This window comes from Sulfitobacter sp. DSM 110093 (genome assembly GCF_022788715.1).
Classification (GTDB): Bacteria; Pseudomonadota; Alphaproteobacteria; order Rhodobacterales; family Rhodobacteraceae; genus Sulfitobacter.
This window is the reverse complement of the sequence record NZ_CP085167.1, coordinates 112,378-169,021: the sequence shown is the minus strand read 5'-3', so window position 1 is coordinate 169,021 and position 56,644 is coordinate 112,378. Positions and strand designations below refer to the sequence as shown.

Sequence of the window (56,644 nt, the reverse complement as noted above, 5' to 3'; positions counted from 1 at the left end):
TTCGGGAACCAGACATCCGCGCCCAATTCTTTGGACAGGCGCTCCGTCTCTTCGTCGAACATCAAAAAGACGAACTTGGGCTTGCCGCCGCGGCGCTTAATAAAGTCGATGACCTCTTTGTGCTGCAACAGGTAGTTGTTGATGTCCTCAATGCTCTGGAACTCCGCATGGGGCTGTTCCGAGGGGCAGAAAACGTTGGGGTGCTTGCCGCCGTAGCAGTCAATGTAGCAGATGTATTTGAAGTTCTTTACCCATTCATCCAACCCCAACAGGTTAAAGTTGGTGGCCGATATGAAATATACGGGGTCTTCGTTTCGGTGAAAGAACCGGCGGATTTCAGAGATATTTTTAAGTACTGTTGCCATGTCGTTGGTCCTTTTGGTCAAACGGGTGAAGAAGAAAGGTCTTTGCTGCGCACCCGGTTTAGTGCCGCAGTTGTAAAGACGCGCAGGCCCAGATCGGGCCGGTATCCGTGGATTTCGCTCACGTCCAAGGCACGCATGAAATCGAGGATTTCCTGACTGACGACCTGTCCGGGGACAAGGATCGGGAAGCCGGGCGGATAGGGAATGATGAAACTGGCCGAGACCACGGTCTCGCCCGCATCCATCGCCTCTTGGAGCGAGCCGTTCAGCTCGAGATAGTCACAGTTTTTCTCATCATAAGCGAGGAAGAAGGGCGTGCGAATGTCCCCTTCGGGCGTGTCTGCCGCGCGGAATGCATCGTGAAAGCAACTGAAATCCGGCAGCGGCGGGTAGTTTTCCATCAGGTTGGTGACGCGCCGATCAAAGGAAAGCCGCTCCATCCGGCTGGCATCATCCAGCAGTTCATCAAGCGATTTGGCGATCTCAACCAGCACTTCGATCAGATAGGCAACCGAAGAGCGCGTGGTGCCGATATTGGTCATAAAGAGCACGGTATTGCGCGAGGTCTTGTTGATCTGGATACCATATTTATCCATCAAGATCTGCGTCTTGAAGGTATCACCGTCCCAACCGGTGCCGCCCACGGCCAAGGTCACGCGGGTCGCGTCGAGAACAAACTCATCCTGCTCCCAGCAATCCCACATGTCGGTCCAGCCCTGCTCAACATCATAGTAGCTGGTCACGCCGCTTTCGCGGTGGGTTTCCGGGATCATGTCCCCAGCAGAGAGCACTTTGAAATACTTCGATAGAAGCTTGTGCTCACTGATCGCACGGCGCATCGACATGGCCGCTTCGACCTGCCGTTGCACAAATTCAAACCCTTCAAGTTCGACCTGCCGACGCCCTACATCAAGCGATGCAATGATCTGGTAGTTCGGCGAGGTCGACGTGTGGGTCATATAGGCTTCATGGAAGCTTTGCTCGACTTCTCCTTTAAAGTCTTGATCATTGACGTGGATCATCGAGCCTTGCCGCAGCGAGGTCAGCGTTTTGTGGGTCGATTGCGTGGCATAGGCCCGCACCCGCGCCTGTGGTGGCGGGATCAACCTTGTGTTCAGCAAGGTCTCGTCATCGGCATCCTTCAGCGTTTTCTGCTGCGCTTCGTAAGCGGCGGCGTGGGCTTCGGATTTGAACTTATCGCGCAGCACATTTGCGGCGTTCATTGCGGTGCGCTGGCGGTATGTCGGGCTGAACCGGGCAAAGGCAAACCATGCCTCATCCCAGAGGAAGATCAGGTCGGGCTTGATCGCCAGACATTCCTCCATCACCCGCTCGACGTTATAGACCAGCCCGTCAAAGGTGCAGTTGGTCAGCAAAAGCATCCGCACACGGTCAAGCTTGCCCGCCGCTTTTAGCTCCAGCAGCCGGTGCTTGACCTCCCGCAGCGGCACTGCGCCATACATCGAATATTCATTCAGCGGATAGCTGTCGAGATAGCTGACCTGCGCGCCCGCTAGGACCATGCCATAATGGTGCGACTTGTGGCAGTCGCGGTCCACCAACACGATGTCACCGGGCCGCACCAACGCCTGCACCACGATTTTATTGCAGGTCGACGTGCCGTTGGTGGCGAAAAACGTTTGTTTAGAGCCGAAAGCCCGGCTGGCCAGTTCCTGCGCCTCTTTGATCGGGCCGTGCGGTTCCAGCAGGCTGTCTAGCCCACCCGAGGTGGCGGAAGTCTCAGCAAGGAAGATGTTAGGCCCGTAAAACGCCCCCATGTCCTGAATCCAATGGCTGCGGGTGATCGACTTGCCGCGGCTGATGGGCATGGCGTGGAAAACGCCTGTTGGCTGCTTGGAATACTCCACCAGCGCGGTAAAGAAGGGCGATTTATTCCGCGCCTGCACCCCGCGCAGGATGTTGAGGTGCAACTCCATGAAGTCTTCTTGGTTGTAGAAAACCCGGCGGCAGATCCCCAGATCCAGCCCGGCGATATCCTCGACCGAGCGTTCGGTGACCAGATAGGCGTCCAGTTCGGGCCGGACCTTGGCAATCATCCGGCAAAGTTCGGGGCCGTAGCTTTCAGGTTCAAGCGCGTCGATCTCATCCTGCCCCCCCGCGCGGGCGAGATAGCGGGTCAGGATTTGCTGATCGACTTTTGATTTCAACGTCAGGCCGGGGCGGACGACGATGGCTTGAATGTTGTGGTTGAACATCACCGCGATCAGCGCGTCTTCAAGGCTGGGAACCACAACCGCTTCATAGATGAACGGGTCTTCGGTACGGCGCATGCGAGTGACATTGCTGCGCAGCCAGCGCTCTTGCTGTTCGTTCACATTGTCGACGATCAGCACTTCGAAATAGGGCTTGGCCAGGGCGCGCGCCTCGGGCGGGAGCATCGCCTCGTCGTCATGTTCGTCTTGATCCAGACTGTCACGTTCCAGCGGGATCGTGCGGCGCCGGTAAGCGCCGGTGGTCAGCGCACGGGTCACCCGGTTCACCGCAAAGGCCAGATCCTCGAAATTGCCATGGGCGAATTGACGGCGCATGTGGTCAAAGGCGGACATGCCCGGAAAGGCCCAATAGGGCTCGATCAGGGCCAGCGAGTCAAACAGCGCTTCGATTTCCTTGCGGCCCTGCGCCGCGCCTTTGCCCTTAGGGTCACGCGACATGGCGGCGGCGGCAGCGCGCAGGGCGCTCCACCGATCCGACCGCAATTGAATGGCCGAGGAATAGTCGTTCATAGAATGCATCAGTCGTCCTCTGCTGGAGGGCCGACCGATGCCTAGGTACTGCAGTCTGCGTACCTAACCTCGGCCTAGCCGCTGGTATTGTCGTTCTGCCCGGGTGTCTCGGGCGTTGTTTGTGGGTCTGGCATGGCCGCAGCAGGTGCCGCGGGCGCCGGAGTCTGTGCCACTTCCGGCGCGGTGCCGGCGGTGGCGCTGGCAAGCGGTTCCGGCGGGAAACCGTTCTTGCCCTTATAGGCGGGGATCTCGGCGGGCACCTGTTGGGCTGGCACATCGACATGCAGGCCCGCGCGGCTGCCCTGCTGCGGAACTTCGAGCGGGCCGAGGGTGTGCAGGAAGGCATCCGCGCCGCTGTCGCGGTCATAGACCGGGAAATCGGTCGGGCGATCGCGGAAGGATTTGAGCAACTGGCCCAAGCCCTTCATCCCCGTCTCACGCTGGCGGCGTACCATGTTGAGATCGATTTCAATCGGGAACATGTCCTCTTGACCCGCCGACTGGTGCAGCACCATCGAGGTTGGATCGACCACGCAGGATTTACCCACGCCGCCCGCGCCGAGGCCGTTCACGTCAAAGATATAGCACTGGAACTGCGCCGCCGTGGCCCGCGCGATGGCAAGCTCTGCATCGCGGTCGGTGGTGCCGGTCAGAACGGGGTGCAACAGCACTTCGACACCCTGAGAGGTCAGCTGGCGCGTCGTCTCGGGGAACCACATGTCATAGCAGATCGACAGACCAAAGCGGCCCACATCCGGCACGTCGAAGATGCAGAATTCATTGCCCGCCGCGATCCCGGCCTCATAGGGGCGAAACGGGAACATCTTGGCATAGCGGCGCACCACCTCGCCTTCGGGGTTGATGACGACCGAGGTGTTGTAGACCCGGCCATCTTCGGGGTGCTTAAGGAACATCGAACCGGGGATCAGCCAGACGCGGTGCCGCCGCGCGGCGGCCTGAAACTGTTCAATCGTCTCGTTATCGGGCGGCAGGGCAAACCGGTCGAGCGGGCCGAAAGGCGCCAGCTCAGAGAACAGCACCATCTGCGTCCAAGGGAAGCGCGCCATCAGAATGTCGAGCCGCTGGATCATGCCATCGACATTGGGCTGCAAGGCATTGACGTACATCTGCACGCCGGCAATCGCGAAAGGGGTCATGCGTGAATACTCCGACCAACGCGGCGCAATGGACCATTTCCTTGCCTATCTCCGCGAAGCACTTGTCTTACGCCCTCACGACCAGAACGGAAACAGGCGAACGACGCACAATGCGGTCGGCGTTTGAGCCAACGAGGAATTCACGCAGGCTGTCGGGGTGTTCTGATCCCATGACCACCAGATCGGCGTTTGATTTCTCTATCGTTTTCAGCGCCTCGCGGTGGATTTTGCCGAACTTGAGGTGCTGCTTCACCTTTACGTCATCAGGCACTTCACGCTCGACAAGCTTTTCAAGCGCTTTGGCCGCGCGGCCCGTGGCCTGTTTTTCGTAGTCAACGGGGAAAAATCCTTCGACCAGCGGGGTGCCCATATCCGGCACGACCGACAGGATATGCAAGGTGCCTTTGGACAAGCGGATCATATCAATCGCCTGCGGCAACGCCTTTTCCCATGATCTAGGCTCACTTAGGTCAACGGTCAGTAGGATATTATCAAACATGGCGTGCCCTCCTCAGGCTGTCGCGGGCTTGCGCGTTTCGCGCGCAGCACGGCCCCGTTGCAGGAAAACGACCAATGCTAGAAGTAGCAGCGCAGGGATGAACATCCAGTATTTGCTGGGCTGCGGCATCGGTTTCAGGACGCGCAGCACCTCTTGGTCCCAATCAAGGCCCGCTGATTGTGCGGGGCTGTCGTAGACCACATCGTCGATGATCATCTTGTCGCCATCCTCGCGGAACATGAGACCTGCGGCTTCCAGCTTCTCGGCCCCCGTCTCGCCTGCGCCAATCGGCAGCAGCGCGACGAACTCCAACGGGTCGCCCAGATCGTTCACACCAGAAACACGCAGTCGCAGCCGTTCGCCCGCCGGTGTTTCCTCTGCCGCTTGCACGATTTCGGTCGGGGCCTCTTCGCTATAGGGCGGATAGACCATGTCCATCCAGAAGCCCGGACGGAACAGGGTAAAGGCAATCAGCAGCAGCGCGATGGTCTCATAGAAACGGTTGCGGGCCAGAAACCAGCCTTGGGTCGCGGCGGCAAAGAGCAGCATCGCCACCGTCGCCACCACAAAGATGAACAACCCCTGCCCCCATGTGACCCCGATCAACAGCAGTTCCGTGTTGAAGATAAACAGGAACGGCAGCGCTGCGGTGCGCAGGGAGTAGAAGAAGGCCACGAGACCTGTGCGGATCGGATCACCGCCCGAAACAGCGGCAGCGGCAAAGCTTGCCAGCCCCACCGGCGGGGTCACGTCGGCCATGATGCCGAAGTAGAAGACAAAGAGGTGCACAGCGATCAGCGGTACGATCAGCCCGTTCTGCTGACCCAGCGTCACAATGACGGGCGCCAACAGCGCCGAAACCACGATATAGTTCGCCGTGGTGGGCAGGCCCATGCCAAGGATCAGCGACAGGACCGCCGTCAGGAAGAGAATGGCAAGGATATTGCCGCCCGAAAGCACCTCAACCACATCCGCCAATGCCGAGCCGACACCGGTCTGGCTGACCGCGCCCACGATGATACCAGCCGTTGCCGTGGCAATGCCGATCCCGATCATGTTGCGCGCTCCGGTGACCAACCCGTCGATCAGGTCAAGCACACCCGCTTTCACATCGTTCACAAACTGGCTTTCGCCACGGAACATCGCCATCAACGGACGCTGTGTCAGCAGGATAAAGATCATGTAAGCCGCCGCCCAGAAGGCCGAGAGGCCGGGCGACAGACGGTCGACCATCAGCGCCCAGACCAGCACGACCACGGGCAGAATAAAATGCAGACCCGAGCGCGCGGTCGGGCCGGGCATCGGCAGCGATGTTACCTCTGCGTTTGGGTCGTCCAGTTTCAGCGGCTCTTCTTTGCTGGCGACATAGAGCAGGCCAACATAGACCGCCGTGAGGAAGACAAAGATGATGTAGCCCGCCGTCTCAGGGAAGGCCGGGCGGATCCAGCCCATCAGGTAATAAACGGCAAAGGACAGCGCGCAGATCGCGATGATCGCAAAGGCGATGCCGATCAACTGCTGCACCAGCGGCTTGGGTGTATAGGCGCGGGGCAGACCCTGCATCCCGGCTTTCATCGCTTCAAGGTGCACGATGTACACAAGCGCAATGTAAGAAATCACCGCAGGCAAGAAGGCGTGTTTGACCACGTCGAAATAGGGAATCCCGACATACTCGACCATCAGGAAGGCCGCAGCGCCCATCACGGGCGGCATGATCTGGCCGTTGACCGACGAAGCCACCTCAACCGCGCCGGCTTTCTCGGAGTTGAAGCCCACTTTCTTCATCAGCGGAATGGTGAATGTGCCGGTGGTTACAACGTTCGCGATGGAAGAGCCCGAGATCAGGCCGGTCATTGCCGATGCCACAACCGCCGCTTTCGCCGGACCGCCACGCATGTGGCCCATGAGGCTGAACGCGACTTGAATGAAGTAGTTGCCCGCGCCCGCACGATCTAACAGCGAGCCGAACAGCACGAAGAGGAACACGAAAGAGGTCGAAACCCCAAGCGCGATGCCAAAGACGCCTTCGGTGGTGATCCACTGGTGGTTCACAATCTCCGACAGGCTGTTGCCCTTATGGGCGATGATGCTGGGCATATAGGGGCCAAGCACGGTGTAGAAAAGAAAGACGCTCGCCACGATCATCAACGCTGGCCCAAGGGCGCGGCGCGTGGCTTCGAGCAGAATTAACAATCCGGTAACACCTGCGATATAGTCTGGCAGGATCGGTGCGCCGACGCGGTTGGCGATTTCACGGTAGAAGATAAAGAGGTATAGCGCACAAAAGGTGCCGACGATGGCCAAGGCCCACTCCCAGATTGGAACGCGGTTCTTGGGGGAGCCGAGCAGCACTGTCGCAATCACGAAAAGTGCGGGGATCGGGATCCACCAAATCGCGGTCGAATCCTTGGTGCTGACCATAAAGAGCGCGGCAAGAACGGCCGGAACGATGACACCAAGTGCCACCTGAAAACTCGTCCGCGTGGCTGGAAACACCATGATGCCAAGGAATACGGCAAAGCCCAAGTGAATGGAGCGGGCCAGCGTATCGTTGAACAGACCAATGGGTGACGCGATGTAGAGTTGAAACAGCGACCAAGCCAGTGCCACCAACAGCAGCAAGGTGCCCATCAGCCCACTAACAGCACGGCCACCCGTATCAGAAGAAGCGACAAGTTCGTCCAGTTCCGCCTGGCTCAATCCGCCCCGGTCACCGGTTGCGGCGGTCTCAACGGCCGCCGCCTGTTGCTGGTCCTTCTCAGACATATCTTCCCCCTGTCGGCTCCACCTTAGGATGGATGCGCATATTGTTTTTTCGGGTCTCTGACGGCAGCGTACCGCCGCCAGAGCTATCATGTCACGCGAAGATTACTCGATCCAACCTTGCTCTTTGTAATACTTCTCTGCACCGGGGTGCAGCGGAGCAGACAGACCGCCAGAGATCATCTCTTCTTGGGTCAGGTTCTCAAACGCCGGGTGCAGGCGCTTGAAACGGTCGAAGTTGTCAAAGACGGCTTTGACAACCTGATAGACCACATCGTCATCCACATCGGCGGATGTGACGAATGTCGCTTTTACGCCGAAGGTTTTGATGTCGCTGTCGGTGCCCTTGTACATGCCGCCCGGCACGGTGGCCTCGGCATAATAGGGGTTGTCGTCGATCAAACCTTGGATCGCATCACCGTCCACAGGGATCAGCTTGGCGTCGATGGTCGACACGGCTTCTTGGATCGAACCGTTCGGGTGACCCACGGTGTAGATGATCGCATCCACTTTGTTATCACCCAAAGCAGCAGCTTGCTCGGCTGGCTTCAGCTCGGAAGCCAGTGCGAAATCGTCCAGCGTCCAACCCTTGGCGTCCATCACGACTTCCATGGTGGCGCGTTGACCGGAACCGGGGTTACCGATGTTGACGCGCTTGCCTTTGAGGTCGTCGAACGACTCGATACCGCTGTCGGCACGGGCGATCACGTTGAACGGCTCACCATGTACAGAGAATACTGCGCGCAGGTTGTCGAATTTGTCGCCTTCGAACTGCGAAGAACCGTTGTAAGCGTGGAACTGCCAGTCGGACTGGGCAACGCCCATGTCCATGTCGCCCGCTTTGATCGCGTTGATGTTGGCGATGGACCCGCCGGTCGACGGCGCGGTGCACTTCAGGTTGTGATCCGCTGTGCCGCGGTTCACCAGACGGCAGATCGACTGACCGACGACGAAGTAAACGCCCGTCTGACCACCGGTGCCGATGGTGATGAACTTCTCCTGCGCCATGGCCGCAGTGCCGGCCACCATGGCACCGGTCATCGCGAGCATTTTGAACATTTTCATAAGATGTCTCCCATTGTTATATTTGGCGGACCACCCTTTAGGTGGACCCCATTGCATTCACAAGTAGAGCGCCGCAGCCTTCAGGCAATTGACTGGGCTAGGAAATTTACACACGCCGTTCAGACCGCATGCAGACATGCCCTTGTGGCGGGAATCCCCGAATTCAGGTTAGGTCGGATTGCCATCGCGATCAATGCAACTGACCGACACGCTACAATCAAGGCGCAAACGCCTAGCCTACGGACTGGGACAGGTCCGGCAAAACCGGGGCTGCGGCGATCAGCGATTTGGTATAGGCGTGCTGCGGCGCGTCAAAGACCTGCGCCGTCTCTCCGGCCTCTACGATCCTGCCGGACTGCATCACCAGCACCCGGTCCGTCACCGTGCGCACCACCGACAGGTCATGCGAGATGAAAAGGTAGGTCAGGTTATAATGGCTGCAAAGGTCGGCCAGCAGATCAAGGATCTGCGCCCGGACCGAGACATCCAGCGCGCTGACCGCCTCGTCAAAAAGGATAAGCTCAGGCCGGATAATTAGGGCACGGGCAATAGCGATGCGCTGGCGCTGCCCGCCTGAAAATTCGTGAATGTACTTGCGCGCATCTGCTGGGCGCAGCCCCACGGCTGTCAGCGCCTCGTCAATCGCGCGGGTCCGGTCGGCCCCCTGCGGCGGGGTGTCGAGCAAGTGGAAAGGCTCGGTCACCAATCGGTCGACCCGGTGGCGCGGATTGAAGCTGCCGAAGGGGTCTTGGAACACCACCTGCATCTTGCGCCGCACGGCAAGGTTCGGCTGCGTCCCGGTAAAGACCGGTTGGCCATCGACGGTGATGCTGCCCTCTTGCACCGGCTCCAGCCCCAAAATCGCCCGCGTCAGGGTCGATTTCCCACAACCAGATTCCCCCACCAAGCCCAGCCGCTCGCCCCGGTTCAGGGTAAAGCTGAGATTGTCCACCGCGCGGAACGTGCCGGGCGCGCCAAACAGCGTTTTGCGCGGCAGATGGTAATCGCGGCAGACGCCCTTGACCTCCAGCAGCGGCTGGGGCGCGGGCGCGGCGGGCAGGTTCACCTCATGGCGGGAGGCGTCGAAAAGCATCTTGGTATAGGGGTGCTGCATGTTGTGCAGCAGGGCCTGCGTCTCCCCCTGTTCGACGATCTGCCCCTTGCGCATGACGATGATGCGGTCGGCCATATCGGCCACGACGGCAAGGTCATGTGTGATCATCAACAGCCCCATGCCGTCTTCGCGCGCCAGACGGGTCAGCAGGGTAAGGATTTGTGCCTGTGTGGTCACATCCAACGCCGTGGTCGGCTCATCCGCGATCAGCAGACGGGGGCGCAGGGCAATGGCGATGGCGATCACCACCCGCTGGCGCTGCCCGCCGCTCAGCTCATGCGGATAGCGCGACAGGGGGAAGCGGTCTTGGGGCAGGCCGACGCGGGTAAGCGTATCGGCGGCGCGGGCCTCGGCCTCGGTGCGGGACACGCTTGGCTCGTGCACGCGGATGGTTTCGGCCACTTGGCGGCCAATGGTCTGCACCGGGTTCAGCGCGGTCATCGGCTCTTGAAACACCATGCCGATGTCATTGCCGCGCACGCCGCACAGGGCCGCTTCGCTCATCTGGGTCAGATCATCGTCGCCCAGCATGAGATGGCCCGTGGTCGTCGCGCCCTTGGGCAAAAGCTGCATTGCTGCCAGCGCTGTCATCGACTTGCCCGAGCCGCTTTCCCCGGTCACGGCCACGATTTCGCCCGACGCAACAGAAAAGGTCACCCCGTCGAGGATGCGCAGACCGTGGATCGACAGCGAAAGATTAGAGACCGTCAAAAGCGTCATGTCCGTGCCACCCTCAGGCGCGGATCAAGCAGATCGCGCAGCCCATCGCCCATCAGGTTCAGCCCCAGCACAGTCAGGATGATCGCGAAACCCGGCATCAGGGCCATATGCGGCGCGATACTGACCATGGTTTGCGCGTCGGCCAACATTCGGCCCCAAGATGGCACTGGCGGCTGCGCGCCGAGACCGACATAGCTCAGCCCCGCCTCGGCGAGGATGCCAAGGGAGAACTGGATGGTCCCCTGCACGATCAGCAGATTGGCAACGTTGGGCAAGATATGCTCAAACGAGATCCGCGCGGCGGATTTGCCCGCCACGCGGGCCGCCATGATAAACTCGCGCTGCCATAGGGACAGCGCCGCACCCCGGGTGATCCGGGCAAAGACGGGGATATTGAAGATGCCGATGGCGATGATCGCATTGATCGCCCCGGCACCGAAGACCGCCGTGATCAGAATGGCGATGACGATGGCCGGAAAGGCAAAGACCAGATCATTGCCGCGCATGATGACCTCATCCACAAGGCTCCCGCGCCGCGCCGCAGCCCAGAGCCCCAGCGGCACGCCCGCGCCCATGCCGATGCCCACAGCCACCAGCGCCACCGCGATTGAGGTCCGCGCGCCGACCATGATCATGCTTAGAATATCGCGGCCAAAGTGATCGGTGCCCATGGGATGGGCCAGCGAGGGGCTGTGCAGTTTGTTGGCGATGTCGAGCCCGGCATAGTCATAGGGCGTCCAGACAAAAGAGATCAGCGCAGCCAGCAGAAAGACCGAGGTAAGCGCGACCCCAAGGATCAAGTTGCGGTTCATGTGCGGGCCCTCAGCCGGGGATCGACGGCGGCATAGGCCAGATCGACAAGGAAATTCACCAAGATCACCGAAAAGACCAAAAGCATCACAACAGATTCGACCACGATCAGATCCCGCGCCGAGATCGACTGGAACACCAGCCGCCCAAGGCCCGGCAGGTAAAAGACCTGCTCGATAATGATCGACCCGGCCAGCAGGAAGGAGAACTGCAGTCCGATGATCGTCAGCACCGGGATCAGCGCATTGCGCAGACCGTGACGCCAAAGCGCCTGCCGCGCCGTCAGCCCCTTGGCCCGCGCGGTGCGCATGAAATCTTCGCCCAAGACATCCAGCAAGGCCGAGCGCATAACCCGCGCGAGGATCGCCGCCTGTGGCAAGGCAAGCGCAATGGCAGGCAGGGTCAGCGCGTGCAGCCCGGCGAAAAGCCCCTTGTCCCAGCCGACGAAGCCGCCCGCTGAAAACCAGCGCAGATTGATCGAAAAGATCAGCACGAGGATCATGGCGAACCAAAAGTTCGGCACCGCCACGCCCAATTGCGTCGCGCCCATTACACCGATGTCACCAGCCCGCCCCCGGCGTGACGCGGCGTAGATACCCGCAGGAAAGGCAACGACGACAGAAAGGGCCAATGCATAAAGCGCCAAGGGCACAGAGACCCACAGCCGGTCACCAATCATCTCGGTCACCGGGGTGCGATAGGTATAAGAAGTGCCGAAATCGCCTTGTAGCATCCCACCGACCCATTCGAGGTAACGTTCGGGCCGTGTTTGATCGAGGCCAAGTTCACTGCGCAGGGCGGCCAATGTCTCAGGCTGGGCATTAAGACCCAGCATGAACGAAGCTGGATCGCCGGGGGCGACCTCAATCACAGCAAAAATCACCAGCGACGCGACCGCGAGACTGATGAGTAGGGAAAGAAATCTTTTCAACGCATAGCGCAACATACCGCGGAGGTTAGGCGGCGCGGTCGGGAGGGTCCAGAGCCCACGGCCAGTTTGCTTAGGGAAAAGTTAAGATTGTTTGAATTTAAGCAGGGTGAGCGACTGAAGCCGATGCTGGAGATTTTATTTTCTTTTGTTTCGCAATCGCTTAGATCAATTATTGCCATGTTACCTGCCACTCGGCCCGTCATGCACGGGAACCATATCCGCTATGCAGGGTTGTCTTCGGGAGAACAGAGAAAACTGGAGATTAAAAATGAAAACGACTTTGAAAACACTTGCGATCGCCGGCCTTCTGGGCACCGTTTCTGCACCCGCATTCGCCGCTGCGCACATGGACATGGCAACCATGACATGCGCTCAGTACCAAGAGCTTAGCGCCGACGAGAAAATGGAAGTTGCTTCCATGGCAATCGCCGAGCTGGAAGATGGCAACCACGAAGGTTCGATGATCACGGAAACCAAGAACGACGGTTCCGAGCCTACCGACATCACCGCCGAAGAGGCGACCGACTCTGAAGAAACCGAAGATTCCCTGATCGACAACACCAAAGCTGTCGAAGATTCGGAAGAAGCCGACGAGATGGCTGACACCGACATGGAACAGGAAATGGAAGACTTCATCGTCGTCTGTAACCAGAACCCCGACGCATTGGTTAGCGAAGCAGCAGCTGGCCTGCGCGGCAAAGACTAATAGTCACCGCTTTTAGTATAAAGGGCGCGCTTTACAGCGCGCCCTTTTGCGTTTTCTAAAGGTCGTCTTGGATGTTATTCCGCCCAGCTGACACCGCTTAGGTCCGTCGCCTGTGTCGGCGCGTTTACCCAAAGGCCCTGAACACCCGCCTTGGCGATCGTCGGGAACGCCAGCTGAAACAGGAAACCATTCACGTAATCCTCTGCGACAATCTGCTGTGCCTTTGCCAGCATTTCGCTCCGCGCTGCGGGATCTGCGGTCTGGTTAAACTCCGCAATCAAAGATTGAACCTCGGCATTGTCATACTGAAAGTAATAGTCTGGGTTGGCATAGATGTTGATATCCATCGGCTCTGTATGGCTGACGATCGACAGACCGAAATCCTTGCCTTTGAATACAGTCTCTAACCACTGTGCCCATTCGACATTGGTGATCTGCGCCTTAATGCCAACTTGGGCCAATTGCGCGGCGATGATCTCCCCTCCTCGGCGGGCATAGGATGGGGGTGGCAGGTGCAGTGTCGTCTCAAACCCATCAGGGAACCCAGCTTCGGCAAGCAGCGCTTTGGACTTCTCCGGATCATATGCGCTCATCTCGGTCAGGTCGATGTAATCGGGGTTATGGGGGGCAAAATGTGTGCCGATGGGCGTGCCATACCCGAACATCGCCCCGTCGATGATCGCTTGACGGTCAATCGCATGGGCCACGGCCGCGCGGACTTTGACATTGTCAAAGGGTTCACGCTTGTTGTTCATCGACAGGATCGTTTCGCCCTCAGTAGAGCCTATCAGCACCTGAAAGCGCGGGTCAGATTCGAACTGGGGAATGTTCTCGGGCGCAGGAAAACCAGCAAAAACGTCGACATCTTCGGCCATGACCGACGCAAATGCCGCCGTCGGGTCTGAGATAAATTTAAAGGTCGCACTGGCCAATGCGGGCGCGTCCCCCCAATAGGCGTCATAGCGTGACAAGGTAATTTTGTCGCCCTGACGCCATTCGTCGAACTTGAATGCGCCGGTGCCGATCGGGGTTTGTTTGATCGTGTCAACGGATTCTGGCGCCACGATCACCGCGTCACCCCATGCGAGGTTGAACAGCAAGTTGCCATTGGGTTCGCTCAGATTAACCTCAACGGTCTGCGGGTCGACAACAGTGACCTCAGAAATCGCGGAATAGAGTGCCTTTTGCGCGTTGGCGCTGTCTTCGGCGTTGATCCGGTCGAGGGTGAACTTAACGTCTTCGGCATCCATCGTGGTGCCATCATGAAAGGTTACGCCCTCACGCAGCTTGAAAGTATAGGTCAGCCCGTCTTCGGAAATCTCCCAAGAGGCCGCCAAACCCGGCACGACAGACCCGTCGCCCATGAATCGTGTTAGCCCCTCAAAGACATTGGTATAAAGCACCGAGTCGATCGCCCCGGCGGCGGCAGAAGTTGGGTCAAGGTGCGGCGGCTCTAGCTGCAAGGCAACGGTGATATCGTCCTTGGCCAGTGCCCCTGTAGCGGCAACGACCAGCGCCGCGGCGGCCACCCCTGTCATCAAGCGGTTCAAACGGTTCATAAAGTTCTCCCATATTGGCGTATTTTTCTCGGAGGCTAGCCAAAAGCCACGCGGCACGCCAGCACTCGTTGCCAAGCGCGCGTGGTAAGAGTATCGCGGGTGCTTTGCACAGGCGGCGCGCACCGGATCGGCTGTGAAAAGGGGCAGTAGGAGAACGCCATGGCCACGCTGGGGATCGATTTTGGGACATCCAACACTGCTGCGGGTATTGCCGTTGATGGAACACCGCAACTGATCGCGCTGGAGGCCGAGGCACAGACCCTTCCTACGGCGGTCTTTTTCGATTTCGACGCAAAAGAAATGCGCATTGGCGCCGCCGCGTCAGACGCGCTGCTTGCCGGGGCCGAGGGGCGCTATATGCGCGGGCTGAAAAGCCTGCTGGGCACAAGGCTCATGCGGGAACGCCGGGTGCTGTTGGGCGAGCGGCTTGATTTCATCGACATTGTCGCGCGTTTTCTAGCGCGGGTTAAGTCACAGGCCGAAGCGGCAACGGGCATGCAGTTTCATGCCGCACTTTCGGGCCGTCCGGTTCGCTTCCACTCTGCTGACGACGCGCGCGATGCCCAAGCGCTGACAGATTTGCGTGAAGCCTATGGTCGAGCGGGTTTTGATCGTGTGGATTTCATGAACGAACCCGAAGCCGCAGCGCTTGCCAACCGCGCGGCCTTGCAACCGGGCGATCTGGGGCTGGTGGTCGATATTGGCGGCGGCACATCCGATTTCACCCTGTTCCGGCAGCGCGGCAATGATGAGATCGACATTCTGGGCAGTCACGGCATCCGCCTTGGCGGGACGGACTTTGATCGGTCCCTGTCTATTGGTCGGGTGATGCCGCAACTGGGCATGGGCAGCGAAATCCGTCATGCCTTTGGCGGCGACACTCATCTTGCACCGAATGCGATCTTTAATGACTTGGCAACTTGGGCAAAGATTCCGTTTCTTTACGGCCCCGATACCCGCAAGGCAGCCGCAGAGTTACATAAGTTCGCCGAACACCCCAAACGCTTGGCCCGGTTGATTAAAGTGCTTGAAGAAGAGCTTGGTCATGACCTTGCTTTCGCCGTTGAAGCAGGCAAGATCCGGGCCAATGGTGCAGGTGCCGAAGGGGATGCGGACCCGGTGATTGACGTGTCGATGCTAAAACCCCGCGCCACGCTTCCGTTGCCTCGTGACTGGTTGCGGAAGCGGCTTTCCAAACTGGCCGAACAAATCGGAACCGCAGCTGTAGCCACATTGGACAACGCGGGGATTGAGCCCGCAGCGGTGGATCGGCTGATCTTTGTCGGTGGTTCAAGCTTGATGGAGGTTGTCGAAGCCGCCCTGCGCGCGCGCTTCCCGCGTGCGGAGTTGCACCGGGGGGCGGCATTGACAGCGATTGTGGAAGGGTTGGCGTTGAGCAGTGCGCAGGCTGGGCGGAGATGAACGCATTCGGTTTTGCCAAGTAGATAGGGCAGACGGTATTTAGGAAAGGATGAAGATGAGGGCGCGGCGCAGCTGACAGTAATGACGGGGCGCGAAACAACTGTGCGAACTGGGTAGAATTGGCTTTTTACTGTGCGTGAAGCGACGGCGGGCTATGTTCATGATGTCCATGATTTTCAGGAAACCACTGATGGCCCCATTGATCCAAAAAAAGCCCCCCACTTCCGCCGTGCAGGAAGAAGCCGAAGAACGCTCTGTCAGTGAAGCGGCGGCGCTTTCGCCTAAACTGATCTATGAGGTGATCCGGCGCGAAGGTCGGGATGAGTTGAACCGCACCAACCGGTCGCTGATCTGGTCGGGGATTTCTGCGGGGATGCTGATCAGTCTTTCGGTCTTGGGTGAAGCGATCTTTCGGACCTATTTGCCGGACGCTAGCTGGCGTTTCCTTTTGGAGAACCTTGGATATTCGCTGGGTTTCATCGCGGTCATCATGGGCCGGATGCAGTTGTTTACCGAAAACACGATCACCACGGTTTTGCCTCTGATGCAGGAACGCAGTTGGCAGGTTTTTGGCAGCCTCCTGCGGCTGTGGGGCGTGGTTTTGGGGGCCAATGTGATCGGTGCTTTTGCAGCCGCGGCGCTGTTTATCTATACGCCGGCCATTCCCGCCGAGATCCTACCTGCCATCATAAGCCTATCGGAACATGCGACCGGCATGCCCCCGTCAGAGGGATTTTGGCGCGCTATTCCTGCGGGCGTGATCGTCGCGCTGATCGTCTGGATGTTGCCCGAAGCCGATGAGGCGGCGTTTTTCCTGATCCTTACCTTTACTTGGCTCATCGCGGCGGGGGATTTCACCCATATCGTTGCGGGCTCGGTCGAGATGGCAGCGCTGATGCTGCATGGCGGTTTGGGGTTCAGTCAGGCGCTCTTTGGTTTCTTCCTGCCGGTGCTTGTTGGCAACATCATCGGCGGCACGTTGGTCTTTACCCTTGTTGCTTGGGGTCAGGTCCGCGACGATGTTGAGTAAAGTTAAACGGTCCTGGTTTGTGCCGGGGCCGGATCGAAAGGAATGGCCTTGGTGCTGCGCAGTCCCCCAACCCGACCGGCGATCTATTGGGATGCCTTTAAGGCAAGCCTCAAGCAGGCAGCGGACGAAAACCTTGCTTTGATCTCGGCTGGGGTGGCTTTTTTCGCCATGCTGTCGCTGTTTCCAGCGCTGGCCGCTTTGATTGCTTTACTGGGGTTGATATCTGATCCGGTGGTTGTTGTGGCGCAATTGGAAGACGTGCGCGGGCTGCTGCCTGATGATGTTTACGACATCCTTAATACGCAGGTGACCGGGCTGGTGACCGCGCGGGCCGATACGCTGGGTTGGGCGGGTATCGCATCCTTGCTGGTTGCGCTGTGGTCGGCGCGGGCGGGGGTCGGCGCGATGGTGATCGGGCTGAACTCCGTTTACAATGAACGCAATCGTAATACAGCGAAACACTACCTGCATGCGCTGCTGCTGACGGTTAGCCTTGTCGCAGTTGGGATCGTTGCGCTGTTGGCCGTTGTGATTGCGCCGATCATACTTGCCTTTATACCTCTAGGGCCCTTTGGCAATGTCGTGGCTGATCTGCTCCGTTGGACTGTGGCGACCGTGGTGCTTTTTGCCGGTGTGGGCGTGTTGTACCGCTTTGGCCCGAACCGACGCGCGGCGCGGCTTCCATGGCTCAGCAGCGGGGCGATCCTTGCCGTGCTGTCATGGGCTATCGTCTCTATCGGCTTTTCTTACTACGTGGCCAACTTTGGCAACTACAATCAGGTCTATGGCTCTATCGGTGCCGTCATTGCGATGCTTATCTGGCTTTGGATCAGCAGCTTTCTGATCCTATTCGGGGCCGCGCTGAACGCGCAGGTTGAGCGCCGTACGCGATCTGACAGCACCGTCGGTGCAGCCAAGCCACGCGGGCGGCGCGGGGCCGAAGCGGCGGATACCTATATCGATGTATCCAGCGACTAGATGCGTTTACATTAGCGGGCGTTTTTGACGCCCCTCAAGGGTGGTCATTCCCTTTTCAGCCAGCGCTTCAAGGTTGTTGATTTGCAGAACGCGGTCAGACCATGAAAGCAACTGACGTTCTTTGAGCGCGGAGAGCGTCTTGTTCGTATGCACCACCGACAGGCCAAGCGCATCGGCAAGGTCGCGCTGTGAATAAGGCAGCGGCATCTGATTTTGAGTGACCATGCCCAGCGACTGGCCCCGCTCAAAAATCTTAACCATAGCCCATGCGATGGCTTGTATCGCGGTGCGCTGGCCGATGGTGGCCAAGACTTCTCCCATAAAATGCTCTTCGATCGCGGCGAGCCATGTGATGTCAAATGCGCGTTCAGGGTGAGATTTGAAGAAATTCCAAAATTCACTGCGGTTAAAGACACATAGACGCATATGCGTTCGAGCTTCGACAGAATGGCCCATTTCGCCCATGATGCCCGCTTGCAGCCCAATGAAATCACCGGGAAAAACAAAGCTAATCACCTGACGGCTGCCATTTTCCAACGTCTTGTCACGGATGCCCATACCGGTAAGCGCGGTATAAAGTTGGGGCGAGTTTGACCCCTCTAGCAAGATCGGCGTGCCCGGCTCGACGGTTAACTCACCAGACTTGAACTTCTCCATGAAGCTCAGCTCTTCTTTCGACATCGGTAGGAAGGCATCTTTGCGTTGAAGAGGGCAATAGCGGCATTGGGTCGTCATTTTATAAAATTGCTCTCTTATGTCCTAGTTTAATGCGCCCCTCTGACGCTTTCCCTAAATTGTGTCTTTTGCACACCGGGGGAAGACCATGCCGATCTTGATCTACGAACCGGACCCATTGGTCTGTTCAGACATAAATGAAACGCTTTCTACAGCCTTTCCGCAATCGGAAATTGGCATATTGGAGACTTTCGCCATCGGCCCGCTGGTTGAGAACATCAGCGACACGCAGCTTGCCGTACTGTCGTTGAAACAGGAACAACTGCATCAATACCTGCCCGAATTGCGCAACCTACAAGAGTGGTTTCCGATCATCTGTATCTTGAATGATCTGCCACGCCTGCCAAAGACGACGGATTACCCGCGGTTTATCATGCGACCGTTTTCCAGCGGAACGTTGCTAAGCGCGGTTAACGCCGCGCTTTCTGACCAGCGGTTATGCCAGCCAGAAATGCCATAACTAGATTCTTCAGCCCGTCATGTTCAGACGCGGCTGGCGTTTCTTGATCAGGGGCGTGGCGGGGGGCACTGCCCTCTGATCCGGCCAATGCAAGCAGTAGAAAGCCAACACCAAAGTAAGCTGCGCCGAGGATCAACGCAGCTGTCATCGCTGTGGTGACGGTGACGAGGTACAACCACGCGGCAAGGGTCAAGAACAGCAGCCCGATCAGTAGCAAGATCGCGGCACCGGCACCCAATATGGCAGTTCGTGCTGCGCGCCGTACAGACCCGCGCAGGTGTTGCATCACAGCAGAAAGCATCTTAGCGGCGCGCTGTCACAAGTCCGACGAGGAAGCCGATGCCTGCAGCGATCCCCAATGCTGTGCCAGGCTGAGCTTGCAAAAACTCTTCGGCCTGTTTTTGGGCTTCCATCGCTTTTAGGCGGCCCGTGTCGGCAAAATCGTTGGCCGCAGTGCGGGCGTTGTCGCGCATCTCTTCGGATTTGGCTTTGCCGTATTCGCCCAAGGTCTCGGTCAATGAAGCGATATCGTTCTTGAGGAGCGCGATCTGGCTGGACAGATCGTCGATGGTAACCTCTTTGGCGGCTGTCGTCGGGGTCTTGGCCATGGGGGCCTCCTGAGTGGTTGAGTAATGGTAGGCGGCTTGAGGGCCGGATGCAAAGGTTCCCCGCGCAGGCTAATCTGCGCAGGAAACCAATTATCCGATGCGGGCCTGGATCGAGCCAATCTTAGGCGTTAAGCGTTTCCGTGGAGGAGAAGAACATCGCTTGCGATACTGCCGAAACGACTTGATCTACCGAGTAGGGCTTGGAGATCAGGAAGGCTGGTTCGGGTTTGTCACCCGTCAACAGGCGCTCGGGGAACGCGGTGATAAAGATCACGGGACGCATACCAAGTTCATTCAGTAGGTCGTTTACCGCATCAATACCCGAAGAGTTATCGGCCAGCTGAATGTCAGCAAGGATCAGGTCTGGCACATCGGCTTTGCCCAACTTAACAGCCTCTTCGCGGGTGCGCGCGATGCCCGTAACGCGATGACCCATCTCTGCGACGATGGATTCAATATCCATTGCGATGATCGCCTCGTCTTCGATAATCATCACCGAACCAGAGGTGCTGTCGGCCATTTCACGGTGCGCGATCTGGATCAATTCGTCAGCTTCAGCTTCATCCACACCGATAATCTTGGCGATTTCGCCGTGGGAAAACCCTTCGATTGTATGCAGCAAAAGCGCTTCGCGGCTGTTGTTGGTCAGACTGGAAAGATGGCGCTGCGCCTTGGCCCGGGGGCCGCTTTCACCCTCTTCCACGGGGGCGCCGGCGCTGGCCCAAATACCGTACAAGACCCTGAAAAGACCCGTCTTTGTGTCCACCCCATCGAGCACCGAGCGATCAACCAAGATAGCTTCGAGGGCCGCCGCAGCAAAGGTGTCGCCGCTGGTCTGGCTGCCTGTCATCGCCCGCGCGAACCGGCGAAGGTAGGGGATGTTCGCTCCCAGTTCATCGCTGATGCTGGTCTTTTGTGTCGCATCGTTCATCTAGTCGAATCCTTTTTAACTTTTCTTGGAACCAAACACCCCGACATTGTGTTTGGTTCCAGTATGCGTACATAATTATTTAAACGAGACGACGATGCCAGAGGTGATGTTAGTGAATTCAGGAAACAAGGACGAGCGCGAGCGCGTCATCGACGACAACCTCAAGCGTGTCTTCGATGAGACGCTCGATGAAGGCATCCCTGACCGTTTCAAGGATCTGCTTCAGAAGTTGAAGGAACAGGATTCAGAAAAAGGAACGTCATAATGACCCGTCCCGATCCGCGAGACGAGCTGGTAGAACATCTGCCGGCCATGCGGGCCTTTGCCATCAGCCTGACCCGCAATGGCGCCACGGCAGACGACATGGTGCAGGACACTTTGGTCAAGGCGTGGACCAACATCGAAAAGTTCCAAGAGGGCACGAATATGCGCGCTTGGCTCTTCACGATCTTGCGGAACACCTATTATTCCTCGCGCCGCAAGGCGAAACGCGAAGTCTCGGATGTGGATGGCGTACTAACCGAAGGTCTGGCTGAAAAACCCGCCCATGATGGTCACATGCAAATGACTGACTTTCGTAAGGCCCTTGCCTTGTTGAAGGATGAGCAACGCGAGGCACTGTTGCTGGTAGGGGCGTCTGGCTTCTCCTATGAAGAAGCAGCTGATATGTGTGGCGTCGCTGTCGGCACGATCAAAAGCCGCACCAACCGGGCGCGTGCACGCCTTGCCGAACTGCTTGGCCATCATGACGATGAATCTCTTGAGATGACCGACGACGCCACTATGTCCGTGCTATCTGCCTCTAAAGTTTCTTCTTTCTAAGTATGACATCTGGCTTCTTCAGCGGTGATCTGATGCGTGGGCTGACGATCCGTATTCTGCTGTTTCTGTCTCTCGCGCTTTTGCCCATTGGGTTGATCGCGGTTGTGCAGACACGGCAGATTGCGGATCAAAGTCGCCAAAGCGCAGAATTGTCGCTGATCGCCGTCACGGAACAATCTTCTGCTGCGGAACGCAGGGTGATCCAAGAAGCCTTTGGTGCGGCTGAGGCGCTGACTTCTATCGTGCGCCTCCGCCGGGATGATCCCGAAGAATGCACCGCGTTTCTCAAGGAATATAAGCAGGCCTCTGACATATATTCACTGGTTGGGTTCATTGCGCTTGATGGGCGTATGACCTGCTCCTCCACCGGGCAAGAACACGATTTTTCCGACGAGCAAAGCTTTCAGTCATTGCTGGACGCACCGGTTCGTCGCGCGATGCCGGTATTGCAAGGCGCGGTCAGCAATCAGGTGGTTACGTTGATCAATGCGCCCGTCTATGAAGATCGCGAATTGATCGGCTTCATGGCGCTCAGCATTCCTGAAGACGCCATCAACGCCATCCGCGAGCCGAAGGGTAAGCACAGCAGTGTCGCGATGATGACCATCAACAAGATGGGCCACATCCTCACGACAGAAAACGGGCTGGACGTGGCCAAAGAGGAATATCCCAACGATGTTGCCTTGTCCTTGCTGACCACCAAAGATCCGAACGTCTTTCTCTCGCAGAATTCGGTCGGCAAAGAACGGGCCTATGCGATTGTTCCGATTGTGCCCGAAACGGTATTCGCGCTGAGCGTTTGGCCCAGTAACACGCCCTTCCTAGATACCGGTGTTTCTACGCGGCTGAGTGCGCTTTTGCCCATCGCCATGTGGTTGGCGAGCCTGATCGTGGCCTTCTGGGCATTGAACCGACTGGCGATTAACCACATTCGCAAACTCGGGCGGCAAATGCGCCGTTTTGCTCTGAACCGCACCCTCCCCCGTGGCACGCTTGGCCCGTCAGTCCCCACCGAATTGGTCGAGATGGAATCGGCTTTTGTTGGCATGGCAGAGTCGATCCTGCGAGACGAGGCAACATTGGAAGACAGCCTTCGGCAAAAGAACATTTTGCTGAAAGAGGTTCATCACCGGGTTAAGAACAACCTGCAACTTATCTCATCGATCATGAACATGCAGATCCGGCAGGCCAAAAGCGAAGACGCACGTTTTGTCCTACGCCGCCTCCAGGATCGCATTCTAAGCCTCGCCACCGTACACAAAAATCTTTACCAGAACGACGACCTTGTTCGCGTCAACGCAAGCGAATTGCTGCGCGAGATCGTGGGCCAATTGTTGTCCGTTGGGCTTGCTTCCAGCTCTGGTGTGAAGGTTGAGCAGTCTTTTGAAACCATCCAGATCGATGCCGACGATGCTGCCCCGCTGACACTGCTGGTATCCGAAGCGCTGACCAATGCCCTTAAATATGTCTCTACAGTCGAGCATGGCAAAGGTTTCATTTCGCTCAAGCTCATCTCCACCGGGCCGGAAAAGGCCATGCTTGAAGTGCGCAACACCATCGGCAACCCCGAAGAGGTGAAGTCAGGCACCGGGCTGGGATCGCGGCTGATCCTTGCGTTCACCCGGCAGCTTAACGGACAGGTCGAGGTCGAGACCACGGATGATGTCTATCAAATACGGGTAAACTTCCCCGTGCCGACAGATAGCAAGATGGTCTACGACTACTGATCGCCAGCGCTCTGCGAAATCTTGCCGGAATCGTGCTCGACGCGCCACAGACTCGTCATGCGCGAAAAATTAGTGGGAACACTTTGGGCTGGGCGCGGTTGAGAACCTGAAACGCAGTGCGAAAAAGGAATACGGAGATGACCACAGAGCTATTTCTCGGCGGTCTGACCATCCTGACCTTAGCTGCGGTCATCATACTTGCTCTTACAACGGGCAGAAGGGAACTTCATTCGGATGAGGACCGTACCGGGCGCGACAAGCAGCAACCGGAGGCCCAGAGGTCAAACTACCGGTCAGACTACTAAGACCTGACACCTATCGACCGCCCCGAGCAGACCGCTCGGGGCGGTCGATTTTTATCAGGGTCGTGCTTTTAGAAACTGGGCGGAGTGCAGGCGCTGACGATCTCGCAAGGCACATCCCCGATATTGCGGAACCGATGGGGCAGACGACTGTCGAACAAATATCCATCACCGCTTTGCAGCACGCTCACCGCGCCGTCGACCGTCACCTCTATACTGCCACGCACCACGACACCTGCCTCTTCGCCGTCATGGCGCAGGAACTCCGGCCCGGTATCGGCGCCGGGTTCATAGGTTTCATGCAGCACCTGAAGCGCGTGGTGTTCCGCATTCCCTAATTGGCGAAGCGAAACGCCCCCCTGATGGCTGGGCGAAATCTCGGTCAGTTCCTGCGCTCGGTAAAACACTTTGGCGCTATCGTCTTCCTCTAGAATTGAGAAAAACTCGGCCATACTGATGGGAATCGCGTCCAACAGGCTCTTGAGGGACGCGACAGAGGGGCTGGTCCGGTTCTTTTCGATCAGCGATATCGTGCCATTGGTCAATCCAGCCTTGGCCGCAAGTTCACGCTGGGACAACCCGTGTTTTTTGCGGATCAATCTAAGTTTTTCACCAACGTTCAATGACTTGTCCTTTATGGGCTCCGCCTCACTCCGCCCGGCACTTACGCCGGCTCAGGTGGTGGCCGTGAGAATTGTTAAATAGAGGCTGCGATGGCGATTGACAATTATATTAAACAGAATATGGATTTTTTAAACGACCCATCTCTATGCCCCTCTTACTTTCGCAATAAGGTATCTGCACCATGTCCAGCACCGTCAAGAAATCGACCCGGAAGTCCACCGCCAAAGCCAAGGCAGCACCGCAAATGACGGTTGTCGAAGCCAACCCAGCCACCCAGCCTGACGGTCAGACCAATGCCGAGCTTGTCGCCCGCCGCGATGCAGCCGTGCCACGCGGTGTCGCATCCGCTGCGCCGATCTATGCAAAATACGCCGAGAACGCCGAACTGTGGGATGTTGAAGGCAACCGCTACATCGACTTCGTCGGCGGTATCGGCGTGCTGAACACCGGCCACCGTCACCCCAAAGTGATCGAAGCCGCCAAAGCCCAAGAAGACAATTACACCCACACCAGCTTTCAGGTTGTGCCATACGGCCCCTATGTCGAGTTGGCTGAGAAGCTGAACACCCTTGCCCCCGGCGACGCACCGAAAAAGACGCTGCTTGTCACGACCGGTGCCGAAGCTGTTGAAAATGCAGTGAAAATCGCCCGCGCCGCAACTGGCCGTCCGGGTATCATCGCCTTTACTGGCGGTTACCATGGCCGTACTCTGCTGACGCTGGGCATGACTGGCAAAATCTCCCCCTACAAAAAAGACGTTGGTCCCTTCCCGGCGGATGTCTTCCGCGCGCCCTTCCCTTCGGTTCGCGATGGCATCTCCGTACAGGACGCGCTGACCGGGCTGAAAAACCTCTTCCTCACCGATGCACAGCCCGAACGTGTGGCCGCGATCATCATCGAACCGGTGCTTGGCGAAGGCGGCTACACCCCTGTGCCCTTTGAAATGATGCAAGAACTGCGTGCCATCTGTGACCAGCACGGCATCCTGCTAATCGCCGACGAAGTACAGGCAGGCTTTGGCCGCACCGGCACGTGGTTCTCTATCGAACATTCCGGCGTGGTGCCTGACCTGATCACCGTGGCGAAATCCATGGCTGGTGGCTATCCGCTGGCTGGCGTGATTGGCCGCGCCGATCTGATGGACGCGATGATCCCCGGCGGTCTGGGCGGCACTTATGGCGGCAACCCAGTGGCCTGTGCCGCAGCGCTCGCCGCTATCGAAGCGATCGAGGAGGAAGGCCTGCTCGCCCGCTCCACCGCCATGGGCGAAACACTCAAGGCCCGCTTTGCCGAGATTGGCGCGCGTTCCGCGCCCTTCCGTTTCTGGGATATCCGTGGCCTTGGTGCGATGGTCGCCGTTGAATTTGTGACCGATTTCGACAGCGCCAAGCCTGACGCGGATCTCACCAAACGCGTCATTGCCCATGCGCTCAAGCGCGGTCTGCTGTTGCTCAGCTGCGGCATGCACGGCAACGCCGTTCGCGTCATGGTGCCCTTGACCGCTTCAGACGCGATTGTCGAAGAAGGTCTGGCGATCTTTGAAGAAGCGGTTGCGGCAGCGGTGGTCGAAGAACAGCACTAAATTTAACCGGCTTCGGTCAGAGATATTGGGCGCGCGGGGCAACCTGCGCGCCCTTTTTTACGGCGCGGGTTGAGTGGCCTGGAACCTAACTCTGCCTCAGGTCTTGGCATCAGGCAGTGAAGCGCGCAAACTCCGCGAAATGAGACCTGATTTCCGGAGTAACGATGCGACCTACAACGCCAGAATCTCGTGGATGTTTCACGTGAACAGCGCCGCTGCAAAAGCATGCCGGCCATGACGCGCGCGATGTACCCCGGCCCACGCAATCTGATAACCGATGTCGCCGGAATCAAGGTCGGCAATGCCCAAGACGCGCGGCTGAAATCCGGCAGCACCGTGTTGATCGGCGATGCGCCCTTCACGGCCTCTGTTCATGTCATGGGTGGTGCACCGGGCACGCGCGAGACTGATTTGCTGGCCCCGGACAAAACCGTCGCGGCGGTGGATGCGCTGGTGCTCTCGGGCGGCTCTGCTTACGGGCTCGACGCCTGCTCAGGCGTGCTGGATGCGCTGCGCGCCCGTGGGCGCGGCTTTCGCGTGGGGGATGCCCTGATCCCGTTGGTGCCCGGTGCGATCCTGTTTGATCTGCTTAATGGTGGTGACAAAGAATGGGGTCGGAACCCCTATGCTGATCTGGGCTGCAAGGCGCTAGAGGCGGCGGCAGAGGATTTCGCCCTTGGGTCGGTCGGCGCGGGCACGGGTGCGCTTAGCGCGATGGTAAAAGGCGGTCTTGGCTCTGCCAGTCTGCAACTGCCTGACGGCAGCATGGTCGGCGCGTTGGTCGGGGCCAATCCGGTCGGTGCCGTTACTACCCCCGGAGACCGCCATTTCCACGCCGCCCCATTTGAGATCGACGGAGAGTTTGGCGGGCTGGGGCCAGACCCGTCAGCCGGTCTGGGTCTTACATTCGAAAGCCGCAAAATGGCCGCTATGTCGGCCCGGGCCAATACCACCATCGCCATTGTCGCCACCGATGCAGCGCTGACCAAAGCCGAATGCCAACGCGTCGCCGTGGCCGCCCATGACGGCATCGCCCGTGCGGTGGTGCCTGCGCATATGCCCAATGACGGCGATCTGGTCTTTTCCCTCTCGACCGCGGCGCGGCCTGCGGGCGATGTGGCGATGATCGGCCATGCCGCCGCACTGTGTCTCTCGCGTGCCATCGCCCGCGCGATCTACACCGCCACCCCGGCCGAGGGTGACCTCTTGCCTTGTTGGAGCAGCCTGAATGCCTGAACTCGCCCTTTCCGATATCACCCTCCATTTTGAGGTCGACGGCAGCGGACCACCCATTCTGATGTTGGCGGGGATGCTAAGCGACAGCGCAAGCTGGGGCGCTTTGGCGCCGCTGCTGACCGACCAGTTCACTCTCATCCGCCCCGATAACCGCAGCACCGGGCGCACGACCCCGTGGGACGCCGAAACCTCCGTCGCGCAGATGGCACGGGATGCGCTGGCCCTAATGGACCATCTGGGGCATGAGACTTTTCACGTTGTCGGCCATTCTATGGGAGGCTTGATGGCGATGGAGCTTTTTGGCCTAGCACCCGAACGCATTCAAGCGCTCAGCATCCTCGCCTCCGCCCCGGTCCGTGCGCCGCGCACGATGGCGGTGTTCGATGCGCTGTTGGCTGTCCGCCGCGCGCCGGAGGGGGAGCAGCTTTGGCTTCGCGCGCTTTACCCTTGGGTCTTCGCGCCGGGTTTCTTCACTGATCCAGCCAATACAGACACCGCCCTCGCCGCCGCGCTGGCCTATCCCCATGCACAAAGCGCCGATGCCATGGCCCATCAAATGGAAGCACTACGCGGCTTCCGCCCTACGGCGCGCCCTGTTGATCTGACCTGCCCGACCCAAGTGCTCCACGGTGCCGAAGACCTGCTGATCCCCCGCGCCGCCGCTGAAGAAGCTTTCGCGCAGATACCGAACGTGGTGCAGACCACCCTGCCCGATGCGGGCCATTCGATCCATTGGGATGCCGCCCCTGCCGTTGCCCAACACCTGCGCCAATTTCACGACACCGCCGGAGACCCGAGATGACAAAAGACCTTTACGGATTGGAAACAACCGCCAGCCGCCCGGAAACCCTGCAGGCGATCAATGATTTCATCCACGGTTTTCTGTCCTACCAGCCCAAAGCCGCAGGCATCATCGCCGCCGCCGATGCCGACCCGGAGGGGCCGCTGGTCAACGCCTACGCTGCGCTCTTGTGGATGTTCCTTGAGCACCCCATCGCGCCAGAAAAGGCCCGCCCCTATCTGCTGCGTGCCATGGCCGCGAAAGGCGCAAACGCCCGCGAATCGGAAGTGATCCACACCATAGGCCATTGGATCGACGGAGACGTGCCGGGCATGCTCAGCGCCTGTGATGCCATCACCGATCAATGGCCGCGCGATCTGGCAATGCTGAAACTGGCGCAATACCACCTGTTCAATACCGGCGATGCCGCTGGCATGTTGCGCATGGCGCTGAAAGCCCTGCCCGAAGCCGAGGACATTGCCTATACCCACGGCATGATCGCTTTTGGCTACGAGCAGTGCCACCTGCTCGACCGGGCCGAGGCCGCCGCCCGTCGCGCCATGGAATTGCGCCACGATGAGCCTTGGGCACATCACGCTCTGGCCCATGTGATGCTGACCGAAGGCCGCGTCGCCGAAGGCGCCCGCTTCATGGAAAGCGTGGCTGAGACTTGGACCGATCTGAACTCCTTCATGCGCAGTCATAACTGGTGGCATCTGGCGCTTTTCTACCTGTCGCAAGGCCGCCATGACGACGTGCGTGCCGCCTATGACCAACACATCTGGGGGCTGGAGAAGGATTACTCCCAAGATCAGGTAGGCGCCGTTTCCCTGCTGGCGCGAATGGAGTTTGCGGGTGTCGATGTCGGAGACCGTTGGGGCGATGTGGCCGATCACGTTGCCGCACGGGGGCAGGATACGGTTAGCCCCTTCCTGACGCTGCAATATCTCTATGCGCTTTGCCGAACCGACCGGGCCGAAGCCGCTAAAATGCTCACGGCAATCGACGCCCGCGCTGCCGATACATCCGCCTATGACCACGCCGCATGGGCCGAAGTGGCCCTGCCCGCCGCGCACGGAATTGCCGCCCATGCCAAGGGCGATTGGGCCACAGCGATCCGCGAATTGGGTATGGCCTTACCGCGTATGGCGGAATGCGGCGGCAGCCATGCCCAACGCGATCTGTTTGAACAAATCCACCTCGACGCGCTGGTCCGCGATGGCCGTGCCTCTGCCGCGCAACAGGTCTTGGAAATGCGCCGCACCTATGATCCCGACGGTGTGCCGCTGAACCTGATGCTGGGCGAAGTCTATGAAAAAACCGGTCTGCCGGACCTTGCCGCGCAAGCGCGTGCAAGGGCCGAGCGGACGCTGGCCAGTTCCTAAGCGCTAGACCGCGTCGGGCTGGTTGGCCGGCGCGGCACGATCCAACGCAGGTATTTCCATGCAATTGGCATGGATGCGGCGAATGGTGGGATACGGGGTCATATCGACTCCAAAGCGGGCATTGTTCAAGACCTGTGCATAGAGGCAGAGATCGGCCAAACCAACGTCATCACCATGGCAAAAATCGCCCGTCTCGGGTTCCTGCGCCAACCGTGTCTCAAGCGCCGCCATGCCCGCGCTGGCCCAATGGGCAAACCACGCAGCCTTGCCCGAGGCGTCAACGCCAAACTCCCCCTCCAGACGCTGTAACACGCGCAGATTGTTTACCGGATGCACGTCTTGTACCACGATATAGGCCAGCGACCGGACCCGCGACCGGCCCCAAGCGTCGGCAGGTAAAAGCGGCGGTTCGGGATATTCCTCATCAAGCCATTCAAGGATCGCCATTGATTGCGACAGCGGCCCCTGCCCCGTCATCAATGTCGGCACCGCCCCCGAAGGGTTCAGCGCCAGATGTTCGGCCCCATGCTGTTCTCCAGCAAGCAGGGACAGCGGCACATAGTCATAGCGCAACCCCTTGAGATTCAGCGCCGCCCGCACCCGGACCGAGGTCGAGGAGCGGAAGTAATTATGCAGCGCCAGACCGCTCACGCGCGTGGGCCGACGGTAACCTCAAACTCAGCAATGCCATCGACACCGCCGGTCAGCACATCACCCGGCACCACGGCGCCAACCCCGGCTGGCGTGCCGGTCATAATGATATCGCCCGGCGCCAGCGTGACTGCCCGTGACAAGGTTGCCGTATGCTCGCGCACCGACCAGATCATCTGCGCCAGATCGGCCTCTTGTTTCGTCTCACCGTTTACGGCCAGCCAGATGCGCCCTGCCTCAACCGAAGCGACCTCCGCAATCGGCAAGATCGGTGCGATGGGCGCGGAATTATCAAACGCCTTAGACCAATCCCACGGACGGCCCATCTTCTTGGCTTGGGCCTGAAGATCACGGCGCGTGAAGTCGATCCCCGCCGAGGCACCCCAGATGTGATCCATCACATCAGCCTCAGCAATATTCGCGCCGCCTTTGCCAATTGCGATGACAAGCTCGATCTCAAAGTGGAAATCTTCTGTCAGAGGGGGATAGGGTACGGTACAGGGCGTATCGAGCGTGGCATCGGCAGGTTTGGTAAAAAAGAACGGCGGATCGCGCATGTCATTGCCCATCTCAATCACATGCGCCTCATAGTTGCGGCCCACGCAGAACACACGCCGTACCGGAAAACGGTCGCTGCTTCCTTGAACGGCAAGGCTGCTTTGCTTTGGGGGGTCAATTACATACATCACTGGTTTCCTCTTGGCATGTTGCGGCCAAGGAACACCCGCACTTTGTAACAGTCAATGACCCCCGCGCGCTTATAACGTCTTGGAGTGCAAGTCTTTCACAGATCGCCCCCTGTGCGGATTACCGTTTGGATCTCTTTGATGTCCTCGGCGCTCAGCCCATAATCTGCGGCGGCGACTTCGGCAGAGATATAGCCGCGCAGCAGATCGCGTTTGACCAATTCCTTGGGCCGCTCGGACGCATCGCCGTAGCCCGCACCACCGGGGAAGGCCATCATCACCTTGCGGCCATGCGGCACGAACTGCTTGCCCTTGCCACGCATCGCGGTGCCGTCATCTTGGGCAATGGTCGTAGGCGCACCAGGCTTGCCGCCCTGCCGTCCGCGCGCCGGATGGTCGACGCGGTCAAACATCGCCTGCATGTCAAACTCATGCCCCTCGCGGGCGCTGACTTCCATATATTGTCCCAGCCCGCCACGTTGACGCCCCGCGCCGCCGCTGTCGGGGCGCAGCTCCTTGCGCCAAATCACCACCGGACCTGCGTGTTCCGTGGCCTCAACCGGCATGGTCATCACGCCCGAAGGGAAAGCCGTGGCATTCAGCCCGTCATGTTGTGGCCGCGCACCGGAGCCACCGGAGTTAAAGGTTAGCACCTCGGCCCGGCGAGCGCCTGCCGGCGCGTCGGCATCAGTCCGAGGGCGCAAGCTGACTTGGAAGTTGCACAGGCAGCCTGCGCCTTCGGCAGGCACCAAGTTTGGCAAGATTTGATCAAGCGCGGCATAGACCGTATCTGGCACGAAATGCCCGACGATATGGCGCAGCGCAACTGGCGCGGGGTGTAGCGCATGAACGATCGTATTCTCCGGCGCGGCAATCTGGAAGGGTGCGAGCGAGGCTGCGTTGTTCGGGATTTCCGGCGCGATGGCGCATTTCAACGCGTAACAGGCGTAGGCTTTGGTATAGACCAGCGGGCAGTTGATGCCCTTTTTATCCAGCCCCGAGGTGCCCGCGAAATCCGATAGGATGCGATCCTCTTCAATACTGACCGTGACCTTAAGCGTGATCGGTGTGTCGAACCCGTCGATGGTCATCTCGCCCGTCGCCTGTTGACGCGGCAAGGCGTTGATGCGCTCCAGCGTGGCACGGCGGGAATTATCGAGGATGAAGCTGGCGATCCCGGTAAGATCATCGAGCGCGAATTCCTCCATCATGTCGATCAGGCGGCGGTGCCCAATCTCGTTGCAAGTGGTCAGCGCATAGATGTCACCGATCAGCTGATCCGGCTCGCGCACGTTGCCGCGGATGATCCGCACCAACGTCTCATCCACCCGACCAGCATGGGCGAATTTCATGATCGGCAGATAGAGCCCTTCTTCGTAGACGCTCGCCGCATCCGCGCCAAAGCCCCGCCCGCCGATGTCAACGATATGCGCGGTGCAGGCAAAAAAACCGACCAGTTTGCCGCGGTGGAAAGAGGGCGTGACCATGGTGATGTCATGCAGGTGGCCGGTGCCCTCCCACGGGTCATTGGTGATATAGACATCGCCCTCAAGAATGTTCTGCGGTCCAATGCGCCGGATGAAATGCGCAACGGCATCGGCCATCGCGTTGACGTGTCCGGGGGTGCCGGTAACAGCCTGAGCTAGCATGCGCCCTTCTGTGTCATAGACGCCCGCCGAAAGGTCACCCGCTTCACGGACCGAGGTCGAAAACGCGGTGCGCACAAGCGCCTGCGCCTGTTCCTCGACGACCGAGATCAACCTGTTCCACATGACCTGATAGGCGACGTTTGAATGTGTCATAGCCATGGGTTTACCCTTTCACGGTGATGTCGATGCAGCCGTCTGGCTGACAAATGGCGCAGCGCGACGCGGGGACGATGATCGTCGTCTCATCCTCGGTAATTGCGGCGGGGCCTTGGGCGGTACTGCCCGGAGCCATGTCGCCTCGGAACACCACGGCGACATCGCAATATTCAGCCAAAGCAGGATCAAACATTCGGCGGGTGTTGGCCGCGACTGCCGCCGCGCCGGCAGTCGCACCAGTGATCCGCGCCACTTGCTCTGGCGGGGTCGTGGCGTTGACCGACCAGACGGTGATTTCAATATCCAGCCCTTCAACCGTGCGGCCAAAAAGCTTGGCGTAGTCCGCCTCGAACAATGCCTCAAACTGGGTGGCATCGGGGCTCATCGCTTCGGCTTCGCTTAGGACAATCGGGATTTCCCAGCCCTGCCCGCTGTAGCGCATGTAGACTTTGAATTCCGACAAGATCTCGGCCTTGGCGTCGCAGTTGCGGACAAAGCCAGTCGCCTCTTCCTGCAACTCTGCCAAAAGCGTCTTGATACGCGGCGCGTCGAAATCCGACAGTTTCATATAGACCGAACGGTTGGCCTCGAAACTAAAGGGCGCGCGCAGAAAGCCGATGGCAGAGCCGACCCCAGCACCGGGCGGCACCAGGAGACGTTCGACGCCCAGCTTCTCACAAAGCCGCCCCGCGTGCAGCGGGGCCGCACCGCCAAAAGCGATCATCGTATATTCGCTCAGGTCTTCGCCGTTCTCTACCGCGTGAACACGGGCAGCGTTGGCCATGTTTTCGTCCACCACTTCGGCCAGACCAAAGGCGGCGGTTGGGGCGTCCATCTCAAGCTCGTTGCCGATGACGTTCTGCAACGCCCCTTCTGAGCTTCCGGTATCAAGCTGGATCGAACCACCCGCGAAATTGTCGGGATCAAGTTTGCCCAGCACCAGATCGGCGTCGGTCACGGCGGGTTTCGCGCCACCGCGCCCGTAACAGGCCGGGCCAGGCTCAGATCCAGCACTCTCTGGCCCCACACGGATTTGTCGCATCGCATCGACATGGGCCAAAGAACCACCGCCTGCGCCAATCTCTACCATGTCGATCACTGGGATCGAAATCGGCATCCCAGAGCCTTTCTTGAACCGATAGGTCCGGGCCACTTCGAACACCCGGCTGGTCTTGGGGGTCTGGTTTTTGATCAGGCAGATCTTGGCCGTGGTCCCGCCCATGTCAAAGCTCAGCACCTTGTCGAGCCCGTAGCGGGCGGCGATGTTGGCGGCAAAGACCGCGCCCCCCGCCGGGCCGGATTCAACCAGCCGCACCGGGAATTCGGCCGCACTTTCGATAGAGATGATGCCGCCGCCCGAATGCATCAGGAAGATGTTGCAAGAGACGCCTTCCTCCTGAAGCCGCCCTTCAAGCCGCCCGAGGTAGCTCTTCATCAGCGGCTTGATATAGGCATTTGCGACCACGGTGTTAAACCGCTCATACTCGCGCATCTGCGGCGAGACTTCGGAGGAGATCGAGACCATGACGCCGGGCAGACGCTCCTCCAGCACCTCGCGGATCAGCCGTTCATGCGCGTCGTTCAGGTAGGAATGGATCAGCCCCACCGCGACACTGTCATAGCCGCCTTCGGCAATGCGGTCGGCCAGCGCCACGACCTCGGCCCGGTCCAGCGAAACCAGTACGGCCCCGGTGGCATCGACACGTTCGCTGACCGTGTAGCGCATCTGGCGTGGCAAAAGCGGTTCGGGCAAGGTGAGGTTCAGGTCATATTGCTCAAACCGGCTTTCGGTGCGCATTTCGATCACATCGCGGAAACCTTGGGTCGTGATCAGCGCCGTCTTGGCCCCACGCCGTTCGATCAACGCGTTGGTCGCCAGCGTGGTGCCGTGGATGATCTGGGTCAGATCAGTAGGGGTGACCCCGGCCTTGGCGCAGACCTGATGCATCCCGTCGATGATCGCGTTCTCGGGCGCGGCATAGGTGGTCAGCACCTTGGTCGAGAAACTTTCGCCGCCCTTTTCCAGAACCACGTCGGTAAAGGTGCCGCCGATGTCTACGCCCAGTCGAATGGTTGATGCCATGTCTCACTCCTGTTTGGGCGCAGGATAGGAGCGGGCGCAGCATCGGTGCAAATTATTATATTCTATGGGTGTGAAAGGTTTTTTTGATCATCTGCATCGAAAGCCCGGGCGCAGTCACGGGCCAGTTCGGCGGCGCGGGTGACATAGGCCGGCGTGCGATCCGCGTGATAGCGCGCGGCGACTTGCAGCGGGCGCGGGTGCCACGCAGCGGGTAGCGTTTGCAACGCCCCATCGGCCAGCGCGCCTGCCACCATGACACGCGGCATTACCGCCACGCCCATCCCGTCGAGCACCATGTTCATCGCCGCCGACAGGCTGCTCGAAGGCACCAAACGGGCCTTGGGCGCGGTGGTGCCATCGAAATGTCGGATCAGATCAGAATGGGCTTGCGTGTGCCGCGCATGGCCCAGCACCGGATGGCGCAGCATCGCGGCGAAGTCGGGGGCGGGGCCGATCTGCGCGGCCAATTCAGGGGCGGCGACCCAGATGTAGTCATAGGTCGCCAAGTCCACCTGCCCGCTCGCCGGGGTCGAGAAGGGCGCGGTTTGAAAGGTCAGGTCAAGCGCATGGGCGGCAAGCTCCTGATCCAGATCGCGCGACAGATCGACGGTAAGTTCGACGGTGAGATTGGGATAGACCTCGGCCAATGCCCGCAGGAAGGGGCGCAGCCATGTGCTGGCGACCACTTCGGTCACCCCAAGGCGCAGACTGTCGTCGATCAGGTCAGACCGCGCGGCGGTCTCGACCAGCGCCTCGGCTTCGCGCAGCACACGGCGGGCTTGGGCCAGCAGCGCGGTGCCCTTTTCGGTCAGCCGGATCGACCCCGCATCGCGTTGCATCAGGGTGACACCCAGCGTCGCCTCCAGCCCGGAAATCCGAGCCGAGATATTGGGCTGTGTCGTATTTAGATGTGCAGCGGCGCGGCGAAAGCTGCCAAGGTCCGCGACCCAGATCAGCGCTTCAAGCTGTTTCAGCGTGAAGAGATTGCCGATCATTCGCGCCAGTCAAAGAAACCCGGACCTGCTTCGGCCAGTAGCTTGCGGGCCATCGCCTCGCCCGCCTCGGCACCGTCGGAAATGGCGCAGGTCACGTCATCGCCGATGGCATCAGACCCGTCGGGGCGCAGCACCTGCCCGCGCAGGCGCATCTCGGTGCCGTTGAGTTCGGCCAGACCAGCGATGGGCGTCTCGCAAGAGCCGTCGAGGGTGGCGAGGAACGCGCGTTCGGCGGCAAGTTGTTCGCCCGTGGCGCGGTCATGGATCGCGGCCAGCATCTCGGCGGCGCGGCTGTCGTCCTCGCGCCGCTCCACCCCAATCGCCCCCTGCGCGATGGCGGGCAGCATGTCGTCAGGGTGAACGGCAGCCTGCGGCACATCGTCCATCTTGAGCCGGTTCAACCCCGCCATGGCGAGGAATGTCGCCTCAGCCACACCGTCATCCAATTTCTTCAAGCGGGTCTGTAGATTGCCACGAAATTCGACCACTTCCAGATCGGGCCGCCGCAGTTTCACCTGCGCCCGACGCCGCAGGCTGGAGGTGCCCACGACCGCACCCTGCGGCAGGTCAGCAATTGATTTCAGATGCGGCGAAATGAACGCATCGCGGCAATCCTCGCGCGGGAGATAAGTGTCGATCAACAGCCCACCGGGTTGCAGCGTCGGCATGTCCTTCATCGAATGAACCGCAATGTCGATGGAGCCATCCAGCAACGCCGCTTCGATCTCGCGGGTGAACAGCCCCTTGCCGCCGATCTCTTTCAACGGGCGGTCGATGATCTTGTCGCCCGTGGTTTTGATAACGACAATCGTGAACGCCTCAAACGGCAGATCGAAAGCGGCGGCGAGCCGGTCGCGCACCTCATTCGCTTGCGCAAGCGCCAGAAGCGATCCGCGTGTGCCGATGTTAAGGGGCTGGGCCGGGGTGGGGAGCTGATACGTCATGACGCATCCCTACCCCCGTCGACATGAACTGACAACTGCTGTACCTGCGCTACCTACGGGTTTGCCACAATTAGGAACGCCATAATGACTGCGAATAAGACCATCCTGCGCGCCCTTGCGGGCGAAACCCTGCCAACCCCGCCGATCTGGATGATGCGCCAAGCCGGGCGCTACCTGCCGGAGTACCGCGCGACGCGGGCCAAGGCGGGGGATTTCCTGTCGCTCTGCTACAACCCCGAACTGGCCGCCGAAGTCACATTGCAGCCGATCCGGCGCTATGGGTTTGATGGCTCGATCCTTTTTGCCGACATTCTGCTGGTGCCGCAGGCGCTTGGGGCGGACCTGTGGTTTGTCACCGGCGAAGGGCCGCGTCTGTCGACGATCACCACCAAGGCCGAGATGGAAGCGCTGAAGCCGGCGGATGCCATTCACGACCACCTCGCCCCGATTTACGAGACCGTGCGCATCCTGTCGCGCGAACTGCCCGAGGAAACCACGCTGATCGGTTTCGCAGGCGCGCCATGGACCGTGGCCACCTATATGATCGCGGGCAAAGGCACGCCGGATCAGGGGCCAGCCCATGCCTTGAAAAATGAGAACCCCGAGGTTTTCGATGCGCTGATGGAGCGGATCACGCTCGCCACAATCGAATACCTCGACATGCAGATCCAAGCCGGGGCCGAGGTGGTGAAGCTCTTCGACAGCTGGGCCGGGTCGCTTCAAGGCACCGATTTTGACCGTTATTCGACCGAGCCGCTGCGCCAGATCATCAGCGCGCTCAAGGCCCGCCATCCGGGCGTGCCGATCATCGCCTTCCCGCGCGGTGCCGGGGCGCGGTTTGCCAACCTTCATGCGGCCACTGGGGCAGACTGCATTGCCGTCGATGACGGTGTCAGTGCCGAGTGGGTCGCCGAGAACGTGCAGCCGCATGGCTGTGTGCAGGGCAACCTCAAGTCATCGCATATGGTGACGGGCGGGGATGCATTGGTGCAGGAGACGCGGGCGATTGTCGATGCGCTGTCGAAGGGGCCGCATATCTTTAATCTCGGCCACGGCATCACGCCGGATGCGGATCCGGAGAATGTGCAGTTGATGATTGATACCGTGCGCGGGACGCGCGGGTAAGACCCGGAGGGCCATCGTCTGCCCGCAGGCAGGCGATGGCCCGGCGCCTGCGGCTTGTCCCGGGCTGGGTCCTACTTCAAACCCACTTCGCCATCGGTGGCAGGCTCATCAGCACGGCATCAGGGTCATGGCCTGTCTCCAGACCAAACTTCGTCCCCCGATCATAAACGAGGTTATACTCGGCATAGAGCCCACGGTGGCGCAGTTGCACGTCCTTGTCGTCCATGTCCCACTCGATCTCGCGCCGCTTGTCGACCAGTGGCACATAGGCAGGCAGAAACGCCCGGCCCACATCCTGCGTCAGGGCAAAATCCGCCGCCCAATCACCGCTATTGCGGTCATCATAGAAGATCCCGCCCACACCCCGCGCCCGTTTGCGGTGCGGGATGTAGAAATACTCATCCGCCCAAGCCTTCAACTCGTCATAGAGCGTGGCGCCATGCGGGTCGCAGGCCGCCTTCATCTCGGCATGGAAATGGGCGGTGTCCTCGTCATATTCGATACAAGGGTTCAAATCCGCGCCGCCGCCAAACCACCAGGCATGGGGGGTCCAGAACATGCGGGTGTTCATGTGCACGGCAGGCACATGCGGGTTTTGCATATGCGCGACCAGACTGATGCCTGAGGCCCAGAAGCGCGGATCATCGGCCATGCCCGGCAGTCCTTTGCGCGCGGCCATCGCCACTTGCGCCCGTTCACCCAAGGTGCCGTAAACGGTGGAGATATTCACGCCCACCTTCTCAAACACACGCCCGCCGCGCATGACGGACATCTCACCGCCACCCGCGTCTGACCCATCGGGCGCGGTGCGGGTGGTTTTGCTGACCACGAAACTCCCGGCCTCTTCCTCGCCCACATGACGCGCTTCGATGTCGTGGAACGCCTGAACGATGTCATCGCGCAGCTTGCGGAACCAGTCCGCCGCGCGTGTCTTTTGGTCTTGCATGTCTTCGGTCATCTCTGGCCCGCCTTTGCTGTTATTCCATCGCCCCATCGCCGAGGATCAGACCTTCGTGTTCGGCCATGTAGATCCGCAGCCAAGGCGTATATTCTTCGGGGTTCTGCGCGAGGTTGGTGTGCAAATCGTTTAGGCTGATCCAGCGCGTCGCCATCACCTCATCGGGGTTTTCCGTGATCGACAGTGCCGAGTCTGCATGGGCAAGAAAGACCTCAACAACCTCATGTTCAATCAGTCCGCCGCCGACATCGGCGCGGTATTCGACTTGGCCGCGATGCTGAAGGTCCAACCCGGTGATCCCCAACTCCTCATCCAAACGCCGGATGGCGCAGGCTTGGGGCGGCTCATCCCATTGCGGATGCGTGCAGCAGGTGTTCGCCCAGAGGCCGGGGGTATGGTATTTACCAAGCGCGCGCTGCTGCAACAGCAGCTTGCCCTCTGCAATGACAAATACCGAAACCGCCATATGCCGCAAACCGCGCTCATGAGCGGCCAGTTTTTCAACCGGTTGAAGGGTGCCGTCGACCCAAGCAGGGACCATAATCGCCATCAGATGCGGCTCGCCGTTTGGTTCATCTCGTCCTCGGTCCAGAAGAAATTCACCGGCAGTTATCGGGGGAAACCCTCATAGTCTCAACCGCTAACCGGCCAGCGTCGCGCCCATGCTACCTTTTGGCGCAGCGCAAGACCTTTACCCCAACGGCCCAAACGCTAGTTTCGCAAACGAAAGTCAAAGGAACTCAAAATGAACATGCGTATCGCGTCGATCTTCGCCATCTGCCTTGGGGCCACGCCCCTCTGGGCGGAAAGCCATGCCTCCGGTGATGCCGAAGCCGGGGAAAAGGTCTTTCGTAAATGCAAAAGCTGCCACATGATTCAAGATGATGAAGGCAATGACATCCAAAAAGGCGGCCGCACCGGGCCGAACCTCTACGGGATCTACAACCGTGCGGCGGGATCGGTCGAAGACTACCGCTATGGCGATTCCCTCGTTGAAGCTGGCGAAGCCGGGCTGGCGTGGAACGAAGAAGACTTCACCGGATATGTGGCCGATCCCAAGAAGTTTCTGGCCAGCTATCTCGACACAAACCGCGCCAAATCCAAGATGTCTTATCGTCTGAGAGACGAAGAAGACGCCAAGGATGTTTGGGCATATTTGGTCTCGGTCGGGCCCGAGGTTACTGAAGCGGATATGGAAGAAGCCAAAACGACTGAATAATCCGACGTTTCACTGATTTCTAATAAACGGGGGGCCGATGATCCGGCCCCCCGTTTTGCGTTTTAAAAGCAGTCGCGCAGCAGCTGCGTGACATTCTCTTTGGTCAGTTCAATCGGGTTGCCGCCGCAGCTTGGGTCTTGCAAAGCCGAGGCCACCAGCGCGTCGATATCCGGGTCCGTCACACCAAGGGTGGTCAGCGAGCTTGGGATGTTCAACTCTTCGTTCAGCTTACCGACGAAATCGTAAAACCCGTCAAAGCCGCCGACGATATCAAGATAGCTCGCCGCCTTGGCCAAACGGTCCTCGATCGCAGGGCGGTTCATGCGCAAGACGGGCTGCATGACCACCGCGTTGGTGGTGCCGTGGTGCGTGTGATGCACCGCGCCAATCGGGTGGCTGATGGCATGGATGGCGCCCAGACCCTTTTGAAACGCCGTGGCGCCCATGGCCGCGGCAGACATCATATGGCCGCGCGCCTCAAGATCAGTACCATCGGCATAGGCGCGGGGCAGATATTCCTTGACCAGACGCATGCCTTCCAGCGCCATGCCTTGGCTCATCGGATGATAATGCGGGGAGCAGAAGGCTTCGAGGCAATGCGCGAAAGCGTCCATCCCGGTGCCTGCGGTGATCATCGGCGGCATGCCCACGGTCAGCTCCGGGTCGCAGATCACAACGGCGGGCAGCATTTTGGGGTGGAAGATGATCTTTTTCTCATGGCTCTGGGAATTGGTGATGACGCTGGCGCGACCCACTTCAGATCCGGTGCCAGCCGTCGTCGGCACGGCCACGATCGGCGCGATGCCATCGGGGTCGGCGCGGGTCCACCAGTCGCCGATATCTTCAAAATCCCACAGGGGGCGCGTTTGGCCCGCCATGAAGGCGATGACCTTGCCCAGATCAAGACCGGAGCCGCCGCCGAAGGCGATCACGCCGTCATGGCCGCCATCGCGGTAGACCTTGATGCCCGCCTCGGCGTTCATCTCGGTCGGGTTCGGGTCAACGTCCGAGAACATCGCGCGGCCAAGGCCAGCGGCTTCCATCAGGTCGAGCGTGGACTGGGTGATCGGCAGATAGGCCAGCCCTTTGTCGGTGACCAACAGGGGGTTTTTGATACCTGCGGCGGCGCAGGCTTCGGCAATCTCTTTAATCCGGCCTGCGCCGAAACGGATGGCGGTGGGGTAAGACCAATTGGCAGTCAGGGACATGTCTCAGGCTTTCTTGAGGTGGTAAGATTTGGGGCGTGTCAGCGCGTGATAGCCCAGTTCAGACAGGCCCGCGCCGCGCCCAGTCTGCTTACAGCCGGTCCAGCAAAGCGCCGGGTCAAGGTAATCGGCGCGGTTCATGAAGACGGTGCCGGTTTCCAGCCGCTGGCCGATGGCCTCGGCGGCGTCAGCGTCAGCGGTAAAGATCGCAGCGGTCAGACCGAACTGGCTGTCGTTCATGAGCGCAATGGCTTCTTCGTCGTCCTTGACCGGCATGATGCCGACCACGGGGCCAAAGCTTTCGTCGCGCATGACGCGCATCTCATGGGTGACACCCGTCAGCACCTGCGGGGTGAGGTATGCGCCGCCATCATCGGCGGGCATTCTGTCGATATGCGCCTTGGCACCTGCGGCGACGGCCTCATCAATCTGGGCGCGGACCTCTTCGGCGAAACGGACATTGGCCATTGGGCCAAGCGTCGTGGTTTCCTCCAACGGATTGCCGAGGTGGAGGTTGTTCACCCATGCCACGGCCTTTTCGACGAAAGCGTCATATAGGCTTTCATGAACATAGATCCGCTCGATCCCGCAGCAGCACTGGCCCGCGTTGAACATCGCGCCGTCCATCACGCCATCGACGGCCGCATCGAGGTTGGCATCGGCCCGGACATAGGCGGGGTCTTTGCCGCCCAACTCGGTCGCGACGCCTGTGAATGTGCCCGCCGCCGCACGCTCCATAGCCTGCCCGCCGCCGACAGAGCCGGTGAAGTTCACGAAATCGAACGCATTGTCCGCGATCAGCGCCGATGTGGTGTCATGGCTCAGCACGACATTCTGAAATACATCCTCAGGCACGCCAGCGGCGCGGTAGGCATCGGCGAGGTGTTCGCCGACCAGAATGGTCTGCGAGGCATGTTTCAGAATCACCGAATTGCCCGCGATCAGCGCGGGCGCGATGGTGTTGTTGGCGGTCATGTAGGGGTAATTCCACGGTGCCACGACGAAAACCACGCCATGCGGCTCACGCATGATTTTGCGGCTAAAGGCGGCGCTGTCTTCAATTACCGTAGGGGCCAGCGCATCGGCTGCGATCTTGGCCATGTGGCTGGTGCGTTCCTGCAGACCGCCGAATTCGCCGCCATAGCGCACCGGACGGCCCATTTGGTGGGCCAGTTCCTCGGTCATGCGGTCGGTCGAATTCTCAATCTCTTTCAACGCGCCCATCACCAGATCAACACGTTCCTGCAGGGGCCGCGCCGCCCATGCCTTTTGCGCGCGGCGGGCGCGGGCAACAGTCTCAAGCGCCGCTTCGTTGCTTAGGGTTTCGCGTTCCGCATAGACCGAACCGTCAATCGGAGAGATACATTTTACCGTCGTCATTCTCAGGCCCTTTCAAAGCCACGGGCGATTTCCCAATCGGTCACCACCCGGTCAAATTCTTCCTGCTCCCATTCCGCCGCGCGGGTGTAATGGGTCACTACATCATCGCCCAAGGCCTCGCGCAGGAAGGTCGAGCCGCGCAGGGTCTCGGTTGCTGCCCGCAGGGTCTGGGGGATATCGACAGCGTCGGACTCGCCATAAGCATCGCCGCGTGTGGGCGGGGCCAGTTCCATCTTGTCTTCGATCCCTTTGATTCCGGCAGCCAGCATGACCGTCTGCGCCAGATAGGGGTTCAAGTCCGATCCGCCAATACGGCATTCGACCCGAACGCCCTTGGTCCCCGCCCCGCATAGGCGGAATCCGGCGGTGCGGTTGTCGACGGACCAGACGGTTTTGGTCGGTGCAAAGGTGCCTTTGGCGAAACGCTTGTAGCTGTTCACATAAGGCGCGAGGAAATAGGTGTATTCCGGCGCATATGCGATCAAACCGGCCATGTAGTGACGCATCAGGTCGGACATACCCAACTCGTCGTCGCCATCGACAAACATCGGCTTGCCGTCTTTCCACAGCGACTGATGCACATGGCTAGAGGAGCCGACCCGGTCTTTATGCCACTTGGGCAAAAAGCTGGCCGCCTGCCCCTGCTGCCATGCGATTTCTTTGACCGCGTGTTTCGCGATTGTGTGGTAGTCGGCACAGTCGAGGGCCGGAGAATAGCGGATGTTAAGCTCTTCCTGCCCCGCCTCGGCCTCGCCCTTGGAATTCTCAATCGGCAGACCGGCGGCAAAGAGATGGTTGCGCACGGGGCGCATCACGTTCTCTTCTTTGGTGGTCTGGAAGATGTTGTAATCCTCGTTGTAGCCGCTGAACGGCACGAGGTTGCGGTAGCCATCTTTGCGCAGCGCGTCAAAGCTCTGCTCGAAGAGGAAGAACTCCAATTCGGTGGCCATCATCGCGTCAAAGCCCAGTTCCTTCAGCCGCGTGATCTGTTTTTTCAACATGGCGCGGGGGGAATGGGGCACCGGGGAATGCGTGTCGTGATCCAGCACATCGCAGAGCACCATCACGGTCCCTTCGAGCCACGGCACCGGGCGGATCGTATCAAGGTCAGGCTGCATGACGTAGTCGCCATAGCCCGTCTCCCATGAGGTGGAGGCAAAGCCTTCGGGCGTGCTCATCTCTAGGTCGGTGGCCAGCAGGTAGTTGCAGCAATGGGTCTCTTTGTAAGAGGTCTCAACAAAGTTCACGGCATGGAAGCGCTTGCCCATCAACCGGCCCTGCATATCCACAAGGCAGGCAAGGACCGTGTCGACGGATCCCTCTTTGACCAGTTTTTTCAGCGCGTCGAATGTCAGTGTGCCGGGCATGTTCTGTCCACTTCAGGGGGTAAGGCGGGGGCGCTGGCAGCGCGCCCCCGGTTGTCGGTTCAGCCGTTGGTGTAGGGTGGACCGGCTTTGTTGATGACTTCGTTATAGTCGCGGAAGATCTGCACGATCTTGGCGTGCACTTCGCCTTCTTCGGCGATCTCTGTCCAGAAGTCCTTGGCCGCGTTTTCGACCTCGGCCCATTCATCGGCAGGCACAGTGCTGAGCTTGAGCTTGTCGCCCTGCGCCCGCAGACGTGCCTCGCCGCCCCAGTACCACTGGTTGCGGTAGGTGTGACCCGCTTCGATCCCCGCCATGACCAGTTGCTTGAGGTGATCCGGCAGATCGGCCCACTGCTGCTGGTTGACAAAGAACGACCCGATCCAAGCGCCCGAGATGTTGTTGGTCAGGAAGTAGTCGGTCACATCGGCCCAACCGACGGTGTAGTCTTCGGTGATGCCCGACCACGCCATACCGTCCAGCTCGCCGGTCTGCACCGCCACTTCGGCGTCCTCGTAAGGAATGTTCACCGGCACCACGCCGAACTTTGACAGGAAGCGGCCCGCGGTGGGGAAGGTGTAGAGCTTCAGACCGTCCAGATCGGCGACCGATTTGATCTCTTTGGTGGTGTTGAAGTTACAGGGGTCTTGGCCCGCAGCCGACAGCCATTCGACACCAACCTTGGCGTATTCTTCTTTCCAGATATCGGCCAACCCGTATTGGTTAAACAGCACCGGCACGTCGAGGATGTGCTTGGTCGCAAAGGGGAAATACCCGCCGAACTGCTGCAACGGTGTGGGCGATGCCATGCTATCATCATCGGAATGCACCATGTCGATGGTGCCGCGCTGCATGGCTTGGAAAAGCTCGCCGGTGGGGACGATCTGGTCGGCGTAGAACAGCTCGATCTCCATCTCGCCATTGGCGGCGGCGTTGATGTAATCGACGGCGGGTTTGGTCACCTGCTCGCCCAATGCGGCGCCCGCATAGGTCTGCATGCGCCATTTGATCGGCGCTTGGGCATGGACAATGGACGGCGCGGCAAGGGCCGCTGGGGCGGCAACGGCGGCCCCGGATAAGAACTTTCTGCGAGTGGTCATACGTCTCTCCTTTGTTGAAATGTCAGGCCGTCTTCGCGCGGCTCTCGTTGTTATTTGTCGTAGATGTAATCGGGCAGCCATGTCGCGATCTGCGGGAAGACCATGACGAGTATCAACGCCAAGACCATCACCAGAACGAAGGGCGTGATCGAGGCATAGATGTCGCGCAACGTGATTTCCGGCGGAGCCATGGCGCGCATCAAGAACAGGTTATAGCCAAACGGCGGCGTCATATAGGCGATCTGCGTGGTGATCGTATAAAGGATACCATACCAGATCAGATCAAAGCCCAGCGCACCGACCAAGGGCACATAGAGCGGCGCCACGATCACCAGCATCGCGGTATCATCAAGGAACGTGCCCATGATGATGAAGCTGAGCTGCATCATGATCAAGATCATCCACGGGCTGAGGTTCATCTTCTCGGTGAACAGGCTTTCGATCGCCTTCACCGCGCCCAGCCCGTCAAACACCGCGCCAAAGGCGAGGGCGGCGAGGATGATCCACATGAACATGCAGGTGATGCCCAACGTGTTGCGCACAGAGTTCTCGAAAACCTCGCGCGTCATGCGGCCCTTGAGGACCGCTGCAAGGAAGGCCGCACCCGCACCGATGGCCGAACTTTCCACAAGGCTGGTCCAGCCGCGCACGAACGGCACCATCATCACCGCAAAGATCACCAGCGGCAGGATGCCCGCGCGCAAAAGGCGCAGCTTTTCGGCGCGCGGAATGTCACGATCTTCGGCCGAGAGGATGGGGCCAAGCTCAGGGTTCATGCGGCACCGGATCACGATGTAGGCAATGAACATCGCCGCCATCATCAGCCCCGGAATGACCCCCGCGAGCCACAGCTGCCCCACGGGCTGCCGCGCGATCATCGCATAAAGCACCAGCACGACCGAGGGCGGCACGAGGATGCCAAGGCTCGACCCGGCTTGGATCACCCCCGTCACCATCCTTTTGTCATAGCCACGTTTCAGCAATTCCGGCAGCGCGATGGTCGAACCAATTGCCATCCCCGCCACGCTCAGCCCGTTCATGGCAGAGATCAGCACCATCAGACCAATCGTCCCAATCGCCAGCCCGCCGCGCACACCGCCCATCCAGACATGGAACATCTTGTAAAGGTCATCGGCGATGCGGCTTTCGCTCAGGACATAGCCCATGAAGATGAACATCGGCAGCGTCAGCAGCGGATACCACTTCATCAGCTTCATCGCGGCGGCAAAGCCGATATCATATCCCCCCTTGTCGCCCCACAGCAGCAGCGCCGACACAACGGCGATAAAGCCGATAGCGCCAAACACCCGCTGGCCCGTAATCAGCATCAGCATCATCGATGAGAACATCAATGTCGCGATCATTTCATAGGACATCAGATGGCCTCACCCTTGAGCCGCAGCACGTCTTTCAACAGCTCGGACAGACATTGCAGCAGCATCAGAAAGATACCGACGATCATCACAACCTTGATGGGCCAGAGGTAGGGCCGCCAAGCAGAATTGGATTTTTCCATATGGCCGATCTCTTCGGCCCCCGTAACCAACCCACCGAAAAAGCTAAACGGCTCGGTCCCCCAATAGCCAAGCGAATAGGCGGTGGAACTGACCGCGCCATAGAGCAGCACACAGAGGTAGAAGATCAGGAAGAAAACAGTGAACAGGTCAAACCACGCCTTCCGGCGCAGCGACCAATCGCCGTAAAGCAGGTCCATCCGCACGTTCGAGCCGAGCTGGATCGAATAGGGCCCACCTAGGATGTAGTAGCCCACCATGATGAATTGGGCCATTTCCAGCGTCCAAAGCGAGGGCACGAAAAATGCTTTGCTGACCGTCGACCACAAAAGCACCCCCATCAGGACAAAGATGCCATACATCATGATCCGCCCGATCCGTCGGTTCATCGCGTCGATGCCCCGGATATAGCCACGCATGAATTTCATGGTTTGGCGTCCTTCATCGCGTCCCTCATTTCGGGCCGCATGAGCGCGGCGCGCAGCCAATTGCTGATCATCGCGGCCATCTGCTGTTGCTCGGCCTCGGTTGTGATCAGGTCATTACGGATCTCAAGCATGACATGCGGATGGCCATGCACCAAACCATGTTCCTTGAGCGTATGGGTTACCCCGTCTTGGGGGCCATAAGGCGCGTTGCGCTCGACCGTTAGGTCCGTAAAATCTGGCGCCACGGCCAGCATCGCATCGGCCAGCCGTGTGTCACTGTCATGCAGGATGCCAATCTCCACGCGGCGCGGTTTGCCGTGGTAGATGGGCGTGAAACTATGCACCGTCACGATCGCGGGCGCATCCACCCGTTTGATCGTCGCGGCAAGGGTCGCGCGGAAGGGCTCGTAATAGCGTGTCACCCGCTCGGCCCGGCCTGCCTCATCAAGCGTGGCATTGCCGGGGATCGCGAAAATCTCGCTTTGGGCGGGCATCGCGCCAGGGGCTTCGGGCGGGCGGTTGCAGTCGTAGACGAGCCGCGAGACACGCCCCGCCACCAGCGCCGCATCCAGATCCTGCGCCATGGCCCGGGCCACGCCCAAGGCACCGGGATCCCAAGCCACATGGCTTTCACGGGCCGCGGCATCCAGACCAAGACCATCAAAGCAGGCCGGTATCTCACGCGCCGCATGTTCGCAGACCAGCACCAGCGGCGCCTTGGCCCCGGCGTTGATCACCTCGACGGCTTCATTCGAAAGATCTGTCTGCTCTGACACCTTGTCCCCCTCAGTTGATCAAACCTCATTCGGGCGGGGGGCTTCTGTCAACAGAATAATGTCGAATTTATTACAACGCCGTTCAGTTTGTGTTATTACTCGTCAAAAGAGGGGCATCCATGGCTGAACCGACGCTGACCATTTCTGACCGCATCCAGCAGGAGCTGGACCGGCTGACCCGTGCGGAACGGCAACTCGCCCATTCGATTCTTGAGAATTACCCCGCCTCTGGCCTCGGCCCGCTGACGGCGCTTGCCAAGGATGCCAATGTCTCGACCCCCACCGTGGCGCGGATGGTGCAGAAGCTGGGGTTCAAGGGCTACCCCGAGTTTCAGAACGAGTTGCGCGAGGAGCTAAAGGCCAAGGCCAAGAACCCCATCGCCAAACACGACACATGGACCGAAGGCGCGCCCTCGGGCCATGTGCTGAACCGTTTCACCGACGCAGTGATCGACAATATCCGTCATACCCTCGGCCAGATTGAGCCCGAGACCTTTGACCGCGCCTGTGCGCTGATCGCCGACACGGCGCACCCGCTTTATATCGTCGGCGGGCGCATCACCCATACGATGGCGGAATATCTGTTCCTGCACGCGCAGATCATCCGCCCGAAAGTGACCCACATCCAATCCACCTCAAACGCTTGGCCGCATTACCTGCTCGACGTGGGCGAAGGCGATGTCTTCGTTATCTTTGACGTGCGCCGATATGAGAACAACACCCTGAAACTGGCCGAAATGGCCCATGCGCGGGGGGCCAAGATCATCCTCTTCACCGACCAGTGGCGTTCCCCGGTGCATAGCCTTGCCGATATCTGTTTCTCCAGCCGGATCGTCGCGCCTTCGGCTTGGGACAGCGCGGCGGCCACACTGTTGCTGGTGGAGAGCGTGATTTCGGCCATGCAAGACATCAACTGGGCCGACACCAAAGACCGGGCCGAGCGGCTGGAAGAGATGTTCGATCAGACCCGTTTGTTCCGCAAATTCACCTGATCCACAGAGGCTGATCGCCCTGTCATAAAGGGTATTGGCTTGCCCAAACCCCGCCAGTCGTCTATGGCCAGCACGCCGGGTGTGGTGTCCAGCGCGGTGCCGTGACACGCGCCAAGGCCGGAGGGGGACCGACCATGCGTGATGAAATCTTTTCGCCCAGCGAGCTTGAGCGCCATTACGACCTCGCGCCATCGCCTGCGCTGGCGGCTGAAATGGCCGATATCTACGCCAAGATGGACCGCGTCGTTTCGCCCCCCGATTGGGCCATTCACGCCCCCTATGTTGCCGCGATCAACAAGCTGAAAAAAGAGCGCAACGCGGTGATCCTCGCGCATAACTACATGACGCCTGACATCTACCACGGCATCGCCGATTTCGTGGGCGACAGCCTGCAACTGGCGATCAAAGCGACCGAGGTTGAGGCCGATGTGATCGTGCAATGCGGCGTGCATTTCATGGCCGAGACCTCGAAAATCCTGAACCCGTCGAAAACCGTCCTGATCCCGGATATGGATGCGGGCTGTTCGCTGGCCGAAAGCATCACCGCCGAGGGTGTCGAACAGATGCGCGCGCAATACCCCGGCGCGCCGGTGGTAACTTATGTGAACACCACTGCCGAAGTGAAAGCTGCGTCAGACATCTGCTGCACCTCCTCCAACGCCGCGCAGATCGTCGCCGCGATGGAGAGCGACACGGTGATCATGACGCCCGACAAATACCTCGCCCAGAACATCGCCAAACAGGTGCCCGAGAAACGCATCGTCTGGTGGGACGGGGCCTGCATCGTGCACGAACGCTATACCGCCAAGGATATCGCCGATTACCGCGAGTGGAACCCCGACACCCGCATCATCGCGCACCCCGAATGCCCACCAGATGTGGTGGCTGAGGCGGATTTCTCCGGCTCGACCAGCGGCATTCTGGACTATGTGCACCGCGAGAAACCGGCGAAAGCGATGCTGGTCACCGAATGCTCCATGGCGTCGAACATCGCGGATGAGCTGCCCGAAGTCGATTTCGTCGGCCCCTGCAACATGTGCCCCTACATGAAGAAGATCACGCTCGAAAAGGTGCTGTGGTCGCTGCACACCATGTCCGGCGCGGTCGAGGTTGAGGCGGAAGTCTCCGAAAAAGCCCGTGTCGTGGTGCAGCGGATGATCGACCTGTCCCGCGAACTTGGCCTCTGAGGGCCGCGCCGGTGCAAGAGATCACAACCGGCAGGATCATCATCGTCGGTGCGGGCCTCGGCGCGCTTTATGCCGCGCTTTGTCTTGCGCCGCGCCCCGTTTTGCTGATCTCGCCTGATCCGCTCGGGTCGGGGGCCAGTTCCGCTTGGGCGCAGGGGGGCGTCGCTGCCGCAATGGCACAGGCCGACAGCCCAGAGGCGCATGCGCTGGATACCATCGCCGCCGGTGCTGGTACAGTAGAGGCGCGCGTCGCGGCCACCGTGACGGAAGAGGCCAGCGCCCATATCCTTGCCCTCACCAACTTTGGCACCGCTTTCGACCGCAGCGCCGATGGCGGCTATGTCATGTCCCGCGAGGCGGCGCATAGTTTCGCTCGTGTGGTGCGGGTACAGGGCGATCAGGCCGGGGCGGAGATCATGCGCGCCCTGATCGAGCGGGTGCGCAATACCCCGTCGATCCAGGTGCTTGAAGGCGTGCTTGCGCGCGGCTTGGACAGCGACGGCACCAAAGTCACCGGCGTTGAGATCGAGTTGGCCCAGCCCGAAGGCTCCGCCCCCGTGATGCTGCGCGGCGCGGGCGTCTTGCTGGCGGGTGGCGGCTCGGGCGGGCTTTATGCGCTGACGACCAATCCGGCCCGCATTCGCGGGCAGGTGATCGGCATGGCGGCACGGGCGGGCGCGCTCATTGCTGACGCAGAGTTCGTGCAATTTCACCCCACCGCCATTGATTGCGGCGAAGACCCCGCCCCCTTGGCGACCGAAGCCCTGCGCGGTGCCGGGGCGCATCTGATCAACAGCGAGGGGGCGCGGTTCATGGCCGAGGTCCACCCGCTCGCCGAACTCGCCCCGCGTGACATTGTGGCCCGCGCGATCTTTGCCCAGACCCAAGCCGGGCTGCGCCCCATGCTCGACACCCGCGCGGCCTTGGGTCCGGCGGTACTGGCCGAGTATCCCGCCGTCGCCGCCGCCTGCGCGCGCAACGGCATTGACCCGGTGATCCAACCGATCCCCGTGGCCGCCGCCGCACATTACCACATGGGCGGTGTGGCCACGGATGCGCACGGGCGTTCCAGCCTCGCCGGGCTTTGGGTCTGTGGAGAGGCGTCCTCGACAGGGTTGCACGGCGCGAACCGTTTGGCATCAAACGGGCTGCTCGAAGCGCTCGTCTTTGCCCGCCGCGCGACGCAGGACATGCTTGAGGAATGCAGAGCGAGCGAGACCGACGTGGTGGCCCTGCCCGACCTGCCCGCTGGCGAAACACCCGATGAGACCCTCGTCGCCCAGCTGCGCCAAACCATGACTGCCTATGTCGGCGTTCTGCGCGATGCGGAGGGGCTGCAACGCGCCCTCGCCACGATTGCACAGATCGAAGCTGCGCAGCCTGATTGCGCCCAGCTCCAAAACATGACCGCCACAGCGACGCTGATCACCGCCGCCGCCCTCGCCCGCCGCGAAAGCCGGGGCGCGCATTGCCGCACTGATTATCCCGACACGCTTCCCGAGGCCGCGCGCAGTTTTCTGACACTGGCCGAGGCCATCGCATTCCGCTCCAACCCTGAGGAACTTCCCGCATGACCACCGCCCTGCCCGACCTGATCCTTGAGCCACTGGTCCGCGCCGCGCTGATGGAAGACCTCGGCACCTATGGCGATGTCACCACGCGCAGCGTGATCCCCAAGGGCACAACCTATTCCGCCCGCCTCCGCGCCCGCGCCGAGGGGGTCGTCTCAGGCATGCAGATCGCACGGCTGGCCTTTCACTTGGTCGATCCGACGCTCGAGGTTCGTACACTGAAAGAAGACGGAAGCACGATTTCCAAAGGCGACACGCTGATGGAGATCGAAGGCTCCGCCGCCGCGATCCTGTCGGCAGAACGTGTGGCGTTGAACTTTGCCGGACGGCTGTCGGGCATCGCCACCCTGACGGCGGCCTCCGTGGCCGAGACCAAGGACACCGAGACCCGGATCACCTGCACCCGCAAGACCACGCCGGGGCTCCGAATGGTCGAAAAACAAGCGGTGCTGCATGGCGGTGGATTCAACCACCGCTTTTCCCTCTCGGATGCGATCCTAATCAAAGACAATCACATTGCCGCAGCCGGTGGCATTCGGCCCGTCTTGCAAGCGGTGAAAAGCAACGCATCGCATATGATCCGCGTCGAGATTGAGGTGGACACGCTGGCGCAGCTTGAAGAGGTCTTGGACGAAGGCGGCGCGGATGTTGTGCTGCTGGACAATATGGACACGGAGACGCTTTACGAAGCGGTCGGAATTGCCAATGGGCGCATTGTCCTTGAGGCTTCGGGCAACATGACATTGCCGCGCATTGCCGAGGTCGCGGCGACGGGGGTGAACTATATCTCCATGGGCGCGCTCACACATTCTGCGACAACGCTGGACCTTGGGCTGGATTTCTGAACCAACTAGGGCAAAGATCGCGCATCAGCGAAGGGAGCCCGCCATGTCCGACCTCACAGTTCGTACCGTAAAAGACCATGACCGCGCCGATTGGGAGCGGCTCTATCAAGGCTATGCCGAATTCTACAAAGTTGAGCAGACGCCAGAGATGCGCGCACGGGTTTGGTCTTGGCTACACGACCCGCTGACCGAGGTCGAAGGGCTGGTGTGTGAAAACGCCGAAGGCCGCGTGATCGGCCTTACGCATTTTAGGCATTTCGCACGGCCATTGGCCGCGAAAACAGGCTGTTTCCTTGATGATCTTTTTGTCGACCCCCAAGCCCGCGGCAGCGGAGCTGCCGATGCATTGATCGGTGCCGTCAAAGAAACCGCCCAGAAACGCGGCTGGAGCCTTGTTCGGTGGATCACGTCCGAGGACAATTACCGCGGCCGTGGGGTTTATGACAAGCTGGCCACGCGGACCAACTGGGTCACCTACGACATCAAGCTGTAGGGTCCGGCGCCTTTTTCGGGGCGTCGGTGGCCGTCGGCTCCTCGGGCTCCGTTACCAATTCGGCGTCTTCGATATCATCGGTGCGGGTCGTCAAAGCGCCCTCTGTCGGGGTGGTTTCGGGCGTGCCTACGATCAGCGGCAGCATCTGCACGCCACTTGGCATGGCGACTTCGGACAGCGGCGGGGTTTTCCATTCCAATGTGTCAAAGCTTTTGCAGTTTTCGCAGATCGGCTTCCATTCGGCGTGGATGTGGTGGCAATTTTCACAGATCCACTGCGGCCCGCGCGACACATTCAACGCGCGTGTCAGCCAGCCTTTGACGACCGTATCAGACGCGCCCTCACCCCGCTCAATTGCGGCCATCAGTGTGACGGAACGTGCAGAAGGATCGGTCTCGACCAGATTGCCAAGGGCACGGCGCGCTTCGGGGAAATCTTCGTTCGCGATGTGCAATTCGGCCAGCAGCATCTTGGTTTCAGGATGGTCGGGCTGTGATTTCGTCAGCGCACGGAACCGCTTGATACGTTGCGGCGGGGTTTCATCCGGCTGAACTTCGGCAAAGGCGGCAGCAAGGTCGGGGTGCGGGTGCACGCTCCATGCTTTTTGCAGTACCTTGGCCGCATAGCGTGGCTTGCCCTGTTCGATATAGCTACGGGCGGCCATCACGGCGGCTGGCACCAGATCGGGGGAAAGTCGGTTGGCCTCAATTGCGGCTTCGCGTGCTTCGATGCTGTTACCTTCGGCGATAACTTCGCGTGCCTCTGACAGCGCCAGTACCGCGTCGCGGCGTTTGTGCACATCACGCGGCAGGTGGCCATTTTTGTATTTTGCCTGCAGGGTGCCGCGCGCACCGGTCCAGTCATGTTTCTCGGCCTGCAACTTTAGCAGCGTATCGCCGGTTTCCTCATGCTTGGGCTTCAGTGCAAATGCCTTTTCGGCCAATTTCAGCGCCGTCTCGGTATCCCCGTCGGCCAGCTTTTGTTTCATGATGCCACGCACGCCGACGAAACGAGTCTTTTCGTCTTCGACCAGCTTGCGATAGGTCCGCTCGGCCTTGCGGCGGTCGCCTGCAAGCTCTGCCGCCTGCGCGGTCAGCAGATTGGTCAACGCAGGGCGTTTGAGATAGCGATCCGCCTTGGCGGCCTTGGCCATCGCAACCTGTCCTTCGCCACTGGCCAGCGCCATCATCCCGTCAGACAGCGCCTCATAGCCCTTCCGCTCACGGTTGCGGTCAAAGTAGCGCGACAACGCCGTCTCATCCCCGTTCAGGAAATGCCACGTCGCGGAAAGCAGCGCCACGATCTTAAGCAGCACCCAGACTGCAAACATCAACAGCAGCACGGCGATCACGGATTGCAGCGGCCCCAGCGTGTATTCAGTGCCTGCCACGGTCAGCTGTATACCGCCCTGGCTTTCCAGCAAGAAGCCCGCGCCCCACGCAAGGGCGGCCACGAGCACGACGAAAAGAACGATTTTAATAAGAGACCAAAGCATTTTTCGTTCCTCAGTTGGCCGTCAGGCGTTGGGAGAGTTCATCAGCGGCGGCTTCTGTCGCCTGACGCGCGCGCGCATCGGCAAGCCATTCCGCCATCGTATCCTGCGCCGGGGCGGGCAGCGTTTCGATCTCGGCCAGCGCATCGGTCAGACGCCCATCGCGTACAGCCGCCTCGGCTCGAGACAGGACGGCATCTGGGTCTGTCCCTTCGCGCGGCGCGACCGAACGCGCCCCAAGCTGGCGTTTCAGGAAACTGCCAAAGCCGCCCCCTTCGCCCTCGTCCGGCACTTCGGCGCGGGCGGTTGCCAGCGCTTGCCGCGCCGCATCAGGATAACGCGCCTGAAGGTTGGCAAGGGTCACGACACCACCAGCGGCAGTGTCCGTAAGCGGTTGGGGGATATCTTCGACCCCGGCGGCCTGCAATTCGGCCAGCGCGGCCTCATAGGGTCGTCCGGCACTGATCGCGGCATTCATCTGGGTTACGGCAGTTTGGGCGCGGGCCGCCTCTGCCGCGGCGGCAGTAGCCTCTTCGGCGCTTTGGGCGTTATCCAACAGGGCTTCAATCTCACCACGTTGTTCGGCAACCGAAGCGCGCAGGGCTTCCATTTCACGCTCAAAGGCCGCAACTGCAACTTCGTTCTCACCGCCGCTCACGGGCTGTTTTTCAACGGTGGTAAGGCGGCTGTCGATCTCGGCCAATTGGGTCTGGAGGGCCGAAAGCGTCTCCCGCGCGGCGGTCAACTCCTCGCCAAGGGCATCGACCTTTGGGAGGCTTTCGGGGAAGGTAACGGGCTCATCAGCGCGGGCTTCCAAATCCGCGATTCGGGCCTGTTGCGCCTCCATCGCGCTTTGCAGTTCCGCCGCGCTTTGCGCACGGGTGCCCAGAACGTCGTATTCCGAAGCGGCAAAGCCCAATCCGGCGGCAATGACCCCACCCAGCAGCATCGGGAAGAACACGCTGCGTTTACGTTCTTTAGGGGCTGGCTCTGGCGTTGGGGTTGGTTTGGATGTGCTGGCGCTAGTACTTGTCTTATTGGATGTGCTTGCGGTCGATTTAGTGGCGGGCTCGCTCGACTTTGTCGCTGCTGTCGAAGCACGCGAAGGCGAAGAATCCGTGGCAGGTTTGTCTTTTGAAGGGGCGGATGTGGATGCAGCTTTCGCATCCCCCTTGGGCAAGGTCGGCTCTGGCTTTGTATCTTTAGCGGGTGACGGGTCCGAAGCCGCTTTGTCATCCTTGGTGGATGCGATAGGTGCGGCTTTGGTGGCCGTGGCCTTATCATCAGGCTTCGGCGGCACGCTTGCTGCCGCGGGTTTTGGGCTATCGCTGCCTGTGGTTGGCTTGGCCGGACTGCTGTCGGTCTTTGCGACTTCGGGCTTCGCCGCGTCGGGCTTTGGGGCGTCAGTCGTCACATCACTCGGCGTCTTGGCGTCACTCTCATTGGTCTTTGGCGCATCGGCCTTAACCTCTGGTGTCGCCTTATCCGCCACCGATGGCGTCTGATCGGCCGTGGTCTTGTCCGCTTCGCTTTTGCTGACCGTTTTCTTGGGTTTCGCCACGCCGTCCGCCTTTCAATTCTGAACCTGTCATTCACTCGCAAAGGCGAGCTTACCCGGCATACCTATGCCCCTCAAGGCAAGGTGGTGCGGCGAAAGAGTTTTTCAACGGCTTCCGCCATGGCTTCGCCAGTGGGTTCTGCGGCGACATCATGCGCATAGAGCGGCAGAGCTTCAAGCGCCTCTGCAGCGGCAGAGCTAATTGACACGGCCATGACTCCGGTGGTGCAGGCGGCCTGTTGGGCGAAATGGTGCGCGCTGCGGGGCGAAAAGAGCGGCACAATGACCGGTGTAGAGCCTTCTAACAGCGCCTGTGCCTCTGGGGATAGCGGCATCAGGTTCTGTTCATAGACAATCACAACCTGTGTGGTCACACCCGAAGCGCTTAAAATTCCAGCAATATCGCCGCGTCGATGACGACCGGCAAGATGCAGAAGCGGCCCAATATCGGTGCGCCCCGATAGGTTCGCTATCATTGCTTCGGCGTCCAACCCCGCCATTTCTGCCTGCCAACCTGATTTAGCCGCCGCCGCCGTGGTTTGCGGCCCGACACAATAGGCAGGCATTCCACCCCCCGCTGGCGCATGGGCCACCCCATTTGCGGAAGTGAAGATCACCCCGGCGAACGGCGCAAGGTCGACCAGCACAGCGGTCGGCGCAATTTCAACCAGCGGAGAGACAACAGCCCCCATGCGCAGCGCAGGAGAAAGACGTTCCAGAAACTGCGCAGCACCGAGTTGCGGGCGGGTCAGAAGCAATCTTGGCTGTGGCATCGCAAGGCTCCGGCATTGTTTGCGCGTGAGAGCGGTGTTACCTGCGGTGCAGGTGCCTTGCAACGGAAAGCCCCCCATGCCCTATCGCCAATCCCAGACACGCCTGATCCTTGGTTTGGAAAGCAGCTGCGACGATACGGCAGCAGCCGTTGTGCGTATGGAAGAAGACGGACGCGGCACGGTTCTGGCGTCGGTCGTTGCGGGCCAGACCGAATTGCACGCCGATTTTGGCGGTGTCGTCCCCGAAATCGCCGCCCGCGCCCATGCAGAGAAATTAGATCACTGTGTAGAGGATGCATTGGCCGAGGCCGGGATCACCCTGCCGCAGATCGACGCCATCGCCGTTACTGCGGGGCCGGGGTTGATCGGCGGCGTGGTCTCGGGCGTGATGTGCGCCAAGGGGCTTTCAGCAGCGACGGGCAAGCCGCTTTACGGGGTCAACCA

The 56,644-nt window shown here is 60.0% G+C and carries 55 protein-coding genes (2 of these 55 running past the window's edge); 22 read left to right on the top strand and 33 right to left on the bottom strand.

The annotated features are described in order from the left end of the window. From DSM110093_RS00805 to DSM110093_RS00765, 9 genes are all read right to left on the bottom strand, one after another. On the bottom strand, positions 1-365 hold the 5' portion of the coding sequence (locus DSM110093_RS00805) for a biotin carboxylase (protein ID WP_243266268.1). Its footprint begins 1,093 nt before the window's first position; only the first 365 of its 1,458 coding nucleotides appear in the window; it begins with the start codon at positions 363-365; the stop codon falls past the left edge of the window. 17 nt (positions 366-382) lie between these two features. After that, a complete protein-coding gene (locus tag DSM110093_RS00800) occupies positions 383-3,118 on the bottom strand; it encodes an aminotransferase class I/II-fold pyridoxal phosphate-dependent enzyme (protein WP_243266267.1) in 2,736 nt (911 codons plus the stop codon). 65 nt (positions 3,119-3,183) lie between these two features. Further along, positions 3,184-4,266: a carbon-nitrogen hydrolase family protein gene (locus DSM110093_RS00795; RefSeq protein WP_243266266.1), complete on the bottom strand. Its 1,083-nt coding sequence runs from the start codon at positions 4,264-4,266 to the stop codon at positions 3,184-3,186. A 67-nt stretch (positions 4,267-4,333) separates the two neighbouring features. Then, positions 4,334-4,765 (bottom strand): universal stress protein, encoded by a 432-nt coding sequence (locus DSM110093_RS00790; RefSeq protein ID WP_243266265.1) that lies wholly within the window; start codon positions 4,763-4,765, stop codon positions 4,334-4,336. Between the two features lie 12 nt (positions 4,766-4,777). After that, entirely contained in the window at positions 4,778-7,531 is a 2,754-nt protein-coding gene (locus tag DSM110093_RS00785; protein ID WP_243266264.1) for a TRAP transporter permease, read from the bottom strand. Positions 7,532-7,633: 102 nt separating this feature from the next. Continuing rightward, a complete protein-coding gene (locus DSM110093_RS00780; protein WP_067940950.1) occupies positions 7,634-8,593 on the bottom strand; it encodes a TAXI family TRAP transporter solute-binding subunit in 960 nt (319 codons plus the stop codon). A gap of 232 nt (positions 8,594-8,825) precedes the next feature. Beyond that, complete coding sequence (locus DSM110093_RS00775; protein WP_243266263.1) at positions 8,826-10,427, bottom strand: dipeptide ABC transporter ATP-binding protein; 1,602 nt, start codon at positions 10,425-10,427, stop codon at positions 8,826-8,828. Then, the gene (locus DSM110093_RS00770) at positions 10,424-11,239 is read right to left on the bottom strand and encodes an ABC transporter permease (protein WP_243266262.1); all 816 of its coding nucleotides are present in this window, start codon (positions 11,237-11,239) and stop codon (positions 10,424-10,426) included. Before DSM110093_RS00770 ends, DSM110093_RS00775 begins: the two co-directional genes overlap by 4 nt. Then, the gene (locus DSM110093_RS00765; protein ID WP_243266261.1) at positions 11,236-12,183 is read right to left on the bottom strand and encodes an ABC transporter permease; all 948 of its coding nucleotides are present in this window, start codon (positions 12,181-12,183) and stop codon (positions 11,236-11,238) included. The genes DSM110093_RS00770 and DSM110093_RS00765 overlap by 4 nt, the downstream gene beginning before the upstream one ends. A gap of 253 nt (positions 12,184-12,436) precedes the next feature. Here DSM110093_RS00765 and DSM110093_RS00760 point away from each other — a divergent pair, with 253 nt between their 5' ends. Beyond that, complete coding sequence (locus DSM110093_RS00760; RefSeq protein WP_243266260.1) at positions 12,437-12,874, top strand: HdeA/HdeB family chaperone; 438 nt, start codon at positions 12,437-12,439, stop codon at positions 12,872-12,874. A 74-nt stretch (positions 12,875-12,948) separates the two neighbouring features. On the opposite strand, the gene DSM110093_RS00755 is transcribed toward DSM110093_RS00760, so the two are convergent. Next, positions 12,949-14,433, bottom strand: a complete 1,485-nt coding sequence (locus DSM110093_RS00755; RefSeq protein WP_243266259.1) for an ABC transporter substrate-binding protein — start codon at positions 14,431-14,433, stop codon at positions 12,949-12,951. Positions 14,434-14,592: 159 nt separating this feature from the next. Between DSM110093_RS00755 and DSM110093_RS00750 the strand changes: the two genes are divergently transcribed. From DSM110093_RS00750 to DSM110093_RS00740, 3 genes are all read left to right on the top strand, one after another. Next, complete coding sequence (locus DSM110093_RS00750) at positions 14,593-15,855, top strand: Hsp70 family protein (RefSeq protein WP_243266258.1); 1,263 nt, start codon at positions 14,593-14,595, stop codon at positions 15,853-15,855. A 190-nt stretch (positions 15,856-16,045) separates the two neighbouring features. Beyond that, the gene (locus DSM110093_RS00745; protein WP_243261921.1) at positions 16,046-16,885 is read left to right on the top strand and encodes a formate/nitrite transporter family protein; all 840 of its coding nucleotides are present in this window, start codon (positions 16,046-16,048) and stop codon (positions 16,883-16,885) included. A gap of 48 nt (positions 16,886-16,933) precedes the next feature. Further along, entirely contained in the window at positions 16,934-17,863 is a 930-nt protein-coding gene (locus DSM110093_RS00740) for a YihY/virulence factor BrkB family protein (protein ID WP_243267745.1), read from the top strand. Positions 17,864-17,869: 6 nt separating this feature from the next. Here DSM110093_RS00740 and DSM110093_RS00735 read toward each other — a convergent pair whose 3' ends face one another. Further along, positions 17,870-18,598, bottom strand: coding sequence for a Crp/Fnr family transcriptional regulator (locus tag DSM110093_RS00735; RefSeq protein ID WP_243266257.1), 729 nt, complete (start codon positions 18,596-18,598; stop codon positions 17,870-17,872). Positions 18,599-18,686: 88 nt separating this feature from the next. On the opposite strand from DSM110093_RS00735, the gene DSM110093_RS00730 reads away from it, so the two are divergent. Then, positions 18,687-19,058 (top strand): hypothetical protein, encoded by a 372-nt coding sequence (locus tag DSM110093_RS00730; RefSeq protein WP_243266256.1) that lies wholly within the window; start codon positions 18,687-18,689, stop codon positions 19,056-19,058. Here DSM110093_RS00730 and DSM110093_RS00725 read toward each other — a convergent pair. From DSM110093_RS00725 to DSM110093_RS00715, 3 genes are all read right to left on the bottom strand, one after another. Further along, a complete protein-coding gene (locus DSM110093_RS00725; RefSeq protein WP_243266255.1) occupies positions 19,009-19,344 on the bottom strand; it encodes a phage holin family protein in 336 nt (111 codons plus the stop codon). The two genes, DSM110093_RS00730 and DSM110093_RS00725, sit on opposite strands and share 50 nt — an antisense overlap. Positions 19,345-19,360: 16 nt before the next feature. After that, complete coding sequence (locus DSM110093_RS00720) at positions 19,361-19,666, bottom strand: DUF883 family protein (RefSeq protein ID WP_093927660.1); 306 nt, start codon at positions 19,664-19,666, stop codon at positions 19,361-19,363. A 121-nt stretch (positions 19,667-19,787) separates the two neighbouring features. Next, positions 19,788-20,597 (bottom strand): response regulator, encoded by an 810-nt coding sequence (locus DSM110093_RS00715; protein WP_243266254.1) that lies wholly within the window; start codon positions 20,595-20,597, stop codon positions 19,788-19,790. 94 nt (positions 20,598-20,691) lie between these two features. Here DSM110093_RS00715 and DSM110093_RS00710 point away from each other — a divergent pair, with 94 nt between their 5' ends. The 4 genes from DSM110093_RS00710 to DSM110093_RS00695 all read left to right on the top strand — a co-directional run bounded on the left by DSM110093_RS00710 (position 20,692) and on the right by DSM110093_RS00695 (position 23,451). Further along, on the top strand, positions 20,692-20,862 hold the full coding sequence (locus DSM110093_RS00710; RefSeq protein WP_201722086.1) for a NepR family anti-sigma factor: 171 nt from the start codon (positions 20,692-20,694) through the stop codon (positions 20,860-20,862). Further along, positions 20,862-21,419 (top strand): RNA polymerase sigma factor, encoded by a 558-nt coding sequence (locus tag DSM110093_RS00705; protein WP_093927658.1) that lies wholly within the window; start codon positions 20,862-20,864, stop codon positions 21,417-21,419. The genes DSM110093_RS00710 and DSM110093_RS00705 overlap by 1 nt, the downstream gene beginning before the upstream one ends. Before the next feature lie 2 nt (positions 21,420-21,421). Then, on the top strand, positions 21,422-23,146 hold the full coding sequence (locus DSM110093_RS00700) for a sensor histidine kinase (protein WP_243266253.1): 1,725 nt from the start codon (positions 21,422-21,424) through the stop codon (positions 23,144-23,146). A 137-nt stretch (positions 23,147-23,283) separates the two neighbouring features. Continuing rightward, a complete protein-coding gene (locus DSM110093_RS00695) occupies positions 23,284-23,451 on the top strand; it encodes a hypothetical protein (protein ID WP_243266252.1) in 168 nt (55 codons plus the stop codon). Between the two features lie 68 nt (positions 23,452-23,519). Here the strand turns inward: DSM110093_RS00695 and DSM110093_RS00690 are convergent, their stop codons facing one another. Beyond that, complete coding sequence (locus DSM110093_RS00690) at positions 23,520-24,071, bottom strand: cupin domain-containing protein (RefSeq protein WP_093927656.1); 552 nt, start codon at positions 24,069-24,071, stop codon at positions 23,520-23,522. A 182-nt stretch (positions 24,072-24,253) separates the two neighbouring features. Between DSM110093_RS00690 and gabT the strand changes: the two genes are divergently transcribed. From gabT to DSM110093_RS00670, 4 genes are all read left to right on the top strand, one after another. Next, complete coding sequence (gene gabT / locus DSM110093_RS00685; RefSeq protein WP_243266251.1) at positions 24,254-25,654, top strand: 4-aminobutyrate--2-oxoglutarate transaminase; 1,401 nt, start codon at positions 24,254-24,256, stop codon at positions 25,652-25,654. Positions 25,655-25,900: 246 nt separating this feature from the next. Further along, positions 25,901-26,890 (top strand): P1 family peptidase, encoded by a 990-nt coding sequence (locus tag DSM110093_RS00680; protein ID WP_243267744.1) that lies wholly within the window; start codon positions 25,901-25,903, stop codon positions 26,888-26,890. Then, positions 26,883-27,692 (top strand): alpha/beta hydrolase, encoded by an 810-nt coding sequence (locus tag DSM110093_RS00675; RefSeq protein ID WP_243266250.1) that lies wholly within the window; start codon positions 26,883-26,885, stop codon positions 27,690-27,692. Before DSM110093_RS00680 ends, DSM110093_RS00675 begins: the two co-directional genes overlap by 8 nt. After that, entirely contained in the window at positions 27,689-29,056 is a 1,368-nt protein-coding gene (locus DSM110093_RS00670; protein WP_243266249.1) for a tetratricopeptide repeat protein, read from the top strand. The genes DSM110093_RS00675 and DSM110093_RS00670 overlap by 4 nt, the downstream gene beginning before the upstream one ends. Before the next feature lie 3 nt (positions 29,057-29,059). On the opposite strand, the gene maiA is transcribed toward DSM110093_RS00670, so the two are convergent. From maiA to hemC, 6 genes are all read right to left on the bottom strand, one after another. Beyond that, a complete protein-coding gene (gene maiA / locus DSM110093_RS00665) occupies positions 29,060-29,707 on the bottom strand; it encodes a maleylacetoacetate isomerase (RefSeq protein WP_243266248.1) in 648 nt (215 codons plus the stop codon). Next, the gene (locus tag DSM110093_RS00660; protein ID WP_243266247.1) at positions 29,704-30,393 is read right to left on the bottom strand and encodes a fumarylacetoacetate hydrolase family protein; all 690 of its coding nucleotides are present in this window, start codon (positions 30,391-30,393) and stop codon (positions 29,704-29,706) included. Before DSM110093_RS00660 ends, maiA begins: the two co-directional genes overlap by 4 nt. Before the next feature lie 98 nt (positions 30,394-30,491). After that, complete coding sequence (locus DSM110093_RS00655; RefSeq protein ID WP_243267743.1) at positions 30,492-32,195, bottom strand: hydantoinase B/oxoprolinase family protein; 1,704 nt, start codon at positions 32,193-32,195, stop codon at positions 30,492-30,494. A gap of 10 nt (positions 32,196-32,205) precedes the next feature. Beyond that, the gene (locus tag DSM110093_RS00650; RefSeq protein WP_243266246.1) at positions 32,206-34,281 is read right to left on the bottom strand and encodes a hydantoinase/oxoprolinase family protein; all 2,076 of its coding nucleotides are present in this window, start codon (positions 34,279-34,281) and stop codon (positions 32,206-32,208) included. 62 nt (positions 34,282-34,343) lie between these two features. Further along, complete coding sequence (locus DSM110093_RS00645) at positions 34,344-35,276, bottom strand: LysR family transcriptional regulator (RefSeq protein ID WP_243266245.1); 933 nt, start codon at positions 35,274-35,276, stop codon at positions 34,344-34,346. Further along, positions 35,273-36,220, bottom strand: a complete 948-nt coding sequence (gene hemC, locus DSM110093_RS00640; RefSeq protein WP_243266244.1) for a hydroxymethylbilane synthase — start codon at positions 36,218-36,220, stop codon at positions 35,273-35,275. The genes DSM110093_RS00645 and hemC overlap by 4 nt, the downstream gene beginning before the upstream one ends. An 84-nt stretch (positions 36,221-36,304) precedes the next feature. Between hemC and hemE the strand changes: the two genes are divergently transcribed. Beyond that, positions 36,305-37,345 (top strand): uroporphyrinogen decarboxylase, encoded by a 1,041-nt coding sequence (gene hemE, locus DSM110093_RS00635; protein WP_243266243.1) that lies wholly within the window; start codon positions 36,305-36,307, stop codon positions 37,343-37,345. Between the two features lie 76 nt (positions 37,346-37,421). Here hemE and hemF read toward each other — a convergent pair whose 3' ends face one another. Together hemF and idi are read right to left on the bottom strand one after the other, a co-directional pair. Then, the gene (hemF, locus tag DSM110093_RS00630) at positions 37,422-38,303 is read right to left on the bottom strand and encodes an oxygen-dependent coproporphyrinogen oxidase (protein WP_243266242.1); all 882 of its coding nucleotides are present in this window, start codon (positions 38,301-38,303) and stop codon (positions 37,422-37,424) included. Positions 38,304-38,322: 19 nt separating this feature from the next. After that, positions 38,323-38,853 (bottom strand): isopentenyl-diphosphate Delta-isomerase, encoded by a 531-nt coding sequence (gene idi / locus DSM110093_RS00625; RefSeq protein ID WP_243266241.1) that lies wholly within the window; start codon positions 38,851-38,853, stop codon positions 38,323-38,325. A 195-nt stretch (positions 38,854-39,048) separates the two neighbouring features. On the opposite strand from idi, the gene DSM110093_RS00620 reads away from it, so the two are divergent. Then, positions 39,049-39,522 (top strand): c-type cytochrome, encoded by a 474-nt coding sequence (locus tag DSM110093_RS00620; protein ID WP_243266240.1) that lies wholly within the window; start codon positions 39,049-39,051, stop codon positions 39,520-39,522. A 62-nt stretch (positions 39,523-39,584) separates the two neighbouring features. Here DSM110093_RS00620 and DSM110093_RS00615 read toward each other — a convergent pair whose 3' ends face one another. Genes DSM110093_RS00615 through DSM110093_RS00585 form a run of 7 tightly spaced genes read right to left on the bottom strand, consistent with a single transcriptional unit; the run spans position 39,585 to position 47,289 of the window. Beyond that, positions 39,585-40,730 carry an iron-containing alcohol dehydrogenase gene (locus tag DSM110093_RS00615; protein ID WP_243266239.1) on the bottom strand — a complete coding sequence of 382 codons (1,146 nt, stop codon included), beginning with the start codon at positions 40,728-40,730 and terminating at the stop codon, positions 39,585-39,587. Between the two features lie 3 nt (positions 40,731-40,733). Beyond that, positions 40,734-42,107, bottom strand: a complete 1,374-nt coding sequence (locus tag DSM110093_RS00610; protein ID WP_243266238.1) for an aldehyde dehydrogenase family protein — start codon at positions 42,105-42,107, stop codon at positions 40,734-40,736. A 2-nt stretch (positions 42,108-42,109) separates the two neighbouring features. Then, the gene (locus DSM110093_RS00605; RefSeq protein ID WP_243266237.1) at positions 42,110-43,474 is read right to left on the bottom strand and encodes a glutamine synthetase family protein; all 1,365 of its coding nucleotides are present in this window, start codon (positions 43,472-43,474) and stop codon (positions 42,110-42,112) included. A gap of 59 nt (positions 43,475-43,533) precedes the next feature. Then, positions 43,534-44,571: a TRAP transporter substrate-binding protein gene (locus DSM110093_RS00600; protein ID WP_067939693.1), complete on the bottom strand. Its 1,038-nt coding sequence runs from the start codon at positions 44,569-44,571 to the stop codon at positions 43,534-43,536. A 50-nt stretch (positions 44,572-44,621) separates the two neighbouring features. Beyond that, the gene (locus DSM110093_RS00595; RefSeq protein ID WP_243266236.1) at positions 44,622-45,947 is read right to left on the bottom strand and encodes a TRAP transporter large permease subunit; all 1,326 of its coding nucleotides are present in this window, start codon (positions 45,945-45,947) and stop codon (positions 44,622-44,624) included. Continuing rightward, the gene (locus DSM110093_RS00590) at positions 45,947-46,513 is read right to left on the bottom strand and encodes a TRAP transporter small permease subunit (protein WP_243266235.1); all 567 of its coding nucleotides are present in this window, start codon (positions 46,511-46,513) and stop codon (positions 45,947-45,949) included. The genes DSM110093_RS00595 and DSM110093_RS00590 overlap by 1 nt, the downstream gene beginning before the upstream one ends. Beyond that, a complete protein-coding gene (locus tag DSM110093_RS00585; RefSeq protein WP_243266234.1) occupies positions 46,510-47,289 on the bottom strand; it encodes an N-formylglutamate amidohydrolase in 780 nt (259 codons plus the stop codon). The genes DSM110093_RS00590 and DSM110093_RS00585 overlap by 4 nt, the downstream gene beginning before the upstream one ends. Before the next feature lie 119 nt (positions 47,290-47,408). Between DSM110093_RS00585 and DSM110093_RS00580 the strand changes: the two genes are divergently transcribed. The 5 genes from DSM110093_RS00580 (at position 47,409) to DSM110093_RS00560 (ending at position 52,377) form a co-directional block, all read left to right on the top strand. Then, entirely contained in the window at positions 47,409-48,281 is an 873-nt protein-coding gene (locus DSM110093_RS00580; RefSeq protein WP_243266233.1) for a MurR/RpiR family transcriptional regulator, read from the top strand. A gap of 134 nt (positions 48,282-48,415) precedes the next feature. Further along, positions 48,416-49,468 (top strand): quinolinate synthase NadA, encoded by a 1,053-nt coding sequence (gene nadA, locus DSM110093_RS00575; RefSeq protein WP_243266232.1) that lies wholly within the window; start codon positions 48,416-48,418, stop codon positions 49,466-49,468. An 11-nt stretch (positions 49,469-49,479) separates the two neighbouring features. Then, entirely contained in the window at positions 49,480-51,042 is a 1,563-nt protein-coding gene (locus DSM110093_RS00570; RefSeq protein ID WP_243266231.1) for an L-aspartate oxidase, read from the top strand. After that, entirely contained in the window at positions 51,039-51,884 is an 846-nt protein-coding gene (nadC, locus tag DSM110093_RS00565) for a carboxylating nicotinate-nucleotide diphosphorylase (protein ID WP_243266230.1), read from the top strand. The genes DSM110093_RS00570 and nadC overlap by 4 nt, the downstream gene beginning before the upstream one ends. 43 nt (positions 51,885-51,927) lie before the next feature. Then, the gene (locus DSM110093_RS00560; protein WP_243266229.1) at positions 51,928-52,377 is read left to right on the top strand and encodes a GNAT family N-acetyltransferase; all 450 of its coding nucleotides are present in this window, start codon (positions 51,928-51,930) and stop codon (positions 52,375-52,377) included. On the opposite strand, the gene DSM110093_RS00555 is transcribed toward DSM110093_RS00560, so the two are convergent. Beyond that, entirely contained in the window at positions 52,367-53,872 is a 1,506-nt protein-coding gene (locus DSM110093_RS00555; RefSeq protein WP_243266228.1) for a heme biosynthesis HemY N-terminal domain-containing protein, read from the bottom strand. The two genes, DSM110093_RS00560 and DSM110093_RS00555, sit on opposite strands and share 11 nt — an antisense overlap. A 10-nt stretch (positions 53,873-53,882) precedes the next feature. After that, positions 53,883-54,830 (bottom strand): hypothetical protein, encoded by a 948-nt coding sequence (locus DSM110093_RS00550; RefSeq protein WP_243266227.1) that lies wholly within the window; start codon positions 54,828-54,830, stop codon positions 53,883-53,885. Here DSM110093_RS00550 and DSM110093_RS00545 point away from each other — a divergent pair. Beyond that, positions 54,799-55,374: a hypothetical protein gene (locus tag DSM110093_RS00545; RefSeq protein ID WP_243266226.1), complete on the top strand. Its 576-nt coding sequence runs from the start codon at positions 54,799-54,801 to the stop codon at positions 55,372-55,374. The two genes, DSM110093_RS00550 and DSM110093_RS00545, sit on opposite strands and share 32 nt — an antisense overlap. Before the next feature lie 127 nt (positions 55,375-55,501). Here DSM110093_RS00545 and DSM110093_RS00540 read toward each other — a convergent pair whose 3' ends face one another. Further along, the gene (locus DSM110093_RS00540; RefSeq protein ID WP_243266225.1) at positions 55,502-56,200 is read right to left on the bottom strand and encodes a uroporphyrinogen-III synthase; all 699 of its coding nucleotides are present in this window, start codon (positions 56,198-56,200) and stop codon (positions 55,502-55,504) included. A 76-nt stretch (positions 56,201-56,276) separates the two neighbouring features. Between DSM110093_RS00540 and tsaD the strand changes: the two genes are divergently transcribed. Beyond that, a protein-coding gene (tsaD, locus tag DSM110093_RS00535) for a tRNA (adenosine(37)-N6)-threonylcarbamoyltransferase complex transferase subunit TsaD (protein WP_243266224.1) crosses the window boundary here: on the top strand, positions 56,277-56,644 show its start. The gene runs 736 nt beyond the window's last position; the window shows 368 of its 1,104 coding nt (coding positions 1-368); the start codon lies at positions 56,277-56,279; its stop codon lies off the right edge, out of view.

Coding starts and splice junctions, on each gene's coding strand:
- DSM110093_RS00800 (WP_243266267.1), bottom strand. CDS start 3,118: ATGCATTCTATGAACGACTATTCCTCGGCCATTCAATTGCGGTCGGAT.
- DSM110093_RS00795 (WP_243266266.1), bottom strand. CDS start 4,266: ATGACCCCTTTCGCGATTGCCGGCGTGCAGATGTACGTCAATGCCTTG.
- DSM110093_RS00790 (WP_243266265.1), bottom strand. CDS start 4,765: ATGTTTGATAATATCCTACTGACCGTTGACCTAAGTGAGCCTAGATCA.
- DSM110093_RS00785 (WP_243266264.1), bottom strand. CDS start 7,531: ATGTCTGAGAAGGACCAGCAACAGGCGGCGGCCGTTGAGACCGCCGCA.
- DSM110093_RS00780 (WP_067940950.1), bottom strand. CDS start 8,593: ATGAAAATGTTCAAAATGCTCGCGATGACCGGTGCCATGGTGGCCGGC.
- DSM110093_RS00775 (WP_243266263.1), bottom strand. CDS start 10,427: ATGACGCTTTTGACGGTCTCTAATCTTTCGCTGTCGATCCACGGTCTG.
- DSM110093_RS00770 (WP_243266262.1), bottom strand. CDS start 11,239: ATGAACCGCAACTTGATCCTTGGGGTCGCGCTTACCTCGGTCTTTCTG.
- DSM110093_RS00765 (WP_243266261.1), bottom strand. CDS start 12,183: ATGTTGCGCTATGCGTTGAAAAGATTTCTTTCCCTACTCATCAGTCTC.
- DSM110093_RS00760 (WP_243266260.1), top strand. CDS start 12,437: ATGAAAACGACTTTGAAAACACTTGCGATCGCCGGCCTTCTGGGCACC.
- DSM110093_RS00755 (WP_243266259.1), bottom strand. CDS start 14,433: ATGAACCGTTTGAACCGCTTGATGACAGGGGTGGCCGCCGCGGCGCTG.
- DSM110093_RS00750 (WP_243266258.1), top strand. CDS start 14,593: ATGGCCACGCTGGGGATCGATTTTGGGACATCCAACACTGCTGCGGGT.
- DSM110093_RS00745 (WP_243261921.1), top strand. CDS start 16,046: ATGGCCCCATTGATCCAAAAAAAGCCCCCCACTTCCGCCGTGCAGGAA.
- DSM110093_RS00735 (WP_243266257.1), bottom strand. CDS start 18,598: ATGACGACCCAATGCCGCTATTGCCCTCTTCAACGCAAAGATGCCTTC.
- DSM110093_RS00730 (WP_243266256.1), top strand. CDS start 18,687: ATGCCGATCTTGATCTACGAACCGGACCCATTGGTCTGTTCAGACATA.
- DSM110093_RS00725 (WP_243266255.1), bottom strand. CDS start 19,344: ATGCAACACCTGCGCGGGTCTGTACGGCGCGCAGCACGAACTGCCATA.
- DSM110093_RS00720 (WP_093927660.1), bottom strand. CDS start 19,666: ATGGCCAAGACCCCGACGACAGCCGCCAAAGAGGTTACCATCGACGAT.
- DSM110093_RS00715 (WP_243266254.1), bottom strand. CDS start 20,597: ATGAACGATGCGACACAAAAGACCAGCATCAGCGATGAACTGGGAGCG.
- DSM110093_RS00710 (WP_201722086.1), top strand. CDS start 20,692: ATGCCAGAGGTGATGTTAGTGAATTCAGGAAACAAGGACGAGCGCGAG.
- DSM110093_RS00705 (WP_093927658.1), top strand. CDS start 20,862: ATGACCCGTCCCGATCCGCGAGACGAGCTGGTAGAACATCTGCCGGCC.
- DSM110093_RS00700 (WP_243266253.1), top strand. CDS start 21,422: ATGACATCTGGCTTCTTCAGCGGTGATCTGATGCGTGGGCTGACGATC.
- DSM110093_RS00695 (WP_243266252.1), top strand. CDS start 23,284: ATGACCACAGAGCTATTTCTCGGCGGTCTGACCATCCTGACCTTAGCT.
- gabT (WP_243266251.1), top strand. CDS start 24,254: ATGTCCAGCACCGTCAAGAAATCGACCCGGAAGTCCACCGCCAAAGCC.
- DSM110093_RS00680 (WP_243267744.1), top strand. CDS start 25,901: ATGTACCCCGGCCCACGCAATCTGATAACCGATGTCGCCGGAATCAAG.
- DSM110093_RS00675 (WP_243266250.1), top strand. CDS start 26,883: ATGCCTGAACTCGCCCTTTCCGATATCACCCTCCATTTTGAGGTCGAC.
- DSM110093_RS00670 (WP_243266249.1), top strand. CDS start 27,689: ATGACAAAAGACCTTTACGGATTGGAAACAACCGCCAGCCGCCCGGAA.
- DSM110093_RS00660 (WP_243266247.1), bottom strand. CDS start 30,393: ATGTATGTAATTGACCCCCCAAAGCAAAGCAGCCTTGCCGTTCAAGGA.
- DSM110093_RS00655 (WP_243267743.1), bottom strand. CDS start 32,195: ATGACACATTCAAACGTCGCCTATCAGGTCATGTGGAACAGGTTGATC.
- DSM110093_RS00650 (WP_243266246.1), bottom strand. CDS start 34,281: ATGGCATCAACCATTCGACTGGGCGTAGACATCGGCGGCACCTTTACC.
- DSM110093_RS00645 (WP_243266245.1), bottom strand. CDS start 35,276: ATGATCGGCAATCTCTTCACGCTGAAACAGCTTGAAGCGCTGATCTGG.
- hemC (WP_243266244.1), bottom strand. CDS start 36,220: ATGACGTATCAGCTCCCCACCCCGGCCCAGCCCCTTAACATCGGCACA.
- hemE (WP_243266243.1), top strand. CDS start 36,305: ATGACTGCGAATAAGACCATCCTGCGCGCCCTTGCGGGCGAAACCCTG.
- hemF (WP_243266242.1), bottom strand. CDS start 38,303: ATGACCGAAGACATGCAAGACCAAAAGACACGCGCGGCGGACTGGTTC.
- idi (WP_243266241.1), bottom strand. CDS start 38,853: ATGGCGATTATGGTCCCTGCTTGGGTCGACGGCACCCTTCAACCGGTT.
- DSM110093_RS00620 (WP_243266240.1), top strand. CDS start 39,049: ATGAACATGCGTATCGCGTCGATCTTCGCCATCTGCCTTGGGGCCACG.
- DSM110093_RS00615 (WP_243266239.1), bottom strand. CDS start 40,730: ATGTCCCTGACTGCCAATTGGTCTTACCCCACCGCCATCCGTTTCGGC.
- DSM110093_RS00610 (WP_243266238.1), bottom strand. CDS start 42,107: ATGACGACGGTAAAATGTATCTCTCCGATTGACGGTTCGGTCTATGCG.
- DSM110093_RS00605 (WP_243266237.1), bottom strand. CDS start 43,474: ATGCCCGGCACACTGACATTCGACGCGCTGAAAAAACTGGTCAAAGAG.
- DSM110093_RS00600 (WP_067939693.1), bottom strand. CDS start 44,571: ATGACCACTCGCAGAAAGTTCTTATCCGGGGCCGCCGTTGCCGCCCCA.
- DSM110093_RS00595 (WP_243266236.1), bottom strand. CDS start 45,947: ATGTCCTATGAAATGATCGCGACATTGATGTTCTCATCGATGATGCTG.
- DSM110093_RS00590 (WP_243266235.1), bottom strand. CDS start 46,513: ATGAAATTCATGCGTGGCTATATCCGGGGCATCGACGCGATGAACCGA.
- DSM110093_RS00580 (WP_243266233.1), top strand. CDS start 47,409: ATGGCTGAACCGACGCTGACCATTTCTGACCGCATCCAGCAGGAGCTG.
- nadA (WP_243266232.1), top strand. CDS start 48,416: ATGCGTGATGAAATCTTTTCGCCCAGCGAGCTTGAGCGCCATTACGAC.
- nadC (WP_243266230.1), top strand. CDS start 51,039: ATGACCACCGCCCTGCCCGACCTGATCCTTGAGCCACTGGTCCGCGCC.
- DSM110093_RS00560 (WP_243266229.1), top strand. CDS start 51,928: ATGTCCGACCTCACAGTTCGTACCGTAAAAGACCATGACCGCGCCGAT.
- DSM110093_RS00555 (WP_243266228.1), bottom strand. CDS start 53,872: ATGCTTTGGTCTCTTATTAAAATCGTTCTTTTCGTCGTGCTCGTGGCC.
- DSM110093_RS00545 (WP_243266226.1), top strand. CDS start 54,799: ATGACCCCACCCAGCAGCATCGGGAAGAACACGCTGCGTTTACGTTCT.
- DSM110093_RS00540 (WP_243266225.1), bottom strand. CDS start 56,200: ATGCCACAGCCAAGATTGCTTCTGACCCGCCCGCAACTCGGTGCTGCG.